The sequence below is a fragment of the Clostridium sp. OF09-36 genome, from assembly GCF_003481985.1.
Classification (GTDB): Bacteria; Bacillota; Clostridia; order Lachnospirales; family Lachnospiraceae; genus Brotaphodocola.
Genome location: NZ_QUMD01000028.1, coordinates 1 through 42582 on the forward strand (window position 1 = coordinate 1; position 42582 = coordinate 42582).

35 protein-coding genes, 4 pseudogenes and 1 riboswitch are annotated in these 42582 nt (G+C 48.6%); of the genes and pseudogenes, 27 read left to right on the forward strand and 12 right to left on the reverse strand.

Annotated features, from left to right (window positions below; all coding sequences use genetic code 11):
- From DXA97_RS16135 to DXA97_RS16150, 3 genes and pseudogenes are all read right to left on the reverse strand, one after another.
- Positions 1-505: pseudogene (locus tag DXA97_RS16135) on the reverse strand (plasmid recombination protein); the annotation flags it as partial.
- A gap of 185 nt (positions 506-690) precedes the next feature.
- On the reverse strand, positions 691-1086 hold the full coding sequence (locus DXA97_RS16145; protein WP_117558680.1) for a replication initiator protein A: 396 nt from the start codon (positions 1084-1086) through the stop codon (positions 691-693).
- A 111-nt stretch (positions 1087-1197) separates the two neighbouring features.
- Positions 1198-1610 (reverse strand): annotated as a pseudogene (locus DXA97_RS16150) (cysteine-rich VLP domain-containing protein).
- A 331-nt stretch (positions 1611-1941) separates the two neighbouring features.
- On the opposite strand from DXA97_RS16150, the gene DXA97_RS16160 reads away from it, so the two are divergent.
- From DXA97_RS16160 to DXA97_RS22405, 4 genes and pseudogenes are all read left to right on the forward strand, one after another.
- Positions 1942-2742, forward strand: coding sequence for a helix-turn-helix transcriptional regulator (locus tag DXA97_RS16160; protein ID WP_118721091.1), 801 nt, complete (start codon positions 1942-1944; stop codon positions 2740-2742).
- Between the two features lie 574 nt (positions 2743-3316).
- Positions 3317-4260, forward strand: a pseudogene (locus tag DXA97_RS16165) (glycoside hydrolase family 3 N-terminal domain-containing protein).
- Between the two features lie 465 nt (positions 4261-4725).
- The gene (locus DXA97_RS16175; protein WP_347561667.1) at positions 4726-6459 is read left to right on the forward strand and encodes a hypothetical protein; all 1734 of its coding nucleotides are present in this window, start codon (positions 4726-4728) and stop codon (positions 6457-6459) included.
- Between the two features lie 241 nt (positions 6460-6700).
- A complete protein-coding gene (locus DXA97_RS22405; RefSeq protein WP_347561668.1) occupies positions 6701-7258 on the forward strand; it encodes a hypothetical protein in 558 nt (185 codons plus the stop codon).
- Between the two features lie 8 nt (positions 7259-7266).
- Here the strand turns inward: DXA97_RS22405 and DXA97_RS16180 are convergent, their stop codons facing one another.
- Both DXA97_RS16180 and DXA97_RS16185 read right to left on the reverse strand, forming a co-directional pair.
- The gene (locus DXA97_RS16180) at positions 7267-7899 is read right to left on the reverse strand and encodes a hypothetical protein (RefSeq protein ID WP_118721092.1); all 633 of its coding nucleotides are present in this window, start codon (positions 7897-7899) and stop codon (positions 7267-7269) included.
- Between the two features lie 1075 nt (positions 7900-8974).
- The gene (locus DXA97_RS16185; RefSeq protein WP_118721093.1) at positions 8975-9658 is read right to left on the reverse strand and encodes a TMEM165/GDT1 family protein; all 684 of its coding nucleotides are present in this window, start codon (positions 9656-9658) and stop codon (positions 8975-8977) included.
- A 354-nt stretch (positions 9659-10012) separates the two neighbouring features.
- Here DXA97_RS16185 and DXA97_RS16190 point away from each other — a divergent pair, with 354 nt between their 5' ends.
- On the forward strand, positions 10013-11338 hold the full coding sequence (locus DXA97_RS16190; RefSeq protein ID WP_118721094.1) for an MATE family efflux transporter: 1326 nt from the start codon (positions 10013-10015) through the stop codon (positions 11336-11338).
- Here the strand turns inward: DXA97_RS16190 and DXA97_RS16195 are convergent.
- Positions 11311-12723, reverse strand: a complete 1413-nt coding sequence (locus DXA97_RS16195) for an MATE family efflux transporter (protein WP_347561669.1) — start codon at positions 12721-12723, stop codon at positions 11311-11313. The genes DXA97_RS16190 and DXA97_RS16195 overlap by 28 nt on opposite strands.
- 150 nt (positions 12724-12873) lie before the next feature.
- Here DXA97_RS16195 and DXA97_RS16200 point away from each other — a divergent pair, with 150 nt between their 5' ends.
- Together DXA97_RS16200 and DXA97_RS16205 are read left to right on the forward strand one after the other, a co-directional pair.
- Complete coding sequence (locus tag DXA97_RS16200; RefSeq protein WP_118721095.1) at positions 12874-13692, forward strand: MerR family transcriptional regulator; 819 nt, start codon at positions 12874-12876, stop codon at positions 13690-13692.
- Positions 13693-13822: 130 nt separating this feature from the next.
- Entirely contained in the window at positions 13823-14056 is a 234-nt protein-coding gene (locus DXA97_RS16205) for an EAL domain-containing protein (RefSeq protein WP_147355589.1), read from the forward strand.
- Here DXA97_RS16205 and DXA97_RS16210 read toward each other — a convergent pair.
- Positions 14029-14838 (reverse strand): DUF6198 family protein, encoded by an 810-nt coding sequence (locus tag DXA97_RS16210; protein ID WP_182436934.1) that lies wholly within the window; start codon positions 14836-14838, stop codon positions 14029-14031. The two genes, DXA97_RS16205 and DXA97_RS16210, sit on opposite strands and share 28 nt — an antisense overlap.
- Before the next feature lie 495 nt (positions 14839-15333).
- Here DXA97_RS16210 and DXA97_RS16215 point away from each other — a divergent pair, with 495 nt between their 5' ends.
- The 10 genes from DXA97_RS16215 to DXA97_RS16260 all read left to right on the forward strand — a co-directional run bounded on the left by DXA97_RS16215 (position 15334) and on the right by DXA97_RS16260 (position 24406).
- Positions 15334-16044 carry a gamma-glutamyl-gamma-aminobutyrate hydrolase family protein gene (locus DXA97_RS16215; RefSeq protein ID WP_118721098.1) on the forward strand — a complete coding sequence of 237 codons (711 nt, stop codon included), beginning with the start codon at positions 15334-15336 and terminating at the stop codon, positions 16042-16044.
- Positions 16045-16136: 92 nt separating this feature from the next.
- The gene (locus DXA97_RS16220) at positions 16137-16994 is read left to right on the forward strand and encodes a transporter substrate-binding domain-containing protein (RefSeq protein WP_243032046.1); all 858 of its coding nucleotides are present in this window, start codon (positions 16137-16139) and stop codon (positions 16992-16994) included.
- Between the two features lie 127 nt (positions 16995-17121).
- Positions 17122-17802 carry an amino acid ABC transporter permease gene (locus DXA97_RS16225; protein WP_118721099.1) on the forward strand — a complete coding sequence of 227 codons (681 nt, stop codon included), beginning with the start codon at positions 17122-17124 and terminating at the stop codon, positions 17800-17802.
- Positions 17786-18532 (forward strand): amino acid ABC transporter ATP-binding protein, encoded by a 747-nt coding sequence (locus DXA97_RS16230; RefSeq protein WP_118721100.1) that lies wholly within the window; start codon positions 17786-17788, stop codon positions 18530-18532. Before DXA97_RS16225 ends, DXA97_RS16230 begins: the two co-directional genes overlap by 17 nt.
- Positions 18533-18546: 14 nt before the next feature.
- Positions 18547-19146: a cytidylate kinase-like family protein gene (locus DXA97_RS16235; RefSeq protein WP_118721101.1), complete on the forward strand. Its 600-nt coding sequence runs from the start codon at positions 18547-18549 to the stop codon at positions 19144-19146.
- Positions 19147-19330: 184 nt separating this feature from the next.
- Positions 19331-20341: an adenosine deaminase gene (add, locus tag DXA97_RS16240; protein WP_118721102.1), complete on the forward strand. Its 1011-nt coding sequence runs from the start codon at positions 19331-19333 to the stop codon at positions 20339-20341.
- 231 nt (positions 20342-20572) lie between these two features.
- Positions 20573-21559, forward strand: coding sequence for a carbohydrate kinase (locus DXA97_RS16245; RefSeq protein WP_118721103.1), 987 nt, complete (start codon positions 20573-20575; stop codon positions 21557-21559).
- A gap of 82 nt (positions 21560-21641) precedes the next feature.
- On the forward strand, positions 21642-22265 hold the full coding sequence (locus DXA97_RS16250) for a DUF4317 family protein (RefSeq protein ID WP_118721104.1): 624 nt from the start codon (positions 21642-21644) through the stop codon (positions 22263-22265).
- A gap of 5 nt (positions 22266-22270) precedes the next feature.
- Complete coding sequence (locus DXA97_RS16255) at positions 22271-23401, forward strand: J domain-containing protein (RefSeq protein ID WP_118721105.1); 1131 nt, start codon at positions 22271-22273, stop codon at positions 23399-23401.
- A gap of 30 nt (positions 23402-23431) precedes the next feature.
- Entirely contained in the window at positions 23432-24406 is a 975-nt protein-coding gene (locus DXA97_RS16260; protein WP_118721106.1) for an alpha/beta hydrolase, read from the forward strand.
- 188 nt (positions 24407-24594) lie between these two features.
- On the opposite strand, the gene DXA97_RS16265 is transcribed toward DXA97_RS16260, so the two are convergent.
- From DXA97_RS16265 to DXA97_RS16280, 5 genes are all read right to left on the reverse strand, one after another.
- Complete coding sequence (locus DXA97_RS16265) at positions 24595-25722, reverse strand: 5-methyltetrahydropteroyltriglutamate--homocysteine S-methyltransferase (RefSeq protein ID WP_118721107.1); 1128 nt, start codon at positions 25720-25722, stop codon at positions 24595-24597.
- Between the two features lie 199 nt (positions 25723-25921).
- Positions 25922-27220 carry a threonine/serine exporter family protein gene (locus DXA97_RS16270; protein WP_182436935.1) on the reverse strand — a complete coding sequence of 433 codons (1299 nt, stop codon included), beginning with the start codon at positions 27218-27220 and terminating at the stop codon, positions 25922-25924.
- Positions 27221-27545: 325 nt separating this feature from the next.
- The gene (locus tag DXA97_RS22410) at positions 27546-28085 is read right to left on the reverse strand and encodes an MATE family efflux transporter (RefSeq protein WP_347561670.1); all 540 of its coding nucleotides are present in this window, start codon (positions 28083-28085) and stop codon (positions 27546-27548) included.
- Positions 28082-28915, reverse strand: a complete 834-nt coding sequence (locus DXA97_RS22415) for an MATE family efflux transporter (RefSeq protein WP_347561671.1) — start codon at positions 28913-28915, stop codon at positions 28082-28084. Before DXA97_RS22415 ends, DXA97_RS22410 begins: the two co-directional genes overlap by 4 nt.
- Positions 28916-29006: 91 nt before the next feature.
- The gene (locus tag DXA97_RS16280) at positions 29007-29399 is read right to left on the reverse strand and encodes a GyrI-like domain-containing protein (protein ID WP_182436936.1); all 393 of its coding nucleotides are present in this window, start codon (positions 29397-29399) and stop codon (positions 29007-29009) included.
- A 756-nt stretch (positions 29400-30155) separates the two neighbouring features.
- Between DXA97_RS16280 and DXA97_RS22420 the strand changes: the two are divergent.
- The 10 genes and pseudogenes from DXA97_RS22420 to DXA97_RS16320 all read left to right on the forward strand — a co-directional run.
- Positions 30156-30697: pseudogene (locus tag DXA97_RS22420) on the forward strand (GGDEF domain-containing protein); the annotation flags it as partial.
- Positions 30698-30724: 27 nt separating this feature from the next.
- Positions 30725-31855, forward strand: coding sequence for an HD domain-containing phosphohydrolase (locus tag DXA97_RS22425; protein ID WP_347561673.1), 1131 nt, complete (start codon positions 30725-30727; stop codon positions 31853-31855).
- A gap of 36 nt (positions 31856-31891) precedes the next feature.
- Positions 31892-32078, forward strand: a riboswitch (cobalamin riboswitch).
- A 200-nt stretch (positions 32079-32278) separates the two neighbouring features.
- A complete protein-coding gene (locus tag DXA97_RS16290; RefSeq protein WP_243107715.1) occupies positions 32279-33427 on the forward strand; it encodes an ABC transporter substrate-binding protein in 1149 nt (382 codons plus the stop codon).
- 31 nt (positions 33428-33458) lie between these two features.
- The gene (locus DXA97_RS16295) at positions 33459-34526 is read left to right on the forward strand and encodes an iron ABC transporter permease (protein WP_118721111.1); all 1068 of its coding nucleotides are present in this window, start codon (positions 33459-33461) and stop codon (positions 34524-34526) included.
- Positions 34523-34933 carry an ABC transporter ATP-binding protein gene (locus DXA97_RS22430; protein WP_347561672.1) on the forward strand — a complete coding sequence of 137 codons (411 nt, stop codon included), beginning with the start codon at positions 34523-34525 and terminating at the stop codon, positions 34931-34933. Before DXA97_RS16295 ends, DXA97_RS22430 begins: the two co-directional genes overlap by 4 nt.
- 29 nt (positions 34934-34962) lie before the next feature.
- On the forward strand, positions 34963-35310 hold the full coding sequence (locus tag DXA97_RS22435) for an ABC transporter ATP-binding protein (protein ID WP_347561674.1): 348 nt from the start codon (positions 34963-34965) through the stop codon (positions 35308-35310).
- Positions 35311-35354: 44 nt separating this feature from the next.
- Positions 35355-35927: a GNAT family N-acetyltransferase gene (locus DXA97_RS16305; protein ID WP_118721112.1), complete on the forward strand. Its 573-nt coding sequence runs from the start codon at positions 35355-35357 to the stop codon at positions 35925-35927.
- Positions 35928-36531: 604 nt separating this feature from the next.
- The gene (locus DXA97_RS16310; protein ID WP_182436937.1) at positions 36532-40149 is read left to right on the forward strand and encodes an AMP-binding protein; all 3618 of its coding nucleotides are present in this window, start codon (positions 36532-36534) and stop codon (positions 40147-40149) included.
- A gap of 382 nt (positions 40150-40531) precedes the next feature.
- Positions 40532-40840 (forward strand): metal-sensing transcriptional repressor, encoded by a 309-nt coding sequence (locus DXA97_RS16315; protein WP_118721115.1) that lies wholly within the window; start codon positions 40532-40534, stop codon positions 40838-40840.
- A 107-nt stretch (positions 40841-40947) separates the two neighbouring features.
- Positions 40948-42582 (forward strand): heavy metal translocating P-type ATPase (locus tag DXA97_RS16320; RefSeq protein WP_147355590.1); only part of this gene is annotated, 1635 nt, incomplete at its 3' end.

Here is a 42582-nt window from a genome sequence, read left to right on the forward strand (position 1 = left end):
GCCGTTTCAGTTCTGCCAGCACCTCCGGCGGGATACGGTCTACCAGCCGCTGAATGTCTTTCAGCTCGCTTTCCAGCTTTGCCCGTTCCATCGTATCTTTCATCTTGCCTTTTTCGCTGGCTTTGGCTCTGGCTTCCAACTGTTCATTTTCTGCCAAAAGGTCGTTTATCGTGACCTTGTATTTTTTGAGCTGTCCGGAGAAGTTCTCCATTTGCGGAAACCACTTTTTCAGCAGGGAGAGGGCTTCCTCTTTCTTCTTTCCGGCATTGAACGGGGTAATACCGTCCAGCGTGGCTTCAATGGCTCTTGCCTGTTTGGAGAGATTGACCGCCTGCTTAAACAAACGGGTGGGGATATGCTTCCTGCCTGTCTTGCTGGCACTTTCCCCACGCTCCAAGTCGGGATTGCTGGCGTACTGTTCCTTTTGCCGTTCGTGATGGGCTTCCAGCGGTCTTGCCGGATTGCCTTTGTGTTTTTCAAATCGTAAGATTGCGTGTTGTGCCATGAAACTCCTTTCCCCATTCCGTTCTTTTCCGGGACTTTTCCACAGGAAAATCCCGCAGAAAATATCTCAGATAGGATAGGAATGGATAAGATATAAATAAAATCGTTTTAATCTCTGTATTTCTGTATACCGTCCGGTTTTCGTACTTCAAGAGGATTGATTATCGTACTTGTGGAGTGCGGTTTTCAGTCCTCCGGCGTACCATAACCGGATTTCTTGAAGTCGGTGTTTGGAACCGCTTCATAGGATTTGGGGTAAATGCGGTTGGGTTTTCCACAGCCCTGCTTCTGGATCTCCACCAGTCCGGCATATTGCAGCTCCCGCAGGGTGTTGACCGCCTTCTGCCGCCCGCAGTGGAGCAGTTCCACTACCTCATTGATGGGATAGTAGAGGTAAATGCGCCCATATTCGTCCGCCCAGCCGTTTTTCCGGGACAGGTCTGTCCGGCGCAGGATAAAGGCGTACAGTACCTTTGCTTCGTTGGACAGGGGTGTGAATGTGGGGGCTTCAAAGAGAAAATTGGGAAGCCGGATAAAGCTGACCACCTTTTCCGGCTGATGGATATAAATGGTGTTTGTCATATCGTGTTTTGTGGACGGTTAGAAGCCTGTTTTCTGGGGCAGATGGTAGTTTCTATTGCCTGTCCCTGTTCTGTGCTTGCAAAGCCTTGTAAATCAAGGACTTTTCAGCCCCTAACTGTCCACACAAGACCTCCTTTTCCGTTCACTTTCTGTTTTCTGCCGCCTGTGAACTCTGGCGGCACAGTCGGGACAGTATTTCGCCCGGTTGGATTTAGGGACAAACACTCTGCCGCAGATCGCACAGCGTTTCAGCTCCTTATCCCGGAAAATCTCCGCTTCCAGCGTTCCGATTTGCGGCAAGACCGACCAGCGGAACCACTTACAGCAGACCGAGAAAGAAATAGTCTGGGGGCAGGTGTGGGTGTCCCCATCGTCAAGGAGCATACAGTTCCCATCCTCATAACAGCAGCACTCCCGGCAGATCAGGCGTTTGCCTGTTTCCTCTGTGCCGGTGTCATGCGGTAAAGGGAACCGTCCTGCCTGCGCTCTATGGGCGGCAGTCGATTATATGGGTTCTCTCTCATGTGTTCCCTCCATTTTTCCTTAGCCGTTCTCCCCGAAAAGGCTTCCTGCCTCATTCCTGCGGCGTGTTCCAGCGTTGGCACGCTCCCCGGACTTCGGGACATTTTGTCCCGAAGTGGCTCGTTGCGGTGCTTCCCCTGCCGGGGTATTCCTTTTCGGATGGTCATTCATTTTTCAAGGTGCAGTTCATCGATGAACTACCCTAAGTCTACACGAAAAAAATGCAATTCCCGGAATCTTGCGAGAATTGCATTTTAGGGCAATATTCAATTTCAAAATTGCAGTTCTGCAATTTTCTTGTATAATGGGAAATAGGAAAAGGAGGTGCTGTGTATGGCTTTACCCGGAACACCCGGACAAAGGATTTCTAATTTGTGCAACGGCAATCATATTTCTCAAAAGCAACTTGCGGAGAAGATAGGCGTATCTGCTTCCCAGTTGAGCCGCATTGTCAGTGGGGAAACAAAGACGGTCAGCAGCGATATTCTCATAGGCGTGGCAAAGGAATTTAAGGTATCAACGGACTACATATTAGGCTTGTCCACCTTGAGTGTCCGTAAAAGTTATGATATTTCTGAATTAGGATTGTCCGAGGGAGCTGTGAGAGGGCTTGTGGCAGGTACAGTCGATGTGCAAATCCTTAACCGTCTGTTGGAACACAGGAACTTCCCGAAACTGATGGATTTGATACGGATTTATTTTCAAGACACAGCGGCAAAGGGTATCATGGCACGAAATCAGCTGATTGAACTGGCAACGGCTTCCTTGTCCGATCTGATGAAAGAACACCCGGAACATCGGGCAAAAGCAAAACAGGATTTGCAACTTCTGAACGCACAGAAGATGGGAGAACATGAAGCGGAAATTGAAAAAATCAAGAATGTATTTCTTACTATCCTGCGAGATATTAAGAAAGATATGGACAACAGAGAACAGCCAGGAGAAGCTGTGACCGCCGCTATGTTCCAAACCATGCAGGAAACCATGAAAGACCACCAGCAGGAGCTGCTTTCTATGGACGATGTAACTGCTATGATTGCCGGACAGATTGGGAAGTTTCTTCCGATGGACGAGGAAACGGCGGAACAGTTCCGGCAGTTGGCAAAGAGGATGATGGAGCAGGTAGGAAAATAATTGCAGAAAAATATATGTAGTTTTATAAAACAATCAGGAGGATTACATGAGACGGGTAAAAAAAGAAAAAAGGAATAAAGTGCTTATTTTTAGTGTGATTATCTTGCTTCTTGTATGTGCAGGCATTGCGATAGCCAGTTTGCATAAAGTAAATAATATTTTGTTGGAAAACTCGTCTGAGGCAACAATAGAAATTATTGGAAATTCAAGTACAACTGAACATGCACAAGAGCTTCGAGGAACTGTAAAAGATGCAACAATGAATACTCTAACTGTTCAAGGTGAGGATAATCGTGAATATTATTTTGGAACAGAAGGTATAAATATTTCAACTGGTGAGACAGGAATAGTGATTGGGAATCCAGTGACAGTTTCATATCATGGCAAATTGGATTTGAATGCATCTGTACAAGAGGTTGAATTACTTTCCATTACGGTTACGGATTCCAGTTTGAATACCGAAAATCCTGAACCAACAACTGGTGAAACAGAGCCAAGTCCCCCTTCTGCTTCCGTGACACAGAAAGCACAAGAAATTCTAAATGCAATGACGCTGGAAGAAAAAGTTGGACAGATGTTTATTGCACGCTGTCCCGAAATAAATAGCGTACAGAAGGTAAAGGAGTATAATCTTGGAGGTTATATTCTTTTTAGCCGAGACTTTTCTGGAAAAACAAGAGATGAAATTATCCAGAATATTCAAAGTTACCAAAGTGCAGCAAAAATCCCCATGTTTATCGGAGTAGATGAAGAAGGAGGCACTGTCAACCGTGTTAGCACAAACCCTAATTTGCGAGCTGTGCCTTTCTGGTCCCCTCAAGAACTCTATGCTGAAGGTGGCTTTGATTTGATTCAAAGTGACACACAAGAAAAATGTGAATTATTGAATAGTTTGGGGATTAATTTGAACTTTGCCCCAATCTGCGATGTTTCGCAAAATCCAGAGGATTTTATTTATGACCGGAGTTTTGGACAGAACGCAGAGCAAACTGCCGCTTATGTCCACTTAGTTGTGCAAACCATGTTTCAAGAAGGTATGGGGAGCGTCCTAAAGCATTTCCCCGGGTACGGAAATAATGTGGATACACATACAGGTATTGCTTATGATAATCGCACCTATGAAACATTTTTGAACTCAGATTTCTTGCCGTTTCAGCAGGAATTGATTCTGGAGCCAATATGGTATTAGTTTCTCATAATGTGGTATCCTGCATGGATAGTCAAACCCCTGCTTCGCTGTCTTCACAGGTACACAAAATCCTGCGGGAAGAATTAAAATTTACTGGAGTTATTATTACAGATGACTTAGCTATGGATGGTGTGCGCAATTTTGCAGAAGACACAAAAATTGCAGTTCAAGCTGTGAAGGCAGGAAATGATATGTTATGCTGCACAGATTTTGAGGTGCAAATTCCAGCCATACTTGAAGCAGTCAAACAGGGAGAAATTACAGAGGAACGAATCGATGAATCTGTTTTACGCATATTAGAATTAAAAATTTCACTTGGGATAATATAAAGGTTTATTTACAAATAGTCTAAAATTTCAGTTTTTACGGGAGTGTGCCCACAAGTTCGGTGTAGAACGAGGAACGGGGACTTTCATATACGCCCCGTCTGCTGATGAAACCAGTCCTGCGCTTGCGGCTCCACGTCACGCAATCACAACCCTGTTTTCCTGCTGCTTCAAACGCCTTTGCCCTCCCCGGCGGCAACCTTATTTTCGCAGCAACGCCGACAGAGCGTATAACACACTACACTTTGCAAGCAAAGTCGTGTGCCAAGGGCAAGCCCCTTTGGAAACCCCGGACAACAAAACAGGCTGAATATCTCGCACTTTCCCGGTGCTTGATACTCAGCCTTTATTTGTTGTCAGCAGCCCCCGTTTCGTGGTCTGCGTGTAGTTCCTTGTAAACTGACCTAAGGCTTGTTTTATAGTACGTGCTTATAAAAGGTAACAAATATTTATACAGGAGAACATTTCATGACGACTCATTTACCCGATTCCCAACCGGAATCACAACCAAACTGGAAACACGGCACCCCGACCGCTATTCAGGTGCGCGGCGCACGGGTGCATAATTTAAAAAATGTTGATGTAGATATTCCTTTACACAAAATCGTGGGGATTGCCGGAGTGTCCGGCTCGGGAAAATCCTCCCTGGCGCTGGGCGTTTTATACGCGGAGGGCTCCAGGCGTTATCTGGAGGCACTTTCGACTTATACCAGACGCCGTATGACACAGGCAGAAAAGGCGCAGGTGGATGATCTGCGTTATGTTCCGGCGGCTCTGGCGTTGCATCAGCGGCCGGGCGTGCCGGGCATGCGCAGCACGTTTGGCACATCGACGGAACTGCTCAATGTGGTTCGTCTGATGTTTTCGCGTCTGTCCAGCCACGTTTGTCCGAATGGACACCGGCTGGAACCGACCATGAATGTAGCTGCCGGACTGGAACTGGTCTGCCCGGAGTGTGGGGAGCATTTCTATCCGCCATCCGCAGAAGAACTGTCCTTTAACAGCACCGGTGCGTGTCCGGCCTGTGACGGAACCGGCATTGTCCGGGTGGTGGATGAATCGACCCTGGTCCCGGATGATTCGCTTTCCATCGAGGAGGGCGCAGTGCTTCCGTGGCAGACCCTGATGTGGTCGCTGATGAAGGATATCGCGCGGGATATGGGCGTGCGGACGGATGTGCCGTTTCGTGACCTGACGGAGCAGGAAAAAGAAATCGTGTTCCATGGACCGGCGAAGAAGGTCCATATGCTGTATCAGAATTCCAAGACCGGTGCGGCGGGAGAGATGGATTTTACTTATTTTAATGCTGTTTATACGGTGGAAAACGCTTTGGCGAAGGTGACCGATGAAAAAGGAATGAAGCGGGTCGAGAAGTTTTTGCGGCAGGATGTCTGTCATGCCTGCGGCGGTTCCAGGCTTTCCGAGCGGGCGAGGGCGCCGCGCATCGAAGGCATCACGCTGGCGGATGCCTGCCGTATGACGCTGACAGATCTTTCAAAATGGGTGGACAGCATTCCGGCGACACTTCCGAAAGAGATGGTTTCCATGGCAGAAAGTATCTGCGATTCTTTCCGCGGAATGGCGGTACGCCTGCTGGAACTGGGGCTGGGGTATCTGACTCTGGACCGGGAAGCATCCACGCTTTCGACCGGGGAGCGGCAGCGGGTACAGCTGGCACGGTCGGTGCGCAACCGCACAACCGGTGTCCTCTATGTGCTGGACGAGCCGTCTATTGGTCTGCACCCGTCTAATATCGAAGGACTGCGTGGTGTGATGCGAGATCTGATCGCAGACGGAAATTCGATTGTTCTGGTTGATCACGATACCCAGATCTTAAAAGATGCGGACTGGATGATTGAGATGGGACCGGAAGCCGGAGAGAAGGGCGGAAACGTCATTTCCCAGGGAACGATCACGGATGTGGCGGCAGACCCCAATTCCAGGATCGGCGGCTTTTTGTCTGGTGCCAGATCGATGCTGGTGCGGGAAAAAGCAGAATCGGAAAGTATGTTTGAACTGGGAAGTATAGAGATGACGACAGACCAGATCCACACGGTAAAGCCATTGACCGTAAAGATTCCGAAAGGGCGGCTGACGGCAGTAACCGGTGTGTCCGGTTCTGGAAAAACGACGTTGATCCTGGAAAGTCTGATCCCGGGTCTGCAGGCACAGGTGCGTGGAGAGCACTTCCGGCGCATGTAAAAGCCGTATCGGCTCCGGGCATCAGCCAGGTGAAGCTGATCGATGCGACCCCGATCGGTATCAACATTCGTTCTACCGTGGCAACCTATGCGGGAATCCACGATGAACTGCGCAAGATTTATGCGAAAACGCCGGATGCAAAGAAAGGAACATACAAGGCAGGGGACTTTTCCTACAATACAGGAAGCTGCGCTGCCCGACCTGCGACGGAACCGGTTCGATCAGCCTGGATATCCAGTTTTTGCCGGATGTGGAGGTTGTCTGCCCGGACTGCGGCGGCTCCCGCTACAGCAAGGAAGCTTCCCTGGTGCACCGTGCCCGGGAAGATGGCACATCCAGTACGCTGCCTGAGCTCATGAGCATGAGCGTGGACAAGGCACTTCCTGCATGCGATGACTTAAAGCTGGTGTCCAGACGGCTGCAGACTCTTTCGGATCTTGGACTTGGCTATCTGACACTTGGTGAGGCAACGCCGAGTCTTTCTGGCGGTGAGGCACAGCGTTTAAAACTGGCGAGTGAGATGGGAAAAGGCCAGTCAGACACTGTCTTTGTCTTCGATGAGCCGACCATCGGCCTGCATCCGCTGGATGTACAAACGCTTCTTGTGGTATTTCAGCGCCTGATCGACAGCGGTGCGACCGTCATTGTCATAGAACACGATCTGGATCTGATCCGCAATGCCGACTATGTCGTCGATATGGGACCAGGCGGCGGAGAAGAAGGCGGACAGATCGTGGTGTGCGGTACACCGGAGGAAGTGAAGCAGTGCGCGGAAAGTGTAACGGGAAAATATTTGTAGTAAGCAGCTTACTTCTTATTCAACAAAAAATCCCACGCGATCGCGACTAATCCTGTAACACCAAGTGCGAGCGCATCATCATCCGTGTTGAATTTTGCATGATGCTGCGCATAATTGGTCCCTTTGGCTTCATTTCCCACACCCAGGAACATAAGGGAGCCGGGAATGCGGATCTGGTACCAGGCAAAATCTTCGCTGCAGATCCGGATTCCGGCTACTACCGAAACTTTTTCCGGGATGATGTTATAGGTGGCACGCTCCACATTGATTCCACCAACCGAGAGCACTGCAGTGTCTGCAGGCGGGACTTCCCGGCTGACGATGGTCTGCCATGCGGTTATGATCTGGCAGGTTGCTACCACCGGATCGACGCAGTTTTGGGGAAGCGCGCCATGTCCGCCGATCCGTTCATGCTGCTCCATAACAGCGGCTACGGTGCTGCAGCTTCCGGCCTCTGCAATATATTTTTCTTTCCGGGCCATAAAACTTACCAGGGTCAGAAGCTTATTGAGTGCGCCGCGGATCTTAAAGCTTTTGGCCCGCTGAAAGGATTCCAGATTGAAAAAAATGCTGATTGGAATCGCCCAGGTAAAAGGACTCTTCCAGCGGAGTCTCCCGGATGTAAGGGCGAATGCGCTCATAGGCTTCCTGGATATCGGTATAAGAAAATGACATGATGTTCCTCCTCATTATAAAGGAATGGTCTGTTTAAGTCCAGAATAACAAAACAGGCATAAGACCTCACCCCTCTGCCTGCGGGCAGCTCTGACGGAGTGAAGCCTTATGCCTGAAACCCGGCACCCGGGGGTGCTGGAAGCATTCTGTATGAAAGTTAATATTTTTATAGCATGAATGGGATGACTTGTCAATTGCGTGTTACTGTTCACACAAGTGAGTCTTGGGAATACTTGCATTTCATTGTTATCGGCAGTATAATACATTTGCTGCGCCGGTTCTGGGAGGAATGCGCATTTTGCGTATCGCCAGTGTCTAGGCTCACCTTTTCGAATATCCCGTAGAACACTCGGCGGCCGGAGCAGCCTTGAAAAAATAACAATATTGCATAGTAAGTCTCTGTAGATACGGAAACACAAGCCAGCCGGTACAGGAACGCATTTGGGTGAAAATCCTTTTGCTCGTGGGCTGCGCCGCCTATTGTTGGAACTGCGACCCAAACTCGCACGCACTGCGTGCTCAAACAAGGGTCTCCGTTCCAACGCTATGCTCGCCCACTCACGGATTTTCAAACAAATGCTTATCCTGTACCGGCTGGCTTGCGTTTCCTGTGTACTGGCTTTACTAGAATAAAAACCTGCAACCATTACCGATTCGGCAGATAGTTAGCCTATCTCTGCCATTTCAGTAGTGGTTGCAGGTTTTTCGCATGTAGTGGATCCAACACAGTAGAAAGCCCCTGCCGCGCCTGAAAAAACGTGCAATTATTTTGCTGGACGAATACGATACTCCCATGCAGGAAGCGTATGTTTATGGATACTGGGATGCATTTACCGGCTTTATCCGTGGTCGATCACAAATTATCTGGACACGGCGAAGCTTCAGCCATTCTGGAGACGGTCAGCATGTTTTCCAATATGTTTAAAAGGTGGTTCCGAATTTGCATTTGAAGGAAAAAAGGTACTGATCGGATGACGGTCAGTACCTTTTTGGAGGTGGTGCGCCCTGTGACGCAGATTTTTGATGGTTCTGCAAAGATCGTTATTTTCCCGTACTTTTTTTGGCAAAAAGCAGGGCACATATCACAACGAAAATTGCGGTAACAGCGATCAGGACTGGCCATACCGGAACCGGAAAGACATTTGCCTGAACCAGTTTCAGTCCCTGATAAAACGTATAGATGCCGAAAATGGTAAAGATCGCAAAGGCAAGTGTATTCAGCAGACCGTCCGGGGTCTTACTCTTTAACAGATATCCGACAAGCATGCCGAGAATATCTGCGGCGAAAAGCCCAAGGGAACAGCCAATCCATACCACCAGAGCAGCTCCCATACCTTCGTTGGCACCAAAGGTGATTGCGGTCAGCTGTGTTTTGTCTCCAAGCTCTGCGACAAAGAAGGTACAGAACACGGCCAGCGGAGCAAACTGGATTCTGCTTTTGGTGTTGCCTTCTTCTTCCTCTTCCTCGTCTCCGGCGAGCGTAGACGCTGCAAAATAAAGAAATGCCAGTGCGGCAACAACCTTGATCAGCCAGTCCGGGATCAATGCACTGACCAGTCCGCCTGCCAGCACTGCCAGTCCGTTGAGCACAAGAATTGCCGCAGCGGTTCCAAGAATAATATCTTTTAATTTATATTTGGAAGTGAGCGCGATTAGCATCAGCTGCGTTTTATCGCCCATTTCCGCGATAAATTCCGTAAAAAATACTTTTAAAAATAGTAACATGGTGTCTCCTTTTTATCTTCATGATGTTTCCGGCAGCACCTTTTTGTGGATTTATCTGACAGTAAAAAAGACTCATGTATATCGTTTCCCCGAATAGAAAAGGATGCTTCGGAGAAAGGATATACATGAGTCTCATTATTTAAGATTTGCCAGATTATACAATTACTATAATCAGAATGTTGACAAATCACACGTTCGTGCTAACTACTCCCTCATGGAATATTTGGTTACTGATAAATAATATCAAATAGATGGTGCCATGTCAACGGGAAATTTCGAGAAGGTATGGCTGCTTGCCGGAACGCAGTATGGGTGATAGAATGGATAAAAACTTGTATAGTATTGGAGAAGATCATGATTACAGATTTGACAAAAGAACATCCGGACCGGATCTTGTGGCGCTTTTTGCTGCCGATGATGTTCAGTGTGATGTTCCAGCAGTTTTACAATATTGCTGACAGTATGATTGCCGGAAGATTTGCCGGAGAAGCCGCCCTGGCTGCAGTTGGGGCATCGTATCCGATCACGGTGATTTATATGGCATTTGCGGTAGGCATGAATTTAGGCGCGTCCGTTGTGATCTCACGGTTATTTGGTGCCGGAGATAAGGCGGGACTGAAGCGGGCTGTGTCCACGGCATTTCTTTCGGTTTTGATCCTGGGCGTGGTGTTGAGTGTGTTTGGGTATTTTTTCAGCGGCGCTATGATGCGGTGGATCTACACACCGCAGGACATTATGGCTGATGGTGTTCGGTACCTGGAAATCTACGTGTATGGCCTGGTTTTCCTTCTGGTTTATAATGTATGTACCGGGATTTTTACGGCACTCGGTGATTCCAGAACGCCACTGTATTTTCTGATCGGATCCTCTGTGGGAAATATTTTATTAGACTATTTGTTTGTAGCACAGCTGGGATTGGGCGTGTCTGGTGTAGCCTGGGCTACGTTTCTGGCGCAGGGCGTATCTGCTATCCTGGCTTTTGTAACATTATGGAAACGACTTGTGGAATTTACAAAAGAAGAGGGACGGCAGCCGGTATTTGACACAATCCTGTTCTGGCAGATCATTGTGATTGCAGTTCCCAGCATTCTGCAGCAGAGTGTTTTGAGTGTGGGAAATCTGTTTGTGCAGGAAATTGTCAATGGGTATGGATCTTCTGTCGTAGCGGGATATTCCGGCGCGATTAAGTTAAACACGTTTGCGATCAACACCTTTATGATGCTTGGGTCCTGCCTTTCCAGCTATACCGCCCAGAATCTGGGGGCTGGAAAACCAGCCCGGATTCCGCTTGGCTTTCAGACCGGAGTGAAGCTTTCAGAAGTTGCGGCATTTCCGTTTGTTGTGTTGTATTTTGTCTTCAGCCGCAGTATGATGGGCCTGTTTTTGACGGCAGAAAGCGAAGCGGCGATCCGCGCCGGAATCGCGTTTTTGAGAATTGTCTCGCCGTTTTATTTTATGATTTCAATCAAGCTGATGACAGACGGAATCATCCGAGGATCTGGTGCCATGGCATATTTTGTGGCAGCTACTGTGCCGGATTTGATCCTGCGCATTGGATTTGCATTGCTTCTGACTCCGAAATTTGGAAGTACCGGCATCTGGATGGCGTGGCCGTTTGGATGGTTTGCCGCAACAACACTGACCATTTGGTTTTACAGAAAAGTGATAGATGCTTCATAAGAAGAAAACAGCTCTGGAGTGGAGGCAGTTTTCTTAGGAAGAAGCTGTTTCCAGAAAATAATTCTGCTTCCCTTCCCAGAAAAAGTATTTCCAGTGCATGCCGATGGACAAAAGCAACGTGAGAAATTCTGCCACTGGGACAGCGAGCCAGGCTCCGCTGATCCCAAGAAACTGCGGCAGGACCAGCAGCGAGATCGTGGTAAATACCAGGGTTCTCTCAAAGGAGATGATCGCGGATACCCTTCCGTTCGACAGTGCGGTAAAGAATCCGGAGGAAGGATATTAAAGCCGCAGAACAGGAAGTTGATGGCAAACAGCTGAAAGCCGGTGACAGCCTGCTCATAGGTTTTCGGATCGTCGGTAAAGATGGTGACGATGCCGGTGGAAAGGAAAATGGCCGCTGCAGTCATAAATACAGAAACGATTGCGGTAAACAGGAAGGAAATACGGTAAATGTTTTTCAGCTCCGTTTTCTTTCCTGCGCCATACTGGAAGCCGATCACCGGGCTGATGCCGATGGAAAAGCCAAGATAAAAGGCCTGGAACAGAAACTGCCCGTACAAAAGAATGGTAATGGCAGCAACTCCGTTCGGTCCGGCCAGACGCATCAGGATGATGTTAAACAAAAAGGTGATCACGGCATTGGAAAACTGGGTGACCATTTCGGAAGAACCGTTGTAGCAGGCCTGCAGGAGTTCTTTCGCGCGGAAGGAAAAGCGGGTCAGATGCAGGTCATGCTTTGGTGACAGGAAAAAAATCAGTCCAACCACGGCCGGGATGGTCTGTCCCAGCCCGGTTGCCATGGCAGCCCCGCCGATTCCAAGCTGCCCCGCTACGATGAGGACATAGTCCATGACTGCATTGACCAGTCCGGCCAGGATGGTAAGGATCAGTCCCATGTGCGGTGCTCCGGCGGTGACCAGAAAACACTGGAACAGGGTCTGGAGCATGCAGGCAGGGGAAAACAAAAGCAGGGTCTTTAGGTAGGTCATGCTGTCAGCCAGGAGCAGGTCGTTTGCGCCAAGCATCCGGCAGATCGGCTCCGGGAATACAACAGCAATCACGGCAGCCAGAATACTGAATAAGAGTCCGGCAGCAAGGAACAGAGAGAGGCATTCCCGTGCCTCTCTTTTTTTGCCTTCGCCCAGGTATTTGCTGATCACAGCAGTGCCGCCGGTTGCTAACATGGTGCCGACCGCAATGACAACGCTGGCGGCAGGAAAGGCAATATTTAAGGAAGAAAGTGCGTTGCTTCCGACAAAGCGGGAAACAAAGATACCGTCCACGATCGTGTAAAGCGACATGAAGATCATCATAATAATAGAAGGAAAAGCGAATTTCAGCAGTGACCAGGGGCTGAAATGCTGGCTGATGGATGTACTCATAATAAAAACTCCTTAATATCTGAAACATAGTCTTGAAAATAATAGTGACTTTTGAGAGAATAAATCATAGGGTTACCCGATAGTCAATAGGAAAATGGAAATCTTTTTCGGTATGTGAGAAATTGAAAATATGGGGAGGTGACAGAACGTATGGATCGTAACTTGTATATGACAACAGGTGAATTTGCGGCTTTAGCGGGTGTAACGAAGCATACCTTGTTTCATTACGATGAAATTGGTTTGTTTTCACCGGAATTTATAGCAGAAAATGGTTACCGCATGTATTCTCTTTATCAGATGGAAACATGGAATACCATTCTCATCCTTCGGGATCTTGGCATGCCATTAAAGGAAATCCGCCAGTTTTTACAGATGCGCAGCCCGCAGGAACTGATGCGTATTTTTACGGAGCGGGAAGCACAGATCGGACAGGAAATCGCAAAGCTGGAAAATATGCGGGGCTGGATCCGGCAGCGCCGTGAAAAAATCGGCGCTGCGCTAAAGCAGGATTTTACCAGAATTCAGATCCGGCATTACCCGGAGCGGTATTATCTGATCCGCCAGATGGATGGCAGTTCAGAGAAAGATTATGTGGAAAAAACGAATGCGCTGATTCTGGATTTTAAGAATGCCGAACAGCGGAATGATTACGAAGTGGCATACTTCCAGCATGAAGCAAATGTGAAAAATGGGATTTGGAACGTGTATGATAATGTACTTTTGCTGATGCAGCAAAAACCGGATCACATGGATTATCAGGTGCTTCCCGGAGGTGATTATCTGGTTGGATTCCATGCGGGACCCTGGATGGAAATGCAGGAAGCATATGAACGCATAGAGGCTTACTGCAAGGAGCATGGAATCCGGACAGAGGGGCCTTATGTGGAGCGTGACGTAATGGATAATCTGTCTGTGAAGCGGATGGAGGATTATGTGACGGAGATCGCGGTGCGGATCGTGGGAACGTGACAGGTGCTAGCTGATGTTCGCACATTGCGCTGTACTTTATACAGAAGATGCAAAGGAACTGGTAGAAAAGGCAAATGAAACGTACGCACAGTGATGAATATCAGGCAGTATTTCTGCTATGTGAAAAGGATTGGAAGATCAAGCTCTCACAGATGTGCTGCATGGTATGCTGGAATGCTACCATCTGGATCCGAAACTGGTGTATCTGGAGGTCATCCGCTTCATCATGAATATGGCAAAGGCACTTAACATGCAGGTCATCTCCGAAGAAATTGAGACAAAGGAACAGGCCGAGCTGATCTATGATATGGGCTGTGACTTTGCACAGGGGTACTATTACAGTAAGCCGAGGCCATTCGTGTAGCTGCTGGATGCAGAATAAAGAGAAAGAGCATTCTTAAAATTACAGAACGAAAAACCCGGATGTATGGCTGGTGAGCAATTCGCCAGCCATACATCCGGGTTTTTGTATGAAGGGATATAACATTTATTCTGTAACCGGCTCTGCCGTACAGATCTTTTTGAGTGGTACCTCGATGAAAGCACGCCACAGCCGGACGAGCTGTCCAACACAAAGAGCGTTAATGAGGGTACCTTCGCGGACACCATTGAGCTTATGGAAGGCAATGAGGCAACCACCATAGCCAGAATAGTCAGGGTGCTGTCGAATGCAACCTTTACATTGCCAAAGCGGATTCCACTCTGTCTGGAAATCTCGCGGACCAGTGCTTCGGCTGGAAGCATGATCACATCGGCGATGACTTCAAAGCTGATGCCAAGTGCCATGATGATGCAGCCAATGACCAGATAAACAAAGGACGGACCCCACGGGCCGCCAAAGCGTGTCGGGATAAAACGCATGGCTACATCAATACAGAAGCTGAAGAAAAAGGTGATCGGGATCTGAAAAGTCTGCTGAATCGTGAATTTTTTCCGGAGCAGTGCTTCCAGGACCAGGAATGTCATGTTAAACAGGAATGTAAAGGTTCCCATGGAAATTCCTGTGACCAGGCTTAAAACGAAAGGCAGGCCGGATACCGGCGAAGTGCCAAGACCTGCGCGTGTGATAAAAGCGATGCCGGTGGCACTTAAGATCACCCCGGTTAAAAACAGGGCATAGCGCCGGATGTAAGTGTGAATGGACATATTTTTGTAAACCTCCCCAGGTCGCGGCCGGTGTTTCTGGTACATTGTCATAATAATAAAAAAGTGACAAAATTGTTATATTTGTACAAGAAACGGTCGCGTCTATTTTTGTATGTTGTGTATATTTTAAACAAAATCTAACTTTTTTTCAAGTGCTATAACAAAAAATTAGAAATAAGTTGTACCATTATGGCGAATTACCAAAAAATTACAACTTAAATTGTGTGTTTTTCACAGCTTTTCAACTGTAATACAGACAAAATCGGAAACCAACTTAAGATTATTAAGAAAAAATGCCAGAAAATAAAGACAGAAGTGTACAAAATAGAGAAAGTATAAAGGCAAACTTGACTTTTGCCAAACGGCGTGATATCATACGACACAAGACAAAGGGGTCTACATCAGATGAGGAGATGTAGGCCCTTTTGTGTTATATAAACAACATACCCCCTTTGTTACATAAAAAACGGCATTGGCAGGAGAGGAGATGAAAACTTGAAGAAAATAATCGGACTGATTCCTCTTTATGACGATGACAAGGACAGCTACTGGATGCTTCCCGGATATATGAAGGTTCTGGAAAGCTGCGGTGCACTGCCTGTCATGCTTCCCTTAACGACAGATCCAAAGGAGCTGGATGACTGCTTCCAGCTATGCGATGGAATCCTCATGACAGGAGGCCACGATGTGGACCCGAAGCTGTATGGGGAAACAGCCAAAGCAACCTGCGGAACTGCCTGCAGCAGCCGCGACCAGATGGAAGCGTACCTTTTCAAAAAAGCATTGGCGGAGGATAAACCGGTATTCGGCATCTGCCGCGGTGTCCAGCTTATGAACGTACTGCTTGGCGGGACACTTTACCAGGATCTCCCAACGGAGCATCCATCCCAAACAGAGCATCACATGACACCGCCTTATGACAAGCCGGTGCACATGGTCGATGTAGCCGCAGGAACAAAGCTGGCGGATATCATTGGAGCCGGACAGCATGCGGTGAACAGCTATCACCATCAGGCAATCAAAGACCTGGCGCCGGAAGCTGAGGCTATGGCGTACTCCGAGGACGGACTGGTGGAAGCAATCGCTGTACCGGATAAATCCTTTATCGCCGGGGTGCAGTGGCATCCGGAGTTTGCGTTTGAGAGTGATCCGGAGTGTAAAAAGTTAGTTCAGGCATTTGTCAGTGCCTGCAATGGAAAAAAGTGATCTTGGATTGGTGAAAGCCATTTCAGATAAATGCGTGACAGGGAGAGGAAACAGACAAAACCGTCACGGAGAAAAGAGAGGAGAATAAGATTATGAAAAAGAAAGCATTGGTTATGGTAATGGCAGCAGCAATGACAGCAGCTCTGACCGCATGCGGCGGTTCTAAGAGCACAACCGCAGACACCACAGCGGCAGCAGATACTACCGCAGCAGATACTGCAGCAGAGTCCAAAGCAGATGAGACAGAAGCAGCTGCAGCAGACAGCGCAGACAAGACCTGGGTTATCGCAACCGATACCGCTTTTAAGCCGTTCGAGTACACCGATGACAGCGGTAACTTCGTAGGAATTGATATGGATATCCTCAAAGCAATCGCAGAAGACCAGGGCTTTAAGTACGATGTACAGGTACTTGGCTGGGATGCTTCCATCGCAGCATGCCAGGCTGGCCAGGCAGACGCTATGATCGCAGGCGCATCTATCACCGATGAGCGTAAGAATTCCGGCTGGATCTTCTCCGATGGCTACTATGACGCAAACCAGAGCATGGCAGTCGCAGAAAACTCCGACATTACTGGTTTTGATGATTTAAGTGGCAAGAAGGTTGCAGTAAAGACCGCTTCCATGAGTGCAGATTATGCAGAGAGCTTAAAAGACCAGTACGGCTTTGAGGTTACCTATTTCGAGGATTCACCGACCATGTACCAGGCAGTTGTCGGCGGCCAGGTAGCAGCATGCTTCGATGATACCCCGATCATGGCAAGCAACATCAAAGACACCGGCATCGCAATGAAGCTTGTAGACGGAACTGGCAACGACCCGGCTGAGTATGGCTTTGCAATCTTTGATGACAGCAAGCAGGAGCTGGTTGACATGTTCAACGCTGGCCTGAAAGACATCAAGGACAATGGCACCTACGATGAGATCATCGCAAAATATTTAGGCGAGTAATTTCAATCAGAAATCAGTGGATGCGCTGCCGGCGCTCCCAGATATACAAAAAAACAAAGCAGGCCCGCGTTTTGCGGGCCTTGCGGATTGTAACACTTAAAACAAGGAAAGAAAAGGGTGAGGCATTATGATTAAGATTATCACCACCTACGGACAGCTTCTTCTGCTTGCAATGGGACGGACCCTGCTGCTTGCATTCTTAGGTTTGATATTCGCTTGTATCCTGGGAATGATCTTCGGACTTCTCAGTGTAGTTAAGAATAAGGCATGCAACATCATTGCACAGATCTTCGTATTCGTAATACGTGGTGTGCCGATGATCGTGCTGGCGTTCTATGTATTCTTTGGTATTCCGTATCTGCTCAATACGATCCTGGGCATCGGAAATGGCTTTACGCTGTCGGCACTTCAGGCCGGCGTCATCTGCCTCGCCTTAAACTGCGGCGCTTACATGGCTGAGATCATCCGTGCCGGTATCCAGTCCGTGGACATCGGCCAGATGGAGGCCGGAAGATCCTTAGGTCTTCCTTACTGGAAAACCATGAGAAAGATCATTCTTCCACAGGCGATCCGTACGATGATCCCGAGTATCATCAACCAGTTTATCATTACCGTAAAGGATACGTCTATTTTGTCCGTGATCGGATTTCCAGAGCTGGTTCTGGCTGCGAAAAACGTCCAGGCAGGCACCTTTAAGTCCTTTGAGACCTGGACCATTGTCGGAGCCATGTATTTGATCGTTATTACGATCCTGTCTTATCTTGCGAAAATCGTAGAGAGGAGGGTAAACCGTGGAGTCAAACGATAAAGCTGTAAAGATTAAAGTTGAGAAGCTTCGCAAATGCTTTGGGGACCTGGAGGTTCTGCGGGATATCTCTACAGAGATCCATGAGGGCGAAGTGGTTGTAATCCTGGGACCATCCGGTTCCGGTAAATCCACCTTTCTGCGGTGTTTAAACAAGCTGGAGACAGCTACGGCCGGAAGCATTGTAGTGGACGGTGTCGATATTTCAGATAAAAAAGTAAACATGAACAAAGTGCGGGAGAACATCGGCATGGTGTTCCAGCACTTTAATCTGTTCAATAACATGGATGTGCTCCATAACCTCATGCTGGCTCCGATGGAGCTGAAAAAGGCTGACAAAAAAGAAGCGAAAGAGCGTGCTATGGCCATGTTAAAGCGGGTGGGCCTTGCTGAGAAAGCAGATGCTTACCCGGCACAGCTTTCCGGCGGACAGAAGCAGCGTGTGGCGATTGCGCGTGCGCTCTGTATGAAACCGGATATCATGCTGTTCGACGAGCCGACTTCTGCGCTGGATCCGGAGATGGTCGGTGAGGTTCTGGCGGTTATGAAGCAGCTGGCAGCAGATGGCATGACCATGGTGATCGTTACCCATGAGATCGGATTTGCCAGAGAGGTGGCTGACCGTGTCATCTTCATGGATGGTGGCTACATTGTGGAGGAAGGAACTCCGCAGGAGGTCATCTTGAACCCGAAAGAAGCACGTACCATCAGCTTCCTGAATAAGGTACTTTAGACGGAGGTGCAGCCATGGAAAAATATGTGATCACCATCTCCAGACAGTACGGCTCCTTTGGACGCCTGGTGGCAAAGGAGCTTTCCGAACAGCTCCATATTGATTTTATGGACCGCGATATTGTCGAAGAGACTGCGAAGCGGATGAATACGTCCGTCAAGCAGATCAGCCGCGAGGAGGAAGTCACCCGTTCCAAGTTCTCCTATCTCAGTTATCCGTTTGGACTGGGAACACCGGATGTGAGCGATGAAATCTTTCTGGTGCAGCAGAGTATCATTCAGGATTTCGCCAGCAAGGGTTCCTGCATCATTGTAGGACGCTGCGGCGCTTATTGTCTTAGAAATGAACCGAGACTTCTGCGTGTTTACATCTATGCGCCATACGAAGTGCGCCTGAAAAACTGTGTGGAGTATTTTGGCATGTCCGGAAAAGAAGCCGTGCGGGCTGTCAATGAGGCCGATAAGGCACGGGAACATTATCACAAAAAATACATCCCCGGATATCAGAATGATACGTTAAACAGTGATCTGTGCATCAACAGCGCATATTACAGTATCGAGGAAGCCGCAGAGCTGATCAAGCAGGCGGCACGGATGAAATTTGGGGAGATATAACAATATCACACAGTAACGAACGAGGGCCGAAAGGTTTCGTCCCCGCCATTCGGCGGGGACGGAACCTTCCGGCCCATTTGTGTTTACTGTGCGATATTGTTATATATCCTTGCGCAAGTGTGGAAAACACCGTACAATAATAGGAGATTATGCATTTGTAAATAGTATATGAGGTGAATTGTTTATGAATAGAGAGAACAGCGGTTGTCTAATTGATCTTCATGCCCATCTGGACGGTAGTGTGACCGTAGATATTGCGAAAAAGCTGGCTGCACTGCAGAATATTGCGCTGCCAACGGACAAGGATGACGAACTTCTGGCGCTTTTGTCGGTGCCGGAGTCTTGCGAGAGTTTAAATGACTTTTTGCAGTGCTTTGACCTGCCGGGGAAACTGATGCAGACACTGGAAGGATTGAAGAATGCAGTGACTCTTGTGTTGGAGAATATGGCAGCGGATGGCGTGATCTATGCGGAACTGCGCTTTGCGCCGCAGTTTCATACATTAGATGGTATGACTCAGGAGGAGGCAGTGCAGGCGGCCATCGCGGGTTTAAAGGATGCTCCGATTCCGGCAAACCTGATCTTGTGCTGCATGCGCGGCGAGGGCAATGAAAAGGAAAATGAGGAAACCATGATGCTGGCTAAGCAATATCTGGTTGAGGACCATGGTGTGACGGCTATGGATCTTGCCGGAGCAGAGGCACTGTTCCCGACAGAGAAATATCTCGGTCTGTTTGAAAAGGCAAAGGCAATGGGAATCCCGTTTACTGTTCATGCGGGAGAGGCAGCAGGACCGGAGAGTGTACGCGCTGCAATCCAGACTGGAACAAAACGGATCGGTCACGGGGTGCGCAGTACGGAGGATGAAAGCGTGGTGGAACAGATCCGAGACAGAGGCATTACTCTGGAAATGTGCCCGACCAGTAACCGTCAGACGCACGCAATCCCAGATATGAAACAGTATCCACTGATTCCTTTCCTGGAAAGCGGAATCAGGGTTACGGTCAATACGGATGATATGGGAATTGAGCGAACCTGCCTGTCAAAAGAATTTGAATATTTGAGACGCGAGTTTGGATTGACAAAAGCACAGGAAAAGAAATTATTGCTGAATGCGGCAGATGCGGCGTTTGCAAGTGAGGAAACGAAGGAGATGCTGCGGGAGAAGATTCTTGCGGTGTATGCAGCAGATTGAGTGCAGATGTAGGAATCGCAGAACCAGAAGGGAAAATGTTCTATTCAAACGGATTCTATGGCAGAATTGTTGATTCAGAATATTCAAAATACGTTCCGACTTGAAATTGGAACCGCCGCTGCGATAGAATGGAACAAAGGACTGCTGAGTCTGACACTCAGTGAGGAAGCTGGTTCTGGAAGAACGCGCCGATATCTTCCACTGGGAATCGGTATAACAGGAGGATTTTTTATGAAAAAAGTTACCGCAATCGGAGAACTCTTAATTGACTTTGTCCCACAGCAGAAAGGCTGCGCACTCAAAGATGTAACTGAATTTAAACGCGTGGCAGGAGGCGCTCCTGCCAATGTCGTCACCGCTGTCAGCAAACTTGGCGGTCGCGGTGTTATGATTTCTCAAGTCGGAAAAGATGCATTCGGAGAACACATCCGAGATGTATTGCAGGAAAATGGCGTAGACACCAGATATGTATTCCAAACCGAGAAAGCGAATACCGGTCTTGCCTTCGTTTCCCTGGATGCAGGTGGAAACCGCGAATTTTCTTTTTTCCGCAATCCAAGCGCGGATCTGTTTCTCGCTCCGGAACAGATTACAGAAGAAATGTTAACTGACACAGCAATCATCCATTTCTGCTCTGTTGATCTGGTAGACGCTCCGATAAAACATGCACATGAGAAACTGATTCAAATGGCACAGGAAAAAGGAATCCTTGTCAGCTTTGATCCAAATGTCCGGCTTCCTCTGTGGAATAGTCCGGAAGACTGTCAGAAAACCATTCGGGAATTTCTTCCGATGGCAGACATTATCAAACTTTCCGATGATGAAGTCGAATTTGTTACCGGATGCAAAACCGAAACGGAAGCTGTTGCAAAATTGTTCGAAGGGCGCTGCAAGCTGGTGATTCTGACCAGGGGCGCAAACGGTTCCAGTGTTTACACCAAAACAGCTGCAGCTCATACGCCTGCCCGCAAGGTGAAACAGGTCGTTGATACAACTGGCGCAGGCGACTCCTTCGCAGGTTCCTTCCTCTTTCAGCTTGTTCAGTCTGGCTGCACGAGAGACGACCTCGACTCCATTTCTGAGCGGGACCTGACTCAGTTTTTAAATTTTTCTGCCGATTACGCCGCTCTTACCGTTGGAAAGATGGGTGCTGATATGGCAACAATGGAAGAAATGAACGCGCGTATAGCGTATAAAAAACTCCCAGGCACCGGATAAGTACCGATGTCTGGGAGTTTTTATTAGTTGTTTCTATCTCGTTCCCGATATATAATAGAAGAAAACAATCAAGGGGATTATTATGATTAACCGGGAAGATATGCTGGAACTGACCAGGCGCATGACACCGGCACGCTCGTCGGTTGGGCGGATCGCCGGGGCATATTTTGACGAGGAAGGCTATGTGGACGGAACCTTCAATACCAATTTTTTGAAACTGTCTGTGCCGGAGCGGACGAAAAACTTAAATCTTGCCAAGTCTGTGTTATTTTCGAGCACCAATGAACAGTTAAAAGAATATCGCATTCCGGACAGCGCAAGAAAGCCGGGCGGATTATGGCAGCTGCTTAACGCCATCAAAAAAGACGGTATGAAGAATGATGCGTCGTTGGATTTGTTTTACGAAGTATTTGGAGAACATTTCCAGCCAGGTTACCCGTATGCGGTATTTCTCTTCCACGGACGGTACGATGTACCAGTAAAGGGAAGTGACAAAGAGTGGCTGGAGGGATCCGAGGAGATTTACGAATATCTGATCCTAACTGTCAGTCCGCTGGCAGGGGAGTATGAGCCGGGAGAGGCAGAGTTTGGATTTTTATACCCGGCATTTAAGGAGCGCGGCGCAGCACTGAATTTTGTAAATATCTTTGAAAAGAATCCAGAGCGCGTGCACCGAAAACTGGGTGCCTGGATCTTAAAAGGTTAAGTGCTATGGCTAGTCGAAACAGGATGAAGTTGCAGCAGGCGGTCTGGATTCTGAATCTGTCCGAGAAAGATGATTTTGATACAGCCAAAAAGAAGTACCGGAAGCTGATGGGAACTTTTCACCCAGATGCGGTGGACCGGGATCAGCCGGAGGAAATCCGTCAGGAATATGTGCGGCGTTCCCAGGAAATCAATGAGGCATATCAGGTTCTACGGGAAATTTCGGAGCAGGGAAAATGGGGGAGTGTGCAGAGCTGCTTTGAGAAACAGCAACGTAGTGGAACGAATTCAGCGAAGGGACACAGTGGACAAAAACAGGCAGGTGGGTATCGTGAACAAAACTGGAAAGAGAAATATCAGCAAAACTCTGCTTCAGATCGCGAAAAATGGGCTCCGTACCAGAATGGCGAGGAGAATGAATCTGCATTTTGTGAGCGTAATATTTACTGCCATTACAGTATGAAAACCGAGACGGAAACACCGCTTTACTATAAAGCAGCCCGGGGACGGTATTTCTGGAATCCGGAAGAAGAGACCTTTTCTTTGTTTCTGACCAGTCTTCATCATGCGTCAAAGGAACTGCTGGAACAGGCGGAGGAAGCGTGGCTGACATCTGGAAAAAGGAAAATGGGTATCAGTGCCGAAGAACGATTTGCGCGTCAGGCGCAGCTGATCCCTCTTCTGGCAGGACAGTTTCTTCATCCGGTCAAGACGCTGAAGCGTCTGGCAAAACCAGAACAGACCGATGAGAATGGACGTGTGATCTACCATTTTCAGGCATTTCTTGGCTCAGGGCCGTATGGAACATTTGGAAAACGGCTGGATGCGTTAAACGAGGGAGACTGGTTGTTTCCAGAGTCATTTCAGGGAAATAAGATCATGGTAAAGACGCAGGAAGAAATGAGTCTGGGTCACCTTTCGCTGAAAGAGGACTGGCTGTATTTCTGTCTGATCCCGCTTCTGAAAAAACGGAAAGGCCAGATAAAAATGGTGGTGCGGCAGAAAAAGGCGGTGCGAAAGAATGGAAGACGCCAGACTGTGGCAGAGATTGATCTGTATTTCCGTATGGAACCGGAGCTATCGTGGCATGCTGACAGTGATACGAATCTTGAAATTGCAAAGATTTTGAACTTTTGATCTTCGGGAAAGTTGGGGTGATATTATATAATGAAGAAACGGGAATTTTACCTGCCGTCCAGTGACGGGAAAAACAGGCTGCATTGTGTGGAGTGGATGCCGGAATTAAAAAATGGACAGCAGCCGCAGATTCGGCTCTGGGTACAGCTGGTACATGGGATGAATGAGCACATGGGCCGCTACGGAGAATTTGCATCTTTTCTGGCAGAGCATGGCATTGCCGTGATCGGGCATGACTGTCTTGGACATGGCTCAACAGCGCCGTGCAAAGAAGAACGGGGATTTTTCGGGGAACATCAGGGTGGAACGTTCCTGATTCGTGATATGCACCGCATTGCCAGCTACGGAGCCAAACGGTTCTCACATGCGAAGCATGTGATGTTGGGACACAGTATGGGTTCTTTTCTGACCAGACGGTATCTGGCGGCCTATCCGGGGGCAGAACCGGATGGCGTGATCCTGTTAGGCACAGGTTTTCCATCTCCCGGCCTTGTGTTTACCGGCGAAATGCTAGCGATGATGTTTGGAAAATTATGTGGAAATCATTATCGGAGCCGTCTGCTGTATGAAATGTCGATTGGAAATTACAGCCGGAAATTCTGGCCAATCCGGACGCATTATGACTGGCTGACCAGGGACGAGCGTTATGTAGACCGTTTTCTGCACAATGAAGTCTGTAATTTTATCTTTACGGCAGGAGGATACCGGGACTTTTTCCATGAGATCCGCGCTGCAGAAGAGGCAGAACAAGACGGATATATTCCGAAAACGATTCCGTATCTGATCCTGTCCGGTGACCAGGACCCGGTGGGAGAGCAGGGGAAAGGTGTCAAAAAGCTGGTGAAGCTGTATCAGAAAATTGGAGTGGAAGACGTAACAATGAAGCTATATCCGGGGGCACGCCATGAAGTGCTGAATGAGGTGAATCGGGAAGAGGTGTTTAAAGATATATTTGAGTGGTTAGGAAAATGGCTAGACAGTAAGCATGAGGATGACAAAGAATAGCCGACTGGATGCTTGGCCAGGATAATAAACAAGAAGAAGCCCTCAACTGTGCGGCAACACGGTTGAGGGCTTCGTTCTTTGTTCGTGTGGAACATTGCTACTTTTTGCCTAATGGCATTATAGCATATGCAGACAAGGAATGCAATATTCTTCAAACACGAAATATCACAAAAAAATTTTACAAAATTTTACAAACATTCACTGCCCCAGACTTCCTCAGCAATTTCTTTGACCAGAGCGAGTTTTGCCCACTGCTCTTCTTCGGTGAGCTTATTGCCAATTTCGCAGGATGCGAAGCCGCACTGCGGGCTGAGATACAGGCGGTCGAGCGGGATATATCTGGCAGCTTCATGGATCCGGCGGATTACGGTCTCCTTGTCCTCAAGCTTCGGGGATTTGGTTGTGATCAGACCAAGTACCACTTTTTTGTCCGGGCTTACCTTTGCGAGCGGAGCGAAGCCACCGGAACGCTCATCGTCATATTCCAGATAGAGGGCATCAACGTGTTCCTGGGCGAAAACATAATCTGCAACGGAGTCATACGGACCGCTGGTAAAGAAGGTAGAGTGGTAGTTTCCGCGGCAGATGTGAGAGTTGATCACCATGTCGGCCGGTTTTGCTTCCAGCGCCAGATTGTTGACTTTCAAAAGTTCGGTCTTTACGTCGTCCAGATTAAGACCGAGAGCACTGTAACGCAGTTTGGCAGCATCGCCTACGACTGCGCCCCAGGTACAGTCATCGAACTGGAGGTTGCGGCATCCGGCTTCATAAAACTGACGGATCACGTCCTGGTAAGCGACACCGATGTCATGGATCAGTTCTTCGTTGGTCGGATAGAACTTTCTGGTGCTTTCCAGGTTTAGTGGAACGATCATCTGCTGGAACATCTGGGCTGGAGCCGGAATGGTATATTTTGCAACGGTATTCTCATCCTCGAACTGCTTTAAGAATTTAAAGTACTCTACAAAAGGATGTGCTTTCGCTTTTACCTTGCCAACCAGATAAGTATCTTCAACTGCTGCAAGCTCTGCGTGAAACGGTACGCCGGAACCGCTCTGTTTGTGGGCAACACCCTCAAAACCCCACATAAAGTCTAGATGCCAGTAGGTTCTGCGGAATTCTCCATCGGTGATCACATGATAACCGGCAGCCTTCTGCTTTGCTACAACATCGCGGATCGCATCGTTGATCACGGTGTCTAACTGATCTTTGCTGATCTTGCCTTCTTCGAACTGTTTTTTGGCCTCTTTTACGGATTCCGGGCGTAAAAAGCTGCCTACGTAATCATAACGGAATGGTGTATAGAAATTGCTCATGGGGAATGCTCCTTTTCGTTTGTTTTTCCATTTGCAGTCTGGAATTGATGTATTTATTGTACGGACAAGCAGGGAATTTGTAAAATATGGGAAAACAGCGGTTTGCCATAGGATAAAACTATAGCGAATCGCTGTTTTTGTTGTCTGACATATCGAGGCGGTGCCAGTGGAGAGTCTGTTGATTTTATTGGAAATTTGGTTACGTGCAGTAACGGAATGCTTTGTCGGTTATGATCCGGGCAAAGATCAGTCCAAGAGGCAAAGCAATGATGATCATGATCGCAGCGGCGAACCAGGAGACTGCTTCGGTCAGCGACATGATGCCAAAGTTGTAGATTGCCCGGTACAGATAAAGCCCCGGAACCATGATTACGATGGATGGAACGGTAAGAGAGATCCGCGGATAACCATTGTATTTTTTGATCAGGGAAGACAAAAGTCCTGCCGTGAGCGCACCGCTGAATGCGGCGGCTGCAGCTGGTACACCGGCAAGATCCACAAGCTCCAGACGGAGGGTATTGGCGATGGCGCCTATGATGGCGGCGGTCGCAGCAATCGGGATGGAGCTGTTGAACATAATGGAGAAGCCAAACACACCAAAGAAGCTGGCAATCAGTCTTAGCAGCAGGTGAAGACCCGGGGCAAGATTCATGGAAGAAAAATCCTGCGGATGCAGGTTGAGAAGAAGTGCCATGATCCAGGCAAACATGGTTGCCACAACAACGATGATGATGGAATAGGTAAGCCGTTCCAGACCGGATCTCAGATCAAGCTTTGCAAGGTCGATCCCGCTGGTAATAAACGGGAATCCAGGGATGATGAAAAGCATGGAACACAGGTATCCAGCCTCATGAAATTCGGGTATATGAAAGATAAGTTCGGCCAGGTTCAGCAGCAGGGCATAGACCAGGCATGCTACGGATACGGAGACCGCGATATTCATATAGAGGGTAAAATGATGCTTGATCAATTTGGTGCGGATGAGGTTTCCAATTCCGGCTGCAAGAAAGGCAAGGATCATTTCCACAGGACCTCCGCCAAGCAGAAAGGTGAAAGCACAGCAGGCGATGGCGGCCGCCAGACCCAGCCGGAGCGGAGAGTAAAGCGCATGAATTCTCTCGATTTCATCTAGGCACTTGTGGATTTCTTCTCCAGTCAGGTGCGCTTCCTCGTGCGGAAAACTGTCAACAAACTGCTCCATGCGGTATAGTTTGGCTGTGTTGACTCCGGTGTTGGCGATGCACAGTGACTGGGAAACACAGTCATGACCGTCAAAACAGTTAAATTCAATGGACATAAGACCAACATCTACCGCGCACGTAACCCCCAGTTCTCTGGAAAGCCGGTTCATGGAAGTGCGGACACGCCAGGCTCCGGTTCCGCAGGAAAGCATGATCAGCCCAACCCGACCGATGACGGATGCTTTTTCAATCAATCCGGCTTTTGCGATCAGCACGTGGCTGTCTGCATCTGCATAAGCATGCCATGGAATTTCCATGTGATTTTTTTCCATAATGTCGGTATAGCCTGCGGCTGACCGGTTGTGAAGGGATTATTTATCATCGGTACTCACTCTTTTCTGGTATTTTTGCTGCTGTTTGCGCTGCCCGTAAACAGTGACATATTTTTCTCAAAGAGATTATACCTTTGTGTGTACAATATGAAAACAGTATCATTGATATAGTGATTATATAAAATTTGTATGGCTTGATTTTCGAAAAAATCTGCTATTCCACCCGCAGTCGTCCCCTGGTTTCATAATCCATGCGGCTTTCTGCCACATTCTGTTCAATCAAATAATTTATATAAGTAGGGCGCGCTCTTTAATCATGATTGGTCTGTCGGGAAGTTGTGAAGAGTTTTTCTGCGTGTTTCCCATGCTTCATCCACATAAACGCGCCGGTGCAGATGATCACAGACAGAAATGAACCGGCTGGTGCGGCAAATCCCATCGGGAACAGCGTGTCCGGGTACTGTCTGGATGCCAGATAAGCGATCGGAATGCGTGCGCAGATAATGGCAGCCAGATTGTGCATAAAGGAAATACCGGAAAGACCATACGCACAGAAATATCCGCTGAAACAGAAGTGGATCCCGGCAAAAATGGCATCCCAGATGTAGCTGTGCAGATACTGGCTGCCGAGACGGACCACATCGGCGTTATCAGAAAACAGATGGACTGCCGAGCCGCCCAGAAACTGCATGAGTACGGAGATAATGATACCGTAGGAAACGGTAATACTCATGGCGCAAAGCAGCGTCTGGCTTGCCCGTTCGTGCTTTCCGGCACCGATATTCTGGGCAGAGAGTGCAGAAACAGTAGAGAGCATGGAGGACGGGACCAGGAAAAACAGGCTGATCATTTTTCCACGATACCGACTGCCGCTGCATCGTTTAAGCCGCGGCGGTTGGCAATGATGGTGATCATGATGAACGCGATCTGAATGAATCCGTCCTGCATGGCGATCGGAAAGCCAATCTTAAAAAGATTTCCCATAACTGCTCTGACCGGTTTTAAATCAGCTGCATGAAAGCCCGGAATCATTTTTTTACGGAATACCATGGTCAGGGAGACCAGCACACTGATCGTCTGGGACAGGGTGGTGCCAAATGCTGCACCGGCAGGACCCATATGCAGTGCACCAATGAACAGGTAGTCGAGGGCAATGTTAAACGCACAGGCTATGGCAATGAAATACATCGGACTTTTCGAGTCTCCCATCCCGCGGAAGATGGAGCTGATCATGTTGTAAGCCGTGATAAACGGAATGCCGATAAAGCAGATCGTTAAGTAGATGATGGTGTCCTTCACGGCTTCCTGCGGGGTGGACATGATTGCTACGATCGGCTTTACAAAGCACAGCAAAACTACGGTAAGGCAAATGGAAAGCAGCATGAACAGTGTTACGGTATTGCCGATGGACTGGTTCACCTGTTCGCGGTCATTGGCGCCGACGGCACGTCCGATCATGACGGTTGTTCCCATGGCCAGTCCGACGATCATGACGGTCAGCATGTGCATGACCTGGCTTCCGATGGAAACGGCCGTAGTGGCACCGACTCCGTTAAACTGGCCGATGATGAACAGGTCGGCAGTTCCGTAAAGCGTCTGAAGAAAATAAGAAAGAAAGTACGGAAGCGAGAACAGCAGGATGGTTTTCGGCACGCTTCCGGTCGTTAAATTGTGTTCCATGAATATGTCTCCTTTGATTGAAAATAGGTTTTACAGGCTGATAGCTTTTTAATCTGTGAATTGTTAAGTTCCATGCGTTCGTGAGCAGTCATTACGCATTGCACTGTATTGGAATGCAGATTTCGGTTACAAATTTGTCCGTGTCGTTTGTGACACCGTAGTCGATCAGCGTGATTTCGCGGGAAAAGCCGGTAATCTGCATTTTATGCATGGAAATATAGTCCAGCAGCTTCCGGTACTCTTGCGGTGCTTCGGTATGCTGCCCGTGAAAGCGGATCCGCACAGCCAGCGTTTCCGGCAGTGTGAGTGTGCTGCCGCGATAGAGATCCTCCTGCTCCAGCATGAGGAAGATTCCATCGTACGAAGTAATCTGATGACTCAATAGATGTTCGCAGGAAATGCCGACTCCGACTTTGCCAAGGAAGATCAGTGCTTCGGACTGGGATTCGTCGAGCTTCTTCAAAAACAAATTTTTTTTATCCATAGGCAGGACCTTTCTGTACTGCAAAGTTTTTTTGATGAGTTTTATATGCTGCTGCATTTTGTATTGCACGTTTTTTATTATAAACACTACAATGATTATAGAGTCAAGAGAAAAAGTAATGAAACAAAATTTTTCAATACGGAATAAAAATAAAGAGAACTAATTGACAATAATTGGAAATATTTATATAGAAGAAACAGGAATGGAAAGACCGGTGAAACTGGGAAAAAAGCCAGTTTCACCGGTCTTTTTGGAGGGAATTTTATGGATAGTTATGCTCAAAATCGACAAATTTCGCCATAAATCTGCCAAGCATATCGCGTAGGATGTTGAGGCTGTGTTATATTACTACTATATTGCGCCTAAATATAGAAAGTGTATCAGAACATGGAAACAAAAGAGAAACATATGGACTTAAATAACCGTTTTTTGGAAGAAGCTGTTTTTGCGATCGCAGATGGTTACTGCAGCATCAACCTCACAAAAAACCTGATACCGGGTGTCATGCATCAGGTCGTGGACGGGGTAAATTATGACTTGAATAAACAGCTTGGAATGCCGGAAAATTCCAGCTTTACAGAGATCGTGGCGCAGTGGGCCCTGACGATCCCGGAAGAAGGACGAAAGGATTTTCTGGATGTTCTGGACCGGGAAAGTCTTTTGGCGCGTTACCGAAAGGGGGAACGCCATATTTCCTTCACGTATTGGACGAGGACGGCGACCTACGAGCCGATGCTGGCAGAGGATCATCTGGCGATGTTTGAAGATGAGAAAACGGGCGATATCCTGGGGGTAAATTATGTGCTGGACCGCACGGAGCAGTACCGCTTAAAACAATATAAAGCACAGCTGGAGCAGAAAACGCAGAAGCTGGAAGCTTTGCTGGAGGTGGAAAAGGTATACAATACCAAGCTGTACCTCGATGCGCTGACCGGTGCTTATAACCGCCGTTATTATGAAGAAGTTGTGCATGATTTTACCGGTCCTTCCGGTGTGGCATTGATGGATCTGGATGATTTTAAGATCTATAATGATACCTATGGTCACCAGGCGGGAGACCGTGCCTGGAAACTGCGGCGAAAGCGGTCCGCGCCTGCATCCGCACGGGAGATATGTTTATCCGCTATGGCGGTGATGAATTTTTGCTGGTTTTAGTCGGGATTCCGTCTCATTTCTTCCAGGCAAAGCTGGATCAGGTACGCGAAAAGGTATACCATGCCAGTGTTCCAGGGTATGCGCATATTCAGCTTTCCATGAGTATCGGAGGTGCCATGCAGACGCTTGCAGAGCCGATGGAAGCAGTTGTCTGCCGGGCAGACCGCCTGATGTACCAGGCAAAGCGTCATAAAAACAAGGTGATCGTGGAGGGCAGCGAAGAGGAACAGAGTCTGGCACATGGCGCTGCCTCCAGCCGGGAACACCAGAAGATCCTGATCGTGGATGATTCCCAGTTAAACCGGGAGCTGCTTGCTGCAATCTTAAGTGACGATTACCAGATCATGGAGGCAGAAGACGGTCAGGAAGGATTGAAAATCTTATATGAGAATCAAAAGCAGATCGCGCTGATACTTTTGGATATCAATATGCCGAAACTGGATGGGTTTGGGGTATTGAAAGCCATGAATGCAAACCATATCATCGAAGATATTCCGGTCATCATGATCTCCAGCGATGACTCGGAGGTGGTGATCCGTGAATCTTATGAGCTTGGAGCTTCTGATTATGTGAACCGCCCGTTCGATGCACGGATCGTGTACCGCCGTGTGGCAAATACCATCAAGCTCTATGAAAAGCAGCGGCGTCTGGTGCAGCTGGTGTCCAGGCAGATCCGTAAGCAGGAGCACAATACGTCCATGCTGGTTGGGGTGTTGAGCCAGATCGTGGAATTTCGAAATGGGGAAAGCGGCTCTCATGTGCGTAACATCCGCAGAATCACAGAGCTTCTGTTAAATCACCTGACTACGATCACAGATAAATATAAGCTCACGCCGGAAGAAAAAGAGTACATTCCGCTGGCTTCCGCCCTGCACGATATTGGTAAGATCGCAGTAGATGAAAAGATTCTAAACAAGCCAGGAAGACTGACAAAGGAAGAGTTTGAGATCATGAAAACGCACAGCATGATGGGAGCCGAGATGCTCCAGAAGCTGGAGAACTTTGAGAAAGAACCGCTGCTGCAGACAGCCTATGAAATTGCCCGTTGGCACCATGAACGATGGGATGGAAGCGGATACCCGGATGGACTGAAAGAAGATAAGATCCCGATCAGTGCACAGCTGGTATCCATGGCTGACGTTTACGATGCACTCACCAGTGAACGGTGCTACAAGCAGGTGTTTTCCCATGAGACTGCGATTGCAATGATCAAAAATGGGGAGTGCGGGGCATTCAATCCATTGCTGATCCATTGCCTGACCCAGTTGGAAGAAGAACTGAAAGGGAAAAGTAGAAAATAACAGGTTTTGTATTGACAGTTTCAGCCTGTATGTCGTAAACTATGCTGCGGAATCAGTGTCGGTCGTTTGGGACCGGTGAAAAGGGAAACGGGTGGAAGTCCCGTGCGGTGCCGCCGCTGTAAGCGCATAAAAGGCAGTCTGCATTTCACTGTATCATTATGGGAAGAAATCGGACAACATTGCCGCGCAAGCCAGAAGACCTGCTTTTTCCACTTTTGCTGTCACGGTCCATGACATGGCAAGGGAAACAAGGGGAAAGTCTGCTGTTTGACACGCATGTGTGAACAGGAATAAACGTGTCCCCTGGATGCAAAATACGGTGCATCATTCGGTTTATCGTTGGATAGGCTGAATGGTGCTTTTTCTTTTTTATATGACATTGTGATAGGGCAAGTTATGTTTTTGCATCACATTCCTGCATGGGTGTACAGAAAATTAATTTTTACTCATTTTCAACATCAGGAGGAAAACAATTATGAGAAACAAGAAACTGGTAACATTCACGATGGCTGCCTGCATGATGACAGCCTGGTAGCTGGCTGCGGCGCAAAAAATGCAGATACTGCTTCCAAGGCAGAGACTGCTGCTGAGAGCAGTACTGAAGAATCGAAACAGGCAGAAACCGAAGAATCCAAAGCTGATGAGGCAAAGACAGATGGTGCAGAGGAAGCTTACAAGCCGGTTACCATTACCTTAAACCTGCAGCGTTCTGGTCTGGGTGAAAATGTAGAATATACCTTTACCAAAAAGCCATCTGCTGTTGTGGCATCCGGTGATCAGATGGCAGATTTCTTCTTTGATCTGGGACTGGAAGACCAGATGGTTGGTTACACGAAGGGAAGCTGCTGGAGTACGGTTTCCCAGTATCCGGCAAGAGACAAGGTGCCGCAGCTTCTGGAGGCAGGAAAGGGCATTTCCAATCTGTCCAAAGAGGAGCTTGCAGCTACCGGCTGTGATTTCCTGATGGGCTGGGACTCTGTATTTTCTGATAAAAACTTCGGAAAAGAGTTCTGTGATGCAAACGGAATTGCCATGTATTTCCCATACGTATGCTCCGATCAGGCAACCTTTGAGGATCTTTACAAGGACTATGAGACCTTAGGAAAAATCTTCCAGGTAGAGGATGTTGCTTCTGAGAAGATCCAGGCAATGAAGGACACCCTTCAGGAAGTAAAAGATACTCTCGGTGAGGATGTTTACCAGAATCCGGTTACCGTATTTGCTTATGATTCCGGTGAGGATGCACCGTTTACCGCATGTCAGGGTATGCCGGGCGACATCATCAAACTGGCTGGCGGAATCTCCATTTTTGATGACATTGAGGCTGGCTGGGCAACTCCTTCCTGGGAAGAAGTGGTAGAGCGCGACCCGGATGTGATCCTGATCCTGGACTACACCGGAGACATTTCTGAGAAGAAAAATTTCCTGGAGACCAACGAGTTCACCAAGGATTTAAGAGCTGTCAAAGAGGGCAAGATCTACTCTGCATGTTGCAGTGATATGCAGGGGTCTGCAGGTTCTGCAGAGGCTGTCAAAGAGATCGCAAAGCAGCTGTATCCGGACAAATTCTAATTGGCCCCGTTTTAGGAGAAAAAAACAGAAAATGAAATCAGAAATCAGTAAAAACAATGGATGGAAAACGGGCCGTTTTGCCGTAACACTCCTGATCGTCCTGCTTCTGATCGCGTTCGTCACAACCATTTCCGTGACACTTGGAGCCATCCATGTGTCGCCGGATGAAATCTTAAAGATCATCGTAAATAAGGCATCGGGAAGTGATCTGTTTCCGGTTACCTGGGAGCAGAAAACGGAAAATATCATCTGGAATATCCGCTTTCCGCGCGTGATCATGGCCTTTATCGTGGGAGCCGGATTATCGCTTTGCGGTGTGCTAATGCAGGCGCTGACGAAGAACCCGTTGGCAGATCCGTATGTGCTGGGCATTTCCTCCGGTGCTTCTGCCGGTGCGGTCAGTGTGATCATTTTGGGGTGGTTCAGCTTTCTGGGTGGCTATGCGGTAATCTTTGGCGCAACGCTGGGAGCGGCAGCAGCCATATGCCTTTCCTTAAGCATCGCTTCCCTGAAGGGCAGGATTACCTCCACGCAGCTGGTTTTAGCCGGAATTGCCACTTCTGCGTTGTTTTCCGCGACCACAAACCTGATCGTGTACGGATTCAACAACGGTTCAGATAAGACAAAAATGGCGCTGTACTGGATGGTGGGTTCCTTAAGCGGTGCGACCTGGAGCCGGGTAAAATACGTCTTTATCGTGGCGGCTGTGACCATGATCCTCATCATTTTAGTTTCCAGGGATTTGGATGTGCTGCTGCTTGGTGATGATGTGGCAGAGACATTGGGAGCTGACACCAGACGCATCAAACTGCTGATCATTCTGGCCTCCACAGTCCTGACCGGCGTGGTCGTTTCGGTCAGCGGCGTGATCGGATTTGTAGGCCTGGTCGTGCCGCATATCATGCGCGGATTTGTAGGTTCCGTGCATAAGCGGCTGATCCCGGTATCGATCCTGGGAGGTGGACTGTTCGCCATGATCGCGGACCTGATCTCCCGCGTCATCATTGCGCCGGAAGAACTGCCGATCGGCGTGATCGCGGCATTTTTCGGTGCGCCGTTCTTCCTCTATCTGATCCGGAAAGGAAGTGTGGGCCGATGAGTTTATATGTAAAAAATCTGGATTACCAGATTGGAAATGACCAGATTCTAAAGCAGATTTCCCTGGAAATCCGGAACGGAGAGTTTGTGGGACTTGTGGGACCGAACGGCTGCGGAAAGTCCACGCTGTTAAAGCATATTTACCGCACGTATAAGCCAAAAGGCGGCACGATCTTTTTAGACGGCAAAGATATTACAGAGTTTTCTGCGAAGAAAATGGCGGGAGAACTGGCTGTCATGGCACAGGAAAACCAGCTGGAATTTGACTTTACCGTGCGGGATATGGTCATGTTTGGCCGCTACGCACACAAGAAATTTTTGGAAGGTGACACCGCAAAAGACCGGGAATTGTGCGAACAATGCCTGCGGGAAGTCGGCCTGACCGGCTATGAAACCGCTCATATTTAAGCCTTTCCGGTGGGGAAAAACAGCGTGTTCTGCTGGCCCGTGTACTGATGCAGGAAAGCCGCTATATCGTGCTGGATGAGCCGACCAACCATCTCGATGTCAGCTACCAGTACCAGATCATGGATATTCTGCGCGGGCAGAATGTCACCGTCTTTTCCTCGATTCATGACTTAAATCTGGCAGCACTTTACTGTGACCGGATCCTGTTTTTGTATCAGGGAAAGATCGTGGACAGTGGGACACCGGAAGCGGTGCTGACGCAGGAAAACATCCGGAAGTATTTTGGAATCGAAGCGCAGATTACGAAAAATGATGTGACCGGGAAGGTTCAGATTTATTATCTGCCGGGATGGGTGAGGAAAAAAGCTTGTAAGTAACAGAAGAAATTTTACAAAATAGGAATGATTTAGGAGAATTTACTATGTTGCAGCGAATGGTAATATCGCAATTTCCAGAAATTTACCGTATTATGGAAGCCAGCTTCTCTGATGATGAGTACCGTCCATATGAGGAACAGCTTGCTCTATTCGAAGAGCCGGAGTATGGCATTTATTATATGCCAATCGGATCGGAAAGCTTAGAATCGCAAGTTCCTGATAGTGCTTTGAAAGATAAGCCAGCCGGTTTTCTTGCCGTATGGGAATTCGCTGAGTTTATCTTTATTGAACATTTTGCAGTAAATCCGAAGCTTCGCAACAGTGGGACAGGCTCCGGTATGCTTCAGGAACTGGTAAAACTTAGTAAAAAGCCGGTTTGCCTGGAGGTGGAACTTCCAGACGCCGAATTGGCACGCAGACGTATTGGCTTTTATGAGCGCAATGGTTTTGTTTTTAATGATTATCCGTACATGCAGCCGCCGATTTCCAAGGGAAAATCTCCGGTGCCGCTTCGCATCATGACATACGGAAAGGCTGTGTCGCAGGAAGAATTCGAGCAGATTCAAAAAATTCTTTATCAGCGTGTTTACAAGTGTGAGTTGCAAAAACAAAAATGAGATTGCAATCGGTATCTGATTGTGCTATAGTAAATTTAAAAGAGACATCTGCGCTAACAGATGTCTCTTAGGAGCCCCATTCCAAAAGGTGGAGTTCCCGAACTGGCTTGTTACCTCTTAAACAGAGGCGCCCGTCCTGGTGCTAACAGGGCGGGCATTTTTATTTATGCTTGTTTCTCTTATCGGGAAAGGCAAGCAACGCTACGATTAAACTGCCAAAGGACATCAGCAAAGCTAATATCCCAATGAAAATCGAAATAATTTCATAAGCGGTCATCGGCGCCACCTCCCTTGTATGTATTCCGGAAAAAACCGGTTCATTCGTCCGGGAGGCTGCCACCCCCTGTTGTGGGTTCCATGAATGTAATTTTATCATACTATGACGAAAACATCAATCAATCGTTCCTGATTCTCGTAATTCTGTAATTCTTGCAAGTCGTGCCTTTCGTTTAAAAATTCGAACTGGTCAAAAGGTTTACACAAAAACAGCATGGTGCTATATTTGAGACAGATACTAAAAATCTGTCTCATTTTTAATTTGCGGGATCTTGAAAATGTATCGTCGATGCGTCCAACCCGGAAAGTGGGATCCACAGGAGTACATTTGCTCCATGAAAGGAATGGTATGATCACCTACGAGTCTACAAGAACGGTCCACGCGCTGGTGCACAATGCGGCAGCGGAGCATAAGGACCGGGTATTTTTACAATATGAAGAAAACGGAGAGGTTTTCCGTGTTACTTATGAGCAGTTTGCGAAGGAGTGCGATGCGATCGCGGCCTGGGCCAGGGAGAAGCGGGCCGAGGTGGGGCATAAGCTGAAGGTCGGCATTCTCGGTGTCAGCAGCCACCATTATCTGGCGGTGCTGCTTGGGGTTATGAGCGGCGGTGATACGGGAATTCCGCTGGATGTGCAGCTCAATGCGGAGAAGCTGGCGGACTGTCTGAACCGTTCGGATGTGGATGTGCTGTTTTATGACTGGGACTTTCATCCGATCACGGAGCAGGTGCAGGATGCCTGCCCGAATGTGACGGAATATATTTCACTGCAGCATGGCAAGCATGTAAACTGTTCCGATAAGATCCTGAAGGCATACGAAGGCAGACAGGTGGAGTCAGATGCGAAGGCGGAGGAGTGCGCCATGATCCTGTTTACCTCTGGTACGACCGGGCGCGGGAAGGGCGTGATGCTGTCTAACGGCAACCTGATGGATAATAACTTCTGTACCACGGACACCAATCATCCAGAGAATGAAATCTATTTAAATGTCCTGCCGATCCACCATGTTTTCTGCTTAAACGGTGATGTGTTTACGGTCATGCGTTATGGCGGGATCCTCTGCTTAAACCGCGATATGAAGAAGCTGGCAGAGCATATTCTGCTGTTTGAGCCGACGGTCATCCGCATGGTTCCGATGATGGCGAAAGCACTGTATAACCGCATTGCAATCTTGAACCGCCAGCACCCGGAAATCCCGGTCCGCAAGGTGAAGGAGCAGGTGCTTGGAACCAGACTTCACAAGATCATCAGCGGCGGCGGCTACCTGGCACCGGATCTGGCAGCGAATTACCAGCGTCTTGGCATTGCCATTGCACAGGGCTACGGCATGTCGGAGTGTTCCCCGAAGATTTCTTCCCCAGACTGGACGAGACCGGATAAGATCGCATCGGTTGGCCGTATCGTGGACCGCTGCCAGGTGCGGATCGTGGATGGCGAGATCCAGGTAAAGAGCCCGTCTGTCATGATGGGATATTATAAGGAACCGGATAAGACTGCGGAAGCAATCACGCCAGATGGATGGCTTTGCACGGGCGATATCGGTCATGTCGATGAAGAGGGATTCTTATACCTGACCGGCCGGAAAAAGAACCTAATCATCTTAAGCAACGGTGAGAATGTAGCACCGGAGGAACTGGAAAATCTCTTTGAAGATGAGCGCCTGATCGAGGACATTCTGGTGTACGGGGCAGATGACATGATCTGCGCAGAGGTGTACCCGAACTACAAGTATGCGGAGGCTGCGAATATCACTGATATTGATGGAACCGTGGCCCAGATCATCAAAAAACACAATGAAGAGCTGCCGACCTTTAAGCGCATTCTGCGCAGCAATATCCGGGAAATTCCATTTGCGAAAACCTCTTCGAAAAAGATCATCCGTAACCAGTATCTGGAAGGCAAAAAGACTGAGGAACAGAGCGAAAAGAACCTGCGTATGCCGGAAACGGAGCTTCAGAAGCAGATTTATGAGTGCATTGCAGGCGTGCTGGGACACCGCCGTTTTGGAATCGGTACGGAGCTTTATGAGGCTGGCCTGGACTCCCTTGGAAGCGTCATGCTGCTGACAGATCTGTACCAGATCTTAAAGATTTCCATGACATTAGATGATCTGGTGCAGCACGCATCCGTGCTGAAGCTGGAGGCATTTGCAAAGGAGGGAGCAGGGAAAAACCAGGTGGATTACACGGTGCGCCCAGTATATCCGCTGACCAACCTGCAGCTCTATTTTGCCTATGTCATGCGTGGAAATACCACGGCAAACCTGCCGTTTTTCTACAAGCTGGATGAGCGTACCGACCTGCGCCGCCTGAAATTTGCGGTGGAGCAGCTGTTTGAGGTGCATCCGGAATTAAAGGCCATCATCCAGATGTCCGAGGGCCGTTACCAGATGTTCCGCGATGATAAACGCAAGATTGAGATTTCGGTCGTGAAGCTTGGGGATGCCCAGTGGGAGGAGACGCGGAAGGAACTTTTGTATCCGTATCTGTACGGCGAGGGAGAAAACCTGTTCCACATTGGCATTTACCAGACTGATTCCGCAAACTATTTCTTCTTTGACATTGCCCATATCATCGGCGATGGCATGACCATGAATGTGCTGCTGGAGGACTTAAACCAGCTGTATCTGGGCAAGGCGGTAGAGCCGGAAACCTATACGTTTTACGAGTACATCCTGGATGAAAAAGACCGGGATGCAAGAGGACTGCGTGCGAAAAATGAGGAATATTTCCGCGGCCTGATGAAGGATTTCAAGGTAAGAAAAAGCATCCTTGCCCGGAAGGACTGCTATCATCTGGAGCATGGAGTAGATGCTGTGTTAAAAGGCCGTTTTGAGAGCCTGAACCGGAAAAACATTACGGCATTCTGCAAAAAATACGGAGTGTCAGAGAACGTCTTTTTCCTGACTGCATACAATTTAAGCATTGGTCTGTTCAGCAATGAAAAAGACACGGTTTCTTCTTCCATTCACAGTGGAAGAACCGACAGCCGCTGGAACCGTCTTGCTGGTCCGTTGTTTCTGACGTATTTCTTCCGCTGCACGGAGGAAAAAGACCAGACGGTGCCGGAGCTGCTAAAGAAAAACGGAAAACAGATCATGGATACCATGCGCTGTTACATATCGAACCTGCATGCGGACGAGATGTTCTTCCAGTATCAGGGTGACATTGTGAACTTAAATACCGTGGGAGGGTATCCGGCGAAGCGGGAACATCTGCAGTTAGATTCCCTGCCGTTCCATCTGCAGGTATTTACCGATGATCGCGGTTATTACTATGAACTGCGTTACTGGGAGAACCGGTTTGACACCCTTCAGCTTCAGAACTTTATGGAAGTGATGGAATGTCTGATGGATGCCATGCAGGAGGAAACACTGGTGCGCCGCTTAAAACGGCATCTGCCGGACAAGCTCTTCCCGCTGCATTACACGATTTTGGTGGAAGCACTGAACCAGGAAGCCAGAGGACAGCTGGTAAGCGGTGTCGATGGAAAAGAGCAGATCAAGGTGTATGTCTTTGATGAGAACTGCAAGAAGAAGCCGTTTGGAGCCTGGGGAGAGCTGTATGTGATGGATCACAAGCCGGAAACCTGCTTAGATGAGATCACAAACCCGTACGGCCCTGGAAAGCTGTATGATACTGGCCGGATCGCAAGAATTTTGCCGGACGGCTCCCTGGATTTTCTGGAACAGGGCGGCAGAATCATTATGCAGGAGGGACTGACGGGCCGCCATTTCCACGATCTGCATCAGTTGGAAACTGTGCTGAAACAGATCCCGGGCGTGGAAGAGGCAGAAGCGTATGTCCGCTACGCAGAGGGCAACAAACTGCTTCTGACAGCCGAAGTCAAAGGAACCATGGAGCAGGACGAAGATGCGCTGAAGGCTTATGTAGAGGCGCAGTGCGGAAAGGCACATGTGCCGGCGGAGATTATTTGGAAATAAAAAATAGCAATCAGGGATACGTTACTGTTCATGCATTGCGCAAATGAAATGTATGTTACCTTATTGAGAAAAAAACTTCACGCTGCCTATTGACAGATGTGAAGTTTTTTTCTATACTCAATATACCCCGTGGGGGTATGTGAACGAAGCATTGACATCACAGGAAAGGTGGAATTGCATGGAAAATAAAAACCGAAAGGATTGCTGTATTCATATGGATGATAATACCCAGATGGAAGGCTGTGCTCAGAAAGACGATACAATCCGAATGGAAAATGGTGTTCCGCTGGATACTACAACTGGAATGGAAAACAGCGCTCAGGTGAAAAATAAAACTCAGAATGATGATACCGTTCCAACGGAACAGGCGCAGGCGGCAGAAATGAAAGAAGAAAAAAAGTGCTACTGCTGTCATAAAAAGAAAGAGCGTTCCGAAAAGGAATACAAGGACCTGATCCACCGTTTAAACCGCATCGAAGGGCAGATCCGCGGAATCCGCAATATGGTGGAGCAGGATGCCTATTGTCCGGATATTCTGATCCAGGTGGCAGCGGCGAATGCAGCGCTCAACAGCTTTAACAAGGTGCTTTTAGGGAATCATCTGCGTACCTGTGTGGCGAATGACATCCGCGAAGGTCACGATGAAACAATCGATGAACTGCTGAAAGTTTTGCAGCGTCTGATGAAGTAATAGCCGTAGTCTGAGTGCCATAGAAACGGTGCAGGAAAAAAATGGAGAGCGAAAACGCTGTAAGTGTTTTTGAGATAGAAACAAAGAAGGAGGAATTTGCAAGCAATATGGAACAATATACAGTAACCGGTATGAGCTGCGCAGCCTGCAGCAGCCGTGTGGAAAAAGCGGTTTCCAAGGTGCCGGGCGTGACATCCTGTTCGGTCAGTCTTCTGACCAACTCCATGGGAGTGGAGGGCACGGCAAGTGCAGCTGATATCATTTCGGCAGTGCAGGAAGCCGGATACGGTGCATTGTTAAAAGGTACCGGAAAAGACGGGGCAGTGAAAGCGCAGGCGCTGGATGCAGAGGAAGCATTAAAGGACCATGAGACGCCGGTCTTAAAACGCAGACTCTGGTATTCCCTGGGATTTTTGATCGTGCTCATGTATTTTTCCATGGGTCACATGATGTGGGGATGGCCGCTTCCGAAGTTTTTCGATGGAAACCATGTGGCCATGGGACTGATCCAGTTGATCTTAACAGCCATTGTCATGGTCATCAACCAGAAATTCTTTCTCAGCGGATTTAAGAGCCTCTGGCACAAAGCGCCGAATATGGATACTCTGGTAGCGCTTGGCTCCATGGCGGCGTTTGTTTACAGCACCTACGCACTGTTTGCCATGACTGATGCCCAGGTAAAGGGCAATGCAGATGCGGTCATGAGCTACATGCACGAGTTTTATTTTGAGTCCGCAGCTATGATCCTGACGCTGATCACAGTCGGAAAGATGCTGGAGGCCCGCTCCAAGGGCAAGACAACCGATGCGTTGAAGAGCCTCATGAAGCTGGCTCCGAAGACGGCAGTGGTGGTGCGCGGCGGCGAAGAAGTTACCGTTGGCATTGAAGAGGTCCAGAAGGGCGATGTCTTTGTGGTCCGCCCGGGTGAGAACATTCCGGTGGACGGCGTGGTATTAGAGGGCAGCAGTGCCGTAAATGAGGCAGCCCTGACCGGTGAGAGCATTCCGGTCGACAAGACGGTGGGAGACAGCGTGTCTGCCGCAACCGTGAACCAGTCCGGCTTTATCCGCTGCGAAGCAACGAGAGTCGGCGAGGACACCACTCTTTCCCAGATCATCCAGATGGTCAGCGATGCAGCAGCGACCAAGGCGCCGATCGCAAAGGTTGCCGATAAGGTATCTGGTGTATTTGTGCCAACCGTCATCACGATTGCGGTGCTGACCACACTGGTATGGCTGTTTGCCGGACAGAGCATTGGCTTTGCTCTGGCACGCGGCATTTCCGTGCTGGTCATCAGCTGCCCGTGTGCGCTGGGTCTTGCGACTCCGGTTGCCATTATGGTAGGAAATGGCATGGGCGCGAAGCATGGCATTATGTTTAAGACCGCAGTTTCCTTAGAGGAAGCTGGCAAGATGGACATCGTGGCACTGGATAAGACCGGTACCATCACAAGCGGTGAGCCGAAGGTGACCGATGTGGTCCTGGCAGAGGCAGACAGTGAGCAGGAACTTCTGAAACTGGCTTATGCATTGGAAAAGAAGAGCGAGCATCCGCTTGCTCGTGCGATCAACGAGCGTGCAGAGGCAGACGGCATTACCGCAGGCGAGGTGGAAGACTTCGCAGCCCTTCCGGGCAATGGCCTTTCTGCCATTTACGAGGGCAGCGAACTCTGCGGCGGAAACTTCACCTTTATCAGCAGCGTTGCATCCGTATCCGGTGAGATCCGGAAAACGGCAGATCAG

Bases quoted from the DNA above. Each gene is read 5' to 3' on its own strand.
- DXA97_RS16180 (WP_118721092.1), bottom strand. From the start codon at position 7,899: ATGAGCGCATTCGCCCTTACATCCGGGAGACTCCGCTGGAAGAGTCCT.
- DXA97_RS22415 (WP_347561671.1), bottom strand. From the start codon at position 28,915: ATGGAACACAATTTAACGACCGGAAGCGTGCCGAAAACCATCCTGCTG.
- DXA97_RS16280 (WP_182436936.1), bottom strand. From the start codon at position 29,399: ATGGATAAAAAAAATTTGTTTTTGAAGAAGCTCGACGAATCCCAGTCC.
- DXA97_RS16175 (WP_347561667.1), top strand. From the start codon at position 4,726: ATGACGACTCATTTACCCGATTCCCAACCGGAATCACAACCAAACTGG.
- DXA97_RS22430 (WP_347561672.1), top strand. From the start codon at position 34,523: ATGAGTTTATATGTAAAAAATCTGGATTACCAGATTGGAAATGACCAG.
- DXA97_RS16210 (WP_182436934.1), bottom strand. From the start codon at position 14,838: ATGTCCATTCACACTTACATCCGGCGCTATGCCCTGTTTTTAACCGGG.
- DXA97_RS16190 (WP_118721094.1), top strand. From the start codon at position 10,013: ATGATTACAGATTTGACAAAAGAACATCCGGACCGGATCTTGTGGCGC.
- DXA97_RS22425 (WP_347561673.1), top strand. From the start codon at position 30,725: ATGTACCAGGCAAAGCGTCATAAAAACAAGGTGATCGTGGAGGGCAGC.
- DXA97_RS16305 (WP_118721112.1), top strand. From the start codon at position 35,355: ATGTTGCAGCGAATGGTAATATCGCAATTTCCAGAAATTTACCGTATT.
- DXA97_RS16235 (WP_118721101.1), top strand. From the start codon at position 18,547: ATGGAAAAATATGTGATCACCATCTCCAGACAGTACGGCTCCTTTGGA.
- DXA97_RS16265 (WP_118721107.1), bottom strand. From the start codon at position 25,722: ATGAGCAATTTCTATACACCATTCCGTTATGATTACGTAGGCAGCTTT.
- DXA97_RS16225 (WP_118721099.1), top strand. From the start codon at position 17,122: ATGATTAAGATTATCACCACCTACGGACAGCTTCTTCTGCTTGCAATG.
- DXA97_RS16260 (WP_118721106.1), top strand. From the start codon at position 23,432: ATGAAGAAACGGGAATTTTACCTGCCGTCCAGTGACGGGAAAAACAGG.
- DXA97_RS16315 (WP_118721115.1), top strand. From the start codon at position 40,532: ATGAAAGAAGAAAAAAAGTGCTACTGCTGTCATAAAAAGAAAGAGCGT.
- add (WP_118721102.1), top strand. From the start codon at position 19,331: ATGAATAGAGAGAACAGCGGTTGTCTAATTGATCTTCATGCCCATCTG.
- DXA97_RS16245 (WP_118721103.1), top strand. From the start codon at position 20,573: ATGAAAAAAGTTACCGCAATCGGAGAACTCTTAATTGACTTTGTCCCA.
- DXA97_RS16250 (WP_118721104.1), top strand. From the start codon at position 21,642: ATGATTAACCGGGAAGATATGCTGGAACTGACCAGGCGCATGACACCG.
- DXA97_RS16185 (WP_118721093.1), bottom strand. From the start codon at position 9,658: ATGTTACTATTTTTAAAAGTATTTTTTACGGAATTTATCGCGGAAATG.
- DXA97_RS16145 (WP_117558680.1), bottom strand. From the start codon at position 1,086: ATGACAAACACCATTTATATCCATCAGCCGGAAAAGGTGGTCAGCTTT.
- DXA97_RS22410 (WP_347561670.1), bottom strand. From the start codon at position 28,085: ATGATCAGCCTGTTTTTCCTGGTCCCGTCCTCCATGCTCTCTACTGTT.
- DXA97_RS16295 (WP_118721111.1), top strand. From the start codon at position 33,459: ATGAAATCAGAAATCAGTAAAAACAATGGATGGAAAACGGGCCGTTTT.
- DXA97_RS16270 (WP_182436935.1), bottom strand. From the start codon at position 27,220: ATGGAAATTCCATGGCATGCTTATGCAGATGCAGACAGCCACGTGCTG.
- DXA97_RS16200 (WP_118721095.1), top strand. From the start codon at position 12,874: ATGGATCGTAACTTGTATATGACAACAGGTGAATTTGCGGCTTTAGCG.
- DXA97_RS16195 (WP_347561669.1), bottom strand. From the start codon at position 12,723: ATGAGTACATCCATCAGCCAGCATTTCAGCCCCTGGTCACTGCTGAAA.
- DXA97_RS16220 (WP_243032046.1), top strand. From the start codon at position 16,137: ATGAAAAAGAAAGCATTGGTTATGGTAATGGCAGCAGCAATGACAGCA.
- DXA97_RS16160 (WP_118721091.1), top strand. From the start codon at position 1,942: ATGGCTTTACCCGGAACACCCGGACAAAGGATTTCTAATTTGTGCAAC.
- DXA97_RS16255 (WP_118721105.1), top strand. From the start codon at position 22,271: ATGGCTAGTCGAAACAGGATGAAGTTGCAGCAGGCGGTCTGGATTCTG.